49 protein-coding genes and 1 tRNA gene (1 of these 50 running past the window's edge) are annotated in these 57671 nt (G+C 73.1%); 29 read left to right on the plus strand and 21 right to left on the minus strand.

What is annotated here, in order from left to right:
• Positions 1-559 (minus strand): class I SAM-dependent methyltransferase (locus ACFPZN_RS40560; RefSeq protein WP_378287899.1); only part of this gene is annotated, 559 nt, incomplete at its 3' end.
• Positions 560-845: 286 nt separating this feature from the next.
• Here ACFPZN_RS40560 and ACFPZN_RS40565 point away from each other — a divergent pair.
• From ACFPZN_RS40565 to ACFPZN_RS40575, 3 genes are read left to right on the plus strand one after another with little or no spacing between them, the layout of a single operon-like run.
• Positions 846-1289, plus strand: a complete 444-nt coding sequence (locus ACFPZN_RS40565) for an FAD synthase family protein (protein WP_378287900.1) — start codon at positions 846-848, stop codon at positions 1287-1289.
• On the plus strand, positions 1286-2125 hold the full coding sequence (locus ACFPZN_RS40570; protein ID WP_378287901.1) for a CDP-alcohol phosphatidyltransferase family protein: 840 nt from the start codon (positions 1286-1288) through the stop codon (positions 2123-2125). Before ACFPZN_RS40565 ends, ACFPZN_RS40570 begins: the two co-directional genes overlap by 4 nt.
• Positions 2122-2553 carry an FAD synthase family protein gene (locus ACFPZN_RS40575; RefSeq protein WP_378287902.1) on the plus strand — a complete coding sequence of 144 codons (432 nt, stop codon included), beginning with the start codon at positions 2122-2124 and terminating at the stop codon, positions 2551-2553. Before ACFPZN_RS40570 ends, ACFPZN_RS40575 begins: the two co-directional genes overlap by 4 nt.
• A 22-nt stretch (positions 2554-2575) precedes the next feature.
• Here the strand turns inward: ACFPZN_RS40575 and ACFPZN_RS40580 are convergent, their stop codons facing one another.
• Both ACFPZN_RS40580 and ACFPZN_RS40585 read right to left on the minus strand, forming a co-directional pair.
• On the minus strand, positions 2576-4189 hold the full coding sequence (locus ACFPZN_RS40580) for an MFS transporter (RefSeq protein ID WP_378287903.1): 1614 nt from the start codon (positions 4187-4189) through the stop codon (positions 2576-2578).
• A complete protein-coding gene (locus ACFPZN_RS40585) occupies positions 4186-4788 on the minus strand; it encodes a TetR/AcrR family transcriptional regulator (protein WP_378287904.1) in 603 nt (200 codons plus the stop codon). The genes ACFPZN_RS40580 and ACFPZN_RS40585 overlap by 4 nt, the downstream gene beginning before the upstream one ends.
• Positions 4789-5005: 217 nt before the next feature.
• On the opposite strand from ACFPZN_RS40585, the gene mfd reads away from it, so the two are divergent.
• From mfd to ACFPZN_RS40615, 6 genes are all read left to right on the plus strand, one after another.
• Positions 5006-8584, plus strand: coding sequence for a transcription-repair coupling factor (gene mfd, locus ACFPZN_RS40590; protein ID WP_378287905.1), 3579 nt, complete (start codon positions 5006-5008; stop codon positions 8582-8584).
• Positions 8585-8648: 64 nt separating this feature from the next.
• Complete coding sequence (locus ACFPZN_RS40595; RefSeq protein WP_378287906.1) at positions 8649-9314, plus strand: hypothetical protein; 666 nt, start codon at positions 8649-8651, stop codon at positions 9312-9314.
• Positions 9315-9317: 3 nt separating this feature from the next.
• Entirely contained in the window at positions 9318-10301 is a 984-nt protein-coding gene (locus tag ACFPZN_RS40600) for a nucleoside triphosphate pyrophosphohydrolase (RefSeq protein ID WP_378287907.1), read from the plus strand.
• 67 nt (positions 10302-10368) lie between these two features.
• A complete protein-coding gene (locus ACFPZN_RS40605) occupies positions 10369-12810 on the plus strand; it encodes a penicillin-binding protein (RefSeq protein ID WP_378287908.1) in 2442 nt (813 codons plus the stop codon).
• A gap of 94 nt (positions 12811-12904) precedes the next feature.
• Positions 12905-13846, plus strand: a complete 942-nt coding sequence (locus tag ACFPZN_RS40610) for an NADP-dependent oxidoreductase (protein ID WP_378287909.1) — start codon at positions 12905-12907, stop codon at positions 13844-13846.
• 15 nt (positions 13847-13861) lie between these two features.
• On the plus strand, positions 13862-14065 hold the full coding sequence (locus tag ACFPZN_RS40615) for a hypothetical protein (protein WP_378287910.1): 204 nt from the start codon (positions 13862-13864) through the stop codon (positions 14063-14065).
• A gap of 3 nt (positions 14066-14068) precedes the next feature.
• Here ACFPZN_RS40615 and ACFPZN_RS40620 read toward each other — a convergent pair whose 3' ends face one another.
• Together ACFPZN_RS40620 and ACFPZN_RS40625 are read right to left on the minus strand one after the other, a co-directional pair.
• Positions 14069-15487, minus strand: coding sequence for a sensor histidine kinase (locus ACFPZN_RS40620; protein WP_378287911.1), 1419 nt, complete (start codon positions 15485-15487; stop codon positions 14069-14071).
• Between the two features lie 136 nt (positions 15488-15623).
• Entirely contained in the window at positions 15624-16574 is a 951-nt protein-coding gene (locus tag ACFPZN_RS40625; RefSeq protein WP_378287912.1) for a sulfite exporter TauE/SafE family protein, read from the minus strand.
• Between the two features lie 332 nt (positions 16575-16906).
• Between ACFPZN_RS40625 and eno the strand changes: the two genes are divergently transcribed.
• The 4 genes from eno (at position 16907) to ACFPZN_RS40645 (ending at position 20173) form a co-directional block, all read left to right on the plus strand.
• Complete coding sequence (gene eno / locus ACFPZN_RS40630; RefSeq protein WP_378287913.1) at positions 16907-18190, plus strand: phosphopyruvate hydratase; 1284 nt, start codon at positions 16907-16909, stop codon at positions 18188-18190.
• Positions 18191-18196: 6 nt separating this feature from the next.
• Positions 18197-18640, plus strand: a complete 444-nt coding sequence (locus ACFPZN_RS40635) for an FtsB family cell division protein (RefSeq protein ID WP_378287914.1) — start codon at positions 18197-18199, stop codon at positions 18638-18640.
• A 67-nt stretch (positions 18641-18707) separates the two neighbouring features.
• The gene (locus tag ACFPZN_RS40640) at positions 18708-19244 is read left to right on the plus strand and encodes a DUF501 domain-containing protein (RefSeq protein ID WP_378287915.1); all 537 of its coding nucleotides are present in this window, start codon (positions 18708-18710) and stop codon (positions 19242-19244) included.
• A complete protein-coding gene (locus ACFPZN_RS40645; RefSeq protein ID WP_378287916.1) occupies positions 19241-20173 on the plus strand; it encodes a Ppx/GppA phosphatase family protein in 933 nt (310 codons plus the stop codon). The genes ACFPZN_RS40640 and ACFPZN_RS40645 overlap by 4 nt, the downstream gene beginning before the upstream one ends.
• 3 nt (positions 20174-20176) lie before the next feature.
• On the opposite strand, the gene ACFPZN_RS40650 is transcribed toward ACFPZN_RS40645, so the two are convergent.
• Positions 20177-20911: a DUF2510 domain-containing protein gene (locus ACFPZN_RS40650; RefSeq protein ID WP_378287917.1), complete on the minus strand. Its 735-nt coding sequence runs from the start codon at positions 20909-20911 to the stop codon at positions 20177-20179.
• A 137-nt stretch (positions 20912-21048) separates the two neighbouring features.
• Here ACFPZN_RS40650 and ACFPZN_RS40655 point away from each other — a divergent pair, with 137 nt between their 5' ends.
• From ACFPZN_RS40655 to ACFPZN_RS40675, 5 genes are all read left to right on the plus strand, one after another.
• The gene (locus ACFPZN_RS40655) at positions 21049-21894 is read left to right on the plus strand and encodes a uracil-DNA glycosylase (RefSeq protein WP_378287918.1); all 846 of its coding nucleotides are present in this window, start codon (positions 21049-21051) and stop codon (positions 21892-21894) included.
• A gap of 274 nt (positions 21895-22168) precedes the next feature.
• A complete protein-coding gene (locus ACFPZN_RS40660) occupies positions 22169-23563 on the plus strand; it encodes an NAD(P)/FAD-dependent oxidoreductase (protein ID WP_378287919.1) in 1395 nt (464 codons plus the stop codon).
• 38 nt (positions 23564-23601) lie between these two features.
• Positions 23602-24879, plus strand: a complete 1278-nt coding sequence (locus tag ACFPZN_RS40665; protein WP_378287920.1) for a class I SAM-dependent methyltransferase — start codon at positions 23602-23604, stop codon at positions 24877-24879.
• 214 nt (positions 24880-25093) lie between these two features.
• Positions 25094-25169 (plus strand) — tRNA-Leu (locus ACFPZN_RS40670).
• A 172-nt stretch (positions 25170-25341) separates the two neighbouring features.
• Positions 25342-26142: a Bax inhibitor-1/YccA family protein gene (locus ACFPZN_RS40675; protein ID WP_378287921.1), complete on the plus strand. Its 801-nt coding sequence runs from the start codon at positions 25342-25344 to the stop codon at positions 26140-26142.
• A gap of 274 nt (positions 26143-26416) precedes the next feature.
• On the opposite strand, the gene ACFPZN_RS40680 is transcribed toward ACFPZN_RS40675, so the two are convergent.
• From ACFPZN_RS40680 to ACFPZN_RS40695, 4 genes are all read right to left on the minus strand, one after another.
• Positions 26417-26644 carry a DUF4287 domain-containing protein gene (locus ACFPZN_RS40680; RefSeq protein WP_378287922.1) on the minus strand — a complete coding sequence of 76 codons (228 nt, stop codon included), beginning with the start codon at positions 26642-26644 and terminating at the stop codon, positions 26417-26419.
• Positions 26645-26919: 275 nt separating this feature from the next.
• Positions 26920-28140: an acetyl-CoA C-acetyltransferase gene (locus ACFPZN_RS40685; RefSeq protein WP_378287923.1), complete on the minus strand. Its 1221-nt coding sequence runs from the start codon at positions 28138-28140 to the stop codon at positions 26920-26922.
• A 283-nt stretch (positions 28141-28423) separates the two neighbouring features.
• Positions 28424-29785, minus strand: coding sequence for an outer membrane protein assembly factor BamB family protein (locus tag ACFPZN_RS40690; RefSeq protein WP_378287924.1), 1362 nt, complete (start codon positions 29783-29785; stop codon positions 28424-28426).
• A 144-nt stretch (positions 29786-29929) separates the two neighbouring features.
• Positions 29930-30979 (minus strand): SGNH/GDSL hydrolase family protein, encoded by a 1050-nt coding sequence (locus tag ACFPZN_RS40695; protein ID WP_378287925.1) that lies wholly within the window; start codon positions 30977-30979, stop codon positions 29930-29932.
• Between the two features lie 215 nt (positions 30980-31194).
• Between ACFPZN_RS40695 and ACFPZN_RS40700 the strand changes: the two genes are divergently transcribed.
• Positions 31195-32586, plus strand: coding sequence for a cystathionine beta-synthase (locus ACFPZN_RS40700; protein WP_378287926.1), 1392 nt, complete (start codon positions 31195-31197; stop codon positions 32584-32586).
• Positions 32587-32802: 216 nt separating this feature from the next.
• Here ACFPZN_RS40700 and ACFPZN_RS40705 read toward each other — a convergent pair whose 3' ends face one another.
• Positions 32803-34977 carry an MMPL family transporter gene (locus tag ACFPZN_RS40705; protein ID WP_378287927.1) on the minus strand — a complete coding sequence of 725 codons (2175 nt, stop codon included), beginning with the start codon at positions 34975-34977 and terminating at the stop codon, positions 32803-32805.
• 161 nt (positions 34978-35138) lie between these two features.
• Here ACFPZN_RS40705 and ACFPZN_RS40710 point away from each other — a divergent pair, with 161 nt between their 5' ends.
• Both ACFPZN_RS40710 and ACFPZN_RS40715 read left to right on the plus strand, forming a co-directional pair.
• The gene (locus tag ACFPZN_RS40710) at positions 35139-36293 is read left to right on the plus strand and encodes a cystathionine gamma-synthase (protein ID WP_378287928.1); all 1155 of its coding nucleotides are present in this window, start codon (positions 35139-35141) and stop codon (positions 36291-36293) included.
• Positions 36294-36631: 338 nt separating this feature from the next.
• Positions 36632-37738: an alpha/beta hydrolase gene (locus ACFPZN_RS40715; RefSeq protein WP_378287929.1), complete on the plus strand. Its 1107-nt coding sequence runs from the start codon at positions 36632-36634 to the stop codon at positions 37736-37738.
• Positions 37739-37830: 92 nt separating this feature from the next.
• Here ACFPZN_RS40715 and ACFPZN_RS40720 read toward each other — a convergent pair whose 3' ends face one another.
• Genes ACFPZN_RS40720 through ACFPZN_RS40730 form a run of 3 tightly spaced genes read right to left on the minus strand, consistent with a single transcriptional unit; the run spans position 37831 to position 41817 of the window.
• Positions 37831-38325 carry a hypothetical protein gene (locus tag ACFPZN_RS40720; RefSeq protein WP_378287930.1) on the minus strand — a complete coding sequence of 165 codons (495 nt, stop codon included), beginning with the start codon at positions 38323-38325 and terminating at the stop codon, positions 37831-37833.
• A gap of 38 nt (positions 38326-38363) precedes the next feature.
• Positions 38364-40361 (minus strand): vWA domain-containing protein, encoded by a 1998-nt coding sequence (locus tag ACFPZN_RS40725; RefSeq protein ID WP_378287931.1) that lies wholly within the window; start codon positions 40359-40361, stop codon positions 38364-38366.
• Between the two features lie 37 nt (positions 40362-40398).
• Positions 40399-41817, minus strand: a complete 1419-nt coding sequence (locus ACFPZN_RS40730; protein ID WP_378287932.1) for a magnesium chelatase — start codon at positions 41815-41817, stop codon at positions 40399-40401.
• Between the two features lie 154 nt (positions 41818-41971).
• Here ACFPZN_RS40730 and ACFPZN_RS40735 point away from each other — a divergent pair, with 154 nt between their 5' ends.
• The 3 genes from ACFPZN_RS40735 to ilvA are packed head-to-tail and all read left to right on the plus strand — an operon-like array spanning position 41972 to position 45429.
• Positions 41972-43132, plus strand: coding sequence for an FIST signal transduction protein (locus ACFPZN_RS40735; protein WP_378287933.1), 1161 nt, complete (start codon positions 41972-41974; stop codon positions 43130-43132).
• Positions 43129-44208, plus strand: coding sequence for an ROK family protein (locus ACFPZN_RS40740; protein ID WP_378287934.1), 1080 nt, complete (start codon positions 43129-43131; stop codon positions 44206-44208). Before ACFPZN_RS40735 ends, ACFPZN_RS40740 begins: the two co-directional genes overlap by 4 nt.
• A 9-nt stretch (positions 44209-44217) precedes the next feature.
• Positions 44218-45429 (plus strand): threonine ammonia-lyase, encoded by a 1212-nt coding sequence (gene ilvA / locus ACFPZN_RS40745; RefSeq protein WP_378287935.1) that lies wholly within the window; start codon positions 44218-44220, stop codon positions 45427-45429.
• A 30-nt stretch (positions 45430-45459) separates the two neighbouring features.
• Here ilvA and ACFPZN_RS40750 read toward each other — a convergent pair whose 3' ends face one another.
• The 4 genes from ACFPZN_RS40750 to hppD form a co-directional block, all read right to left on the minus strand.
• On the minus strand, positions 45460-46884 hold the full coding sequence (locus ACFPZN_RS40750; RefSeq protein ID WP_378287936.1) for a M1 family metallopeptidase: 1425 nt from the start codon (positions 46882-46884) through the stop codon (positions 45460-45462).
• 78 nt (positions 46885-46962) lie between these two features.
• Positions 46963-48474 (minus strand): M1 family metallopeptidase, encoded by a 1512-nt coding sequence (locus ACFPZN_RS40755; RefSeq protein WP_378287937.1) that lies wholly within the window; start codon positions 48472-48474, stop codon positions 46963-46965.
• Between the two features lie 113 nt (positions 48475-48587).
• Positions 48588-50240 (minus strand): M1 family metallopeptidase, encoded by a 1653-nt coding sequence (locus tag ACFPZN_RS40760; protein ID WP_378287938.1) that lies wholly within the window; start codon positions 50238-50240, stop codon positions 48588-48590.
• A 156-nt stretch (positions 50241-50396) separates the two neighbouring features.
• Positions 50397-51488 (minus strand): 4-hydroxyphenylpyruvate dioxygenase, encoded by a 1092-nt coding sequence (gene hppD / locus ACFPZN_RS40765; RefSeq protein ID WP_378287939.1) that lies wholly within the window; start codon positions 51486-51488, stop codon positions 50397-50399.
• Between the two features lie 137 nt (positions 51489-51625).
• Here hppD and ACFPZN_RS40770 point away from each other — a divergent pair, with 137 nt between their 5' ends.
• Entirely contained in the window at positions 51626-52126 is a 501-nt protein-coding gene (locus ACFPZN_RS40770) for an Lrp/AsnC family transcriptional regulator (RefSeq protein ID WP_378287940.1), read from the plus strand.
• Positions 52127-52395: 269 nt separating this feature from the next.
• Here ACFPZN_RS40770 and greA read toward each other — a convergent pair whose 3' ends face one another.
• Both greA and ACFPZN_RS40780 read right to left on the minus strand, forming a co-directional pair.
• The gene (gene greA, locus ACFPZN_RS40775; RefSeq protein ID WP_378287941.1) at positions 52396-52896 is read right to left on the minus strand and encodes a transcription elongation factor GreA; all 501 of its coding nucleotides are present in this window, start codon (positions 52894-52896) and stop codon (positions 52396-52398) included.
• A 193-nt stretch (positions 52897-53089) separates the two neighbouring features.
• Positions 53090-53596: a DUF4307 domain-containing protein gene (locus ACFPZN_RS40780; protein WP_378287971.1), complete on the minus strand. Its 507-nt coding sequence runs from the start codon at positions 53594-53596 to the stop codon at positions 53090-53092.
• 184 nt (positions 53597-53780) lie between these two features.
• On the opposite strand from ACFPZN_RS40780, the gene mca reads away from it, so the two are divergent.
• From mca to ACFPZN_RS40795, 3 genes are read left to right on the plus strand one after another with little or no spacing between them, the layout of a single operon-like run.
• Positions 53781-54638 carry a mycothiol conjugate amidase Mca gene (gene mca, locus ACFPZN_RS40785; protein WP_378287972.1) on the plus strand — a complete coding sequence of 286 codons (858 nt, stop codon included), beginning with the start codon at positions 53781-53783 and terminating at the stop codon, positions 54636-54638.
• Positions 54638-54916, plus strand: a complete 279-nt coding sequence (locus tag ACFPZN_RS40790) for a hypothetical protein (protein ID WP_378287942.1) — start codon at positions 54638-54640, stop codon at positions 54914-54916. Before mca ends, ACFPZN_RS40790 begins: the two co-directional genes overlap by 1 nt.
• Positions 54917-54963: 47 nt before the next feature.
• Entirely contained in the window at positions 54964-56202 is a 1239-nt protein-coding gene (locus ACFPZN_RS40795) for a hypothetical protein (protein ID WP_378287943.1), read from the plus strand.
• 178 nt (positions 56203-56380) lie between these two features.
• Here ACFPZN_RS40795 and ACFPZN_RS40800 read toward each other — a convergent pair whose 3' ends face one another.
• The gene (locus ACFPZN_RS40800; protein ID WP_378287944.1) at positions 56381-56857 is read right to left on the minus strand and encodes a pyridoxamine 5'-phosphate oxidase family protein; all 477 of its coding nucleotides are present in this window, start codon (positions 56855-56857) and stop codon (positions 56381-56383) included.
• A gap of 82 nt (positions 56858-56939) precedes the next feature.
• Here ACFPZN_RS40800 and ACFPZN_RS40805 point away from each other — a divergent pair, with 82 nt between their 5' ends.
• Positions 56940-57671, plus strand: the 5' portion of a protein-coding gene (locus tag ACFPZN_RS40805) for a ribonuclease Z (protein ID WP_378287945.1). The gene runs 225 nt beyond the window's last position; the window shows 732 of its 957 coding nt (coding positions 1-732); its start codon is at positions 56940-56942; its stop codon lies beyond the right edge, outside the window.

Genomic DNA, 57671 nt, shown 5'->3' on the forward strand with positions numbered 1-57671 from the left:
CGGCGGGGGCGTGGCCCGCGGCCGGATCCGGCCGCGCGGCCTCGCGGCGGGCCAGGCCGCGCCACAGCCGCTCGCGCATCCGGCGCGGCAGCCGGCGCTCCAGGAACCCGAAGGCGCTGTCGCGGTCGCGCAGCCGCACCAGCAGCAGCCCGCCGGGCTTGAGCGCGGCCACGAACCGGTCGAGCACCAGCTCGGCGTGCGGCACCCGCTCGATCAGGAACGGGGCGTGCACGATGTCGTAGGCGCGCGGCGGCATCGGGACGGTGCGCAGGTCGCCCAGGTGCCAGCCGTCCAGGTCGCCGCGGGCGCGGGTGTGGGCGCGCAGCGCGGGGGCGTCGAGGTCGACGCCGGTGGTCTGGTGCTCGCGGCCGCCCAGGTCGAGACCGCGGCCCCAGCCGCAGCCGGCCTCCAGCACGTGGATCCGCTGCAGCGGCCGCTCGCAGGCGTACTGCCGGGCCCGCCCGGAGAACAGGTCGCCCACCTCCAGCGGCGGCGGTCGCAGTTCGCTGGCCTGCGCCGCCACCGCGCGGCGGGGGATTCCCCTGGTCGAGCCGATCATTCGATCCGCTCCCTTCCGGGTGGTACTTGCGGCGTCCTCATCTCGCAGAGTAATCGTCCGACTGCGGACTGTCCGCTATTTGTCCATTCTTGGCTAGCGACGTGTCGCCCCTCGGCCAGGTCTTTCCGGAAACCGCGGCGGAACGGGCGGGGGCCGGGCGGGGTCCGCAAGTGGCCCGTCGGGTGACGGGGGAGCTGCTAACGTACGCCTGATTCAGTAGGTCATCCCTACTTTCTCCGTAGCTGTACGTGGCTCGTCGACCTTCAGTGCTTTCAGGGGGAAACGCATGCAGGGCGTGGTCGGTTACTCGCCGGGCGTCTTCGACCTTTTCCATGTCGGGCACCTGGACCTGCTGCGCCGTGCCGGCGGGGAGTGCGACCGGCTGGTGGCCGGGGTGCTCACCGACGAGCTGGCCGAGGAGCTGCACGGCGCGCGCCCGGTCGTCCCGCTGATCGAGCGGATGGAGATCGTGCGGAACGTGCGGCACGTCGACGAGGTCGTCGTGCTGGCCGAGCCCGGCCTGCGCGCGGCCTGGGAGTCGCTGGGCTTCGACCGGGTGTTCACCGGGTGCCCGGACGGCGTCCCCGCCGAGGTCGCCGAGCGCGGCCTGGCCGGGACCGGCGTGCGGGTCGTGCGCTACGAGGGGCTGGCCGAGACCGGCAGCCCGGTGCTGCGCGGCGCGCTGGGCGGCGCCCGGCAGGGCTCGGGCCCGAGGACGTCGGTCGCGTGAGCGCCCCCGGCCCCGCGCCCGCCCCAGGGCAAACGCCCGCCGCAGCCCCGGCCCCGCCCCGCGGTTTCCGCGAGGCCCTGGCCCGGCTGGCGTCCGCGCAGAAGACCGCCAAGGGCGCCCCCGCCTACTCCCGCTTCGTCAACCGGAAGCTGGGCCGGCTGCTGGCGGCGGTGTCGTACGTCGCCGGGCTGACGCCCAACCTGGTCACCGCGATCAGCGCCGCGTTCACCTTCACCGGCATCGCCCTGATCGCGCTGGTCGACCCCGCGCCCTGGCTGGGCGCCGCGGTCTGCCTGGCGCTGGTCGTCGGGTACGCCTTCGACGCCGCCGACGGCCAGCTGGCCCGGCTGCGCGGCGGCGGCTCCAAGTCCGGCGAGTACCTGGACCACATGGTCGACAGCGCCAAGATCTCCGCGCTGCACCTGGCGGTGCTGATCTCCTGGTACCGGTTCGGCGGCCTGGAGGACCGGGCCGCCTACCTGCTGGTCCCGGTCGGCTTCACCGTGGTGGCCGCGGTGATGTTCTTCGGGATGATCCTCAAGGACCTGCTGGCGCGGGCGCACCGCGCCGCGACCGGCGCCCCCGCGCCGCCCGCCGCCGCCCCGTCCACGGTGCGCTCGCTGCTGGTGATCCCGACCGACTACGGGCTGCTGTGCGTGGCGTTCCTGCTGCTCGGGTTCCCCGAGGTGTTCCGGCCGCTGTACGCGCTGATCTTCCTGGGCAACCTGCTGTTCCTGATGGCCGCCTCGGTGAAGTGGTTCCGCGAGGTCGGGGCGCTGGACGCCGCGCCCGCCGGGTCCCGGGCCGCCTCCGGCCGCTCGCCGGTGCTGCGGTGAGCGCCCCCGCCGACCGCCCCGTCGTCGGGTACGTGCCGGGGGCGTACGACATGTTCCACATCGGCCACCTCAACATCCTGAGGCGGGCCCGGACCGAGTGCGACCACCTGATCGCCGGGGTGGTCACCGACGAGGTGCTGGAGAAGGCCAAGGGACGGCCGCCGATCGTGCCGCTGGCCGAGCGGCTGGAGATCGTCGGCAGCATGGCGTGCGTGGACGAGGTCGTCACCGACGTGTCCAGCGACAAGGTCGTCATGTGGGAGCGGCTGGGCTTCGACGTGCTGTTCAAGGGCGACGACTGGAAGGGCACCGAGAAGGGCGACCGGCTGGAGGCCGATCTCGGTGCCCGCGGCGTGCGGGTGGTCTACTTCCCGTACACGGTGCACACCTCCAGCACCGCCCTGCGCCGCCTCATCACCGGCTCCTGAGCCGCCCCCCGGTCCGGGGGGCTCAGTGGTGGGAGGAGCCGGAGACGTCCAGGTCGCGCGGGGCCAGGACCCACACCAGCACCCCGGCCACCAGCAGCAGCACCCCGCCGGCCAGGCTCGCCCCCTCCAGCGAGGTCGTGAACGCGGCCTGGGCGCGGGCGGCCAGCTCGGCCCCGGCCGTGCCCGCGTGCGCGGCGATCTCCATGGCGTTGCCGATCGACTCCCGGGCCTCCGCCGCGGTGGCGCCGGTCACCCCGCGTTCGGCCAGCCAGGACGCCGGCAGGTCGCCGCGGTAGGCGGCGGCGGCGACGCTGCCCAGGACGGCGACGCCGAGCGCGGCGCCCAGTTCGTAGCTGGTCTCGTCCACGGCGGCGGCGCTGCCCGACTTCTCCGGCGGCGCCCCCACCATGATCACCGCGGAGGCGATCGCGAGCGAGCCCATCCCGGCGCCGACCAGCAGCAGCGCCACCGCGACCGTCGCGTACGACAGCGGCCGCGGCCCGAACGCGATGACCAGGTAGCCGGCGGCGCTGACCACCAGCCCGCCGGACAGCACGGCGCGGGCGCCGATCCGGGCGGCCAGGGCGGGCGCGGCCGGGGACGCGATCACCGCGCCGACCGCCGCGGGGAGCAGCCGGACGCCCGCCTCCAGCGGCCCGTACCCCTCGACCAGCTGCATCCACTGGGCGAGCAGCAGCAGGACGGCCGCCACCGCCAGGCTGGTGCACAGCGCGGCGACCGCGCCGGCGGAGAAGGCCCGCCGCCGGAACAGCCGGATCTCCAGGATCGGGTGCGGGATCCGCAGGCACCACACCACGAAGGCGGGCAGCGCCACGGCGGCGACCAGGGCCGCGACCAGCGCTCCGGGGTCGTCGAACCCCTCCTTGCCGAAGTGCTTGATGGCGTAGACGAGCGCGACCATGCCGGCGATCGACAGGACGGTGCCGACCGCGTCCCAGCGTCCGGGACGGGCGGCGCGCGACTCGGGCAGCAGCCACAGCCCGGCGGCGATCGCGACCACCATGACGGGAACGTTCACCAGGAACGCCGACTGCCAGCTGAAGTGCTCCAGCAGCGCGCCGCCGACGATCGGGCCGATCGCGGAGCCGACGGCCGCGGTCGCCGCCCAGACGCCGAGCGCGGTGGCGCGCTCCCTGGGGTCGGTGAACAGGTGGCGGATCATCGACAGCGTGGACGGCATGATCATCGCGCCGCCGACGCCGAGCAGCGCCCGGACCGCGATGACGTCGCCGGGCCCGTCGGCCAGCAGGACGGCGGCCGAGGCCACCCCGAACACGGCGAATCCGGCGACCAGCATGAGCCGCCGCCCGAAGCGGTCGCCGAGCGCGGCCACCGTGACCAGCAGCCCGGAGACCACCAGCGAGTACACGTCGACGATCCACAGCAGCTGGACGGAGTCCGGCCGCAGGTCGGCCGACAGCGCGGGCAGCGCCACGTTGAGGATCGTGATGTCCATCACGATGAGCAGCAGGCTGGCCGACAGCACGGCCAGCCCGGCCCACCGCCGGGGGTGCCCGGGCGGTGCGCCGGGCGGCGCCGCGGGATCGGCCCGCCCGCCGTCCGCCGAGAGCGCGGCGGGGGCGGGGGCGTGGTCGTGGTCCGAGGGGCGGGTCATGAGGTCGCTTCCGATCCCGGGGCGGCCTGGGGGCCGACGCCGTCGAAGAAGGTCGTGAACAGCAGGCGCTCGATGTCGCGCGGCGCCACGTCCCCGCGGGCCAGGCCGTCGCGCAGCCCGATCAGCAGCCCGAACAGGGCGTCGCTGACCCACCGGGCGGGCAGGTCGGCGCGCAGGACCCCGGCGCGCTGGGCGGCGGCGTAGAGGGCGATCTCGCGTTCCTCCAGCCGCTCGCTCCGCTCCTCCAGCGCGGACACGTCGGCCGCCAGGTACGCGGCCACCAGATGCACGGTCAGCGCGAACCCGTGCTCGTCGATCAAGGGGAGGAAGCCGCGCAGCAGCGCGCGCAGGGACGCGGCCACCCGTGCGGGGTCGCCGGACGCGGCGGCGTCGTCGATCTCCGCCTCGTCCTGCACCCGTTCCCAGCGGTCGAGGGCCCGCTCGGCGATGTGGTGCAGGAGCGTCTCGCGGGTGGCGAAATGGCGGTGGAGGGTCGCCCGGCTGATCCCGATCGCCTTGGCGAGGTCGGCCATGGAGGCCCCCGGGTCCCGGTTCAGGTGCCGGGTCGCGGCGGCGAGGATCGTCTCTTCGTCGGCCATATGCATCAACCATGTTTCTTGTGCGACAAGTTCGTCTCAAACGATACATGACTGTCGCACGGAGGCGCCCGGGACGGCGCCCGGAACCCGCCGTCCGGTGCCCGTCCGGGGCGCGTAGTCTGGTACCGGCACCGGGGTCCGCCGAGATCACCGGTCATTCGGGATGCCGCGCGACGGGCGCGGCGCCCGCCCGGCGGGGAATGGGTTGCGGGCGACGATGACGCTTTCTGGACTTGTTGATCTGGCGTGCTCCGGCCCTGAACTGGAGCGTGCGCTCAAGGAGTGGCGGATCGACCACGACGTGGTCGCGCCGCCGGCGGTGTGGCCGATCATGGCCGCCGCGCTGAGCCGCGCCCTGAAGCGCGGCGGCGAGGGCGGCCGCGACGGCGGCGGCGCGGTGCTGGCGGTGACCGCCACCGGGCGCGAGGCCGAGGACCTGACCTCGGCCCTGACCAGCCTGCTCGACCCCGGCCGGGTCGCGCACTTCCCGGCCTGGGAGACGCTGCCGCACGAGAAGCTGTCGCCGCGCTCCGACACCGTCGGGCAGCGGCTGGCCGTGCTGCGCCGCCTCGTCCACCCCGAGGCGTCCGACGCGTCCGACGCCTCCGGCGGCGACGGCGAGGCGGGGTCGGGCAAGTCGGGGCGGCTGGAGGTCGTGGTCACCCCGATCCGGGCCGTGCTGCAGCCGATCGTGTCCGGCCTGGCCGACCTGGAGCCCGTACGGCTGCGCGGCGGCGAGGACGCCGACCTGGACGACACCGTCCACCGCCTGGTCGAGGCCGGCTACCACCGCGTCGACCTGGTCGAGAAGCGCGGCGAGATCGCGGTGCGCGGCGGCATCCTCGACGTCTTCCCGCCCACCGAGGAGCACCCGCTCCGGGTGGAGTTCTGGGGCGACACGGTCGAGGAGATCCGCTACTTCAAGGCCGCCGACCAGCGGTCGCTGGAGATCGCCCAGGACGGGCTGTGGGCGCCGCCGTGCCGCGAGCTGCCGCTGACCGCCGCGGTGCGCGAGCGCGCCCGCGCGCTGGCCGAGCGGCACCCCTCCCTGGAGGAGATCCTCACCCGCATCGCCGACGGCGACACCGTCGAGGGCATGGAGGCGTTCTCGCCCGTCCTGGCCGAGAGCATGGAACTGCTCACCGACCTGCTCCCGGACGGCTCGGCGCTGCTGGTGTGCGAGCCCGAGCGCATCCGCACCCGCGCGATCGAGCTGGTCCGCACCAGCCAGGAGTTCCTGGAGGCCAGCTGGGTGAACGCCGCCGCGGGCGGCGAGGCCCCGATCGACCTCGGCGCCGCCGCGTTCCGCACGCTGGAGGACGTCCGGCGGCACAGCACCGAGCTGGGCCTGCCCCGCTGGACCGTCACCGCCCTGACGCAGGAGGGGGACGCGCTCAACCTGGGCGTGCAGCCCGCCGAGGCGTACCGGGGCGACACCGCCCGCGTCATGGGCGACCTCAAGCGCTGGATCGGCGAAGGCTGGCGGGTCGCGCTGGTCACGCCCGGCCACGGCCCCGCCGAACGGCTCGTCCAGCTCGTCGGCGAGGGCGGCCTGGGCGCCGCCCTCACCGACCTGGCGCAGCCGCCCCGCCCGGCGCTGGTCAACGTCAGTACCGGGCTGCTGGAGAACGGCTTCACCTGGGAGAGCGTCAAGCTCGCCGTGCTCACCGAGGCCGACCTGTCCGGGCAGAAGTCCTCCACCAAGGACATGCGGCGGATGCCGTCCCGGCGGCGCGGCGGCGTCGACCCGCTGCGGCTGCGCGCGGGCGACTACGTCGTGCACGAGCAGCACGGCGTGGGCCGCTACGTGGAGATGGTCAGCCGCACCGTCCAGGGCGCCACCCGCGAGTACCTGATCCTGGAGTACGCCAAGAGCGACCGGCTGTTCGTGCCCACCGACCAGCTGGAGGAGCTCACCCGCTACGTCGGCGGCGAGGCCCCCAGCCTGCACCGGCTCGGCGGCGCCGACTGGCAGAAGGCCAAGTCCCGGGCGCGCAAGGCGGTCAAGCAGATCGCCGGGGAGCTGATCCGGCTCTACTCGGCCCGGATGGCCAGTCCCGGCCACCCGTTCGCGCCCGACACGCCGTGGCAGCGGGAGCTGGAGGACGCCTTCCCCTACGTGGAGACCCCCGACCAGCTCGCCGCCATCGACGAGGTCAAGGGCGACATGGAGAAGCCCGTCCCGATGGACCGGCTGATCTGCGGCGACGTCGGCTACGGCAAGACCGAGATCGCGGTGCGGGCGGCGTTCAAGGCCGTCCAGGACGGGCGGCAGGTGGCGGTGCTGGTGCCGACCACCCTGCTGGTCCAGCAGCACCTGTCGACCTTCTCCGAGCGGTTCGGCGCCTTCCCCGTCGTGGTGAAGCCGATCTCCCGGTTCCAGACCGACCGGGAGATCGACGAGACGGTGCGCGGGCTGGCCGACGGCGCCGTCGACGTCGTCGTCGGCACGCACCGGATCCTGTCCGCGCAGACCCGCTTCAAGAACCTCGGCCTGGTGGTGATCGACGAGGAGCAGCGCTTCGGCGTCGAGCACAAGGAGGAGCTCAAGCGGCTGCGGACGCAGGTGGACGTGCTGGCGATGTCGGCCACCCCCATCCCGCGGACGCTGGAGATGGGCCTGACCGGCATCCGGGAGATGTCCACGATCCTCACCCCGCCGGAGGAGCGGCACCCGATCCTCACCTTCGTCGGGCCGTACGAGGAGAAGCAGATCGCCGCGGCCATCCGCCGCGAGCTGCTGCGCGAGGGCCAGGTGTTCTTCGTCCACAACCGGGTCCGCTCCATCAACAAGGTCGCCGCCAACCTCAAGCAGCTCGTCCCGGAGGCGCGGATCGCGACCGCGCACGGCCAGATGAACGAGCAGGAGCTCGAGAAGGTCATGGTCGACTTCTGGGAGAAGAACTACGACGTCCTGGTCGCCACCACGATCGTGGAGTCGGGCCTGGACGTGCCCAACGCCAACACGCTGATCGTCGACCGCGCCGACATGTACGGCCTGTCGCAGCTCCACCAGCTGCGCGGCCGGGTCGGCCGGGGCCGCGAGCGCGCCTACGCCTACTTCCTGTACCCGCCCGAGGTGCCGCTGACCGAGACCGCGCACGAGCGGCTCGCGACGCTGGCCCAGCACACCGAGATGGGCGCGGGCATGTACGTGGCGATGAAGGACCTGGAGATCCGCGGCGCCGGGAACATCCTGGGCGCCGAGCAGTCCGGGCACGTCGCCGGGGTCGGGTTCGACCTGTACGTGCGGATGGTCGGCGAGGCGGTGCGGGAGCTCAAGGAGGGCGGCGAGGGCGTCCCCGAGATGCCCGAGACGAAGGTCGAGCTGCCGGTGGACGCGCACCTGCCGCACGAGTACGTCCCCGGGGAGCGCCTCCGCCTGGACGCCTACCGCAGGATCGCCGCGATCACCGCCGAGGACGAGATCGCCGGCGTGCACGAGGAGCTCAAGGACCGCTTCGGCCAGCTCCCGGTGCCCGTGCTCAACCTGCTGGAGGTCGCCCGGTTCCGTGCCAAGGCGCGCCGGGCGGGGCTGACCGAGGTCACCGTCCAGGGCAACTTCATCAAGTTCGCCCCGGTCGACCTGCCCGACTCGCGGCAGGTCCGGCTGCAGCGGCTCTACCCCAAGAGCGTGCTGAAGCAGAACGTGAAGACGCTGTTGGTGCCCGTACCGCGGCGTTCGCAGGGGGGAGGGGCCGCGCCGCTGGGGGGCCGCCCGCTGCGCGACCAGGAGCTGCTGAAATGGGTCACCGACCTGGTCGAGGCCCTGTTCCTCGAACCCAAGCCCGCCTAGGCTGGCGACTCCTTGACGATCAAGGGCTGATGATCGATGACGTGCCGACGAGATGGGATCGACCGTGTCCGGTAGAACGATGAAGGCCGTGGCCGCCGCGGCGGTCGCGGGCGCCGCGCTGACGGGCTGCGGCGGGGGTTCGCTGAAGGTGGGCTCGGCCGCCCTCGTCGACGGCGACCGCATCACCGTCTCCACGCTCAACGAGGCGGTCCGCGACTGGCAGCGCGAGTTCCGCGCCGACACGACCGCCAACCGGATGCGGGCGGATCCGGGCAGCTTCGGCCAGGGCTCGGCCGCCGAGCCACTGTCGGAGACCGACCTGCGCCGGGCCCTCGACTGGATGGTCCGGTTCCGGATCGCCGACGAGGTCTCCCGCCGGCAGAACGTCCCGGTCTCCGAGGGCCGGGTCGACGAGGTCGTGAACAGGCTGAACCAGCTGGGCGGCGCCGCGTCGCGGACCCGTGCCGAGGGGCTGCCCGCCCGCTACACCCGCGACGTGGCCCGGGTGGTGGCCGTCGAGGACGATCTGGCCAGGCGCTTCGGCGCCACCGGCGACCCGCGCAGCCCGCAGACCGCCGCCGCGGTGCAGCAGCTGGAGGGCGTCCTCGTCGAGACCGCCGGGCGGATGAAGATCACGATCAATCCGCGGTTCGGCTCGTTCGACGCCCGCCGGGTCGTGATCAACCCCGCGACCACCGGGCTGTCGGCCCCCGAGTCGGGCATCCGCTGAGCCATGGGCGCCGAGCTGACCCTGCTGGCGACCACCCACCGGGTGGCGCCCGGCCTGCTGACCTGGAAGGCGTGGGAGACGCTGCGCGCGGCGTCCCGGGTGCTGGCCGGGTCCGCCGATCATCCGCTGCTGCCCTACGCGCGGGACGCCGGTGTCACGGTCGAGGTGATCGAACCCGAGGCCCGCGCGCTCGTGGACGCCGCACGCGCCGCCCCGGTCGTGTGGCTCGCCGCGCCCGACGGCGACGAGGCGCTGATGCGGCGGATCGGGGAGATCGCGGTCGCCGAGCCGCTCGGGATCGAGGTGCTGCACGGCTCCTACGACCTGCCCGGGGCCCGGCTGCTCGACCTGGTGTCGGTGATGGACACGCTGCGCCGCGAGTGTCCCTGGGACCGCGAGCAGACCCACGCCTCCCTCGTCCGCTACCTGCTGGAGGAGGCCTACGAGGTCGCCGAGACCGTCGAGGAGGGCGACTACGGCGCGCTGCGCGAGGAGCTCGGCGACGTGCTGATGCAGGTGGCCTTCCACGCGGTGGTGGCCTCCGAGCGGACCGGCGAGACCGCGTTCACCATCGACGACGTGGCGGCCGGGATCGTCGACAAGCTGGTCCGGCGGCATCCGCACGTGTTCGCGGACGTGACCGTCTCCGGCGCCGACGAGGTCAACGCCAACTGGGAGGAGATCAAGGCGGCCGAGCGGGCGGCCAAGGCGGAGGCGGGCGGCGGCGAGGCGGTGCCCTCGGCGCTGGACGGCGTGCCGATGGGGCAGCCCGCGCTGTCGCTGGCCGCCCAGCTCCAGCGGCGGGCCGGCCGCGAGGGCGCTCCGGACGATCTCGCACCCGCCGGGAACGCCGTAGGGGAAAGGCTTTTCGCGCTGGTCAAGGAAGCGCGGGAGCAGGGTCTGGACCCCGAGGCGGAATTGCGAGCGATCTCCCGGGTATTCCGTGATCGTGTTCAATCCTGGGAAAGGGAGCAGAACGCCGGATAAGCCGGGAGGCATCCGAAAGATCGCCGTATGGGTGGTCCGTCGGGTAAGGCCCGTCTACGCTGAGCGCGTGCTGGCTGAGGCTCGCGACCGCGCCGAGGACGGAGACGTCCACGAGAAGGGCCTGTGGCGCCCGGCCGAGTCCGGGCCGCCCGGCCGCGGCGACCGGGCCCGCGCCATCCGCGGCCTGGGCGGCTTCGGCGTCCTGGCCGGCGTGCTGGTCGCCCTGATCGCGCTGCCGACCGCGTGCCTGACCGGCGTCGGCGCCCGGGACGCGGCCAACTGGTTCCAGACCGACCCCGACGACCTCGACACCGCCGGGGTGCCGCAGCGCTCGCGGATCCTGGCCGCCGACGGCACGGTCATCGCCACGTTCTTCTACGAGAACCGGGTGGACGTGCGGCTGGACCAGGTCGCCCCGGTGCTCCGCCGCGCCGTCCTGGCGATCGAGGACAGCCGGTTCTACGAGCACGGCGCCCTCGACTCCCAGGGCACGCTGCGCGCCCTGGTCAGCAACCTCGGCTCCGGCGAGGTCACCCAGGGCGGCTCGGGCCTCACCCAGCAGTACGTCAAGAACCTGCTGTTCACCACGGCCGAGTCCGAGGAGGAGCAGCTGGCGGCCAAGGAGGTCTCGGCCGCCCGCAAGGTGCGCGAGCTGCGGTACGCGGCCGCGATGGAGCGCCGCTTCAGCAAGGACGAGATCTTCGCCCGCTACCTCAACATCGCCTACTTCGGCGGCGGCGCGTACGGCATCGAGTCCGCCTCCCGGCACTTCTTCTCCAAACCCGCCGCCCGGCTGACGCTGCCCGAGGCGGCGCTGCTGGCCGGGGTGATCCGCTACCCCTACGCCTACGACCCGGTGCGCCGCCCCGGCGCGGCCAAGGAGCGCCGCGACGTGGTGATCAACCGGATGGCCGAGCTCGGCTGGATCACCCGCCCCGAGGCCGACGCCGCGCTCCGCCGCCCGCTGGGGCTGCGGATCCACACCACCCGCAGCGGCTGCGTCACCAGCTCGGCGCCGTTCTTCTGCGACTACGTCCAGCGCGAGATCCTCACCAACCCCGCGTTCGGCGCCACCGCCAAGGAGCGCGAGAAGCTGCTGAAACGCGGCGGCCTCACCATCCGCACCACCCTCGACCGGCAGACCCAGAAGGCCGCGCAGCGCGCCGTCGACCGGCACGTGCCGCACAAGAACTCCGCCGGCAAGGCCGCCGCCGAGGCGCTGGTCGAACCCGGCACCGGCGAGATCAAGGGCCTGGTCGTGGACCGCAGGCTCGGCCCGGACGCCGAGCGGGGCAAGACCTGGATCAACTTCGCCGCCGACGCCAGCCACGGCTCCAGCATCGGCATGCAGGCCGGGTCGACGTTCAAGGCGTTCACGCTGGCCGCCGCGCTCGAGGAGGACATGCCGTTCGGCACCCGGCTGATGGCGCCGCGCGCCTTCACCCCGACCGGCTTCCGGGACTGCGCGGGCCGTTCCGTCAACAGCAGCGGCGCGCTGCGCAACTCCGCCGACGGCGAGGGCGGCAAGAGCTTCAGCCTCGTCACCGGCACCCACCACTCGGTGAACACCTTCTTCCTCGCCCTGGAACGCGAGGTCGGCCTCTGCGACACCGTCAAGATGGCCGAACGGCTCGGCATGCGGCAGGCCGACGGCAAGCGGATGGGGCAGTACCCGTCGTTCACGCTCGGGGCCGCGCAGGTGTCGCCGCTGCGGCTGGCCGCCGCGTACGCCGCGTTCGGCGCCCGCGGCCGCTACTGCGAGCCGGTCGCGATCAAGCAGATCACCGACGCCGCCGGGAAGCGCCTCAAGGTACCCGGCGCCCGCTGCCGGCAGGTCATGGACCGGGGCGTGGCCGACGCCGTCAACCACGTGCTGCGCGGCGTCCTCACCAAGGGCACCGCCCGCGGGATGGGCCTGGGCCGTCCCGCCGCCGGCAAGACCGGCACGGTCGACGACTTCTCCGCCGCCTGGTTCGCCGGCTACACGCCCGACCTGGCCGCGGCCGTGTGGGTCGGCGACCCGCGCGGCGGCTACCGGTACCCGATGACCGGCCTGTGCATGGACGGCCGCTGCTACGGCTCGGTGTTCGGCGCCACCATCCCCGCGCCGATCTGGCAGGACAGCATGACGGGCGCGCTGGCCGGACGCCCCGCGTCCTCCTTCAACCGGCCGCCCTCGCACTACTTCAGCAAGGGCAGCGGAGAGGACCGCGTCAAGCTGCCCGACGTCCGCGGCATGAAGGTGGACGAGGCCGTCGCCAAGCTCCGCGCCGCCGGGTTCCGGGCACGGATCGGCGGAAGCGTCGAGTCCGACGAGTACCCGGAGGGGACCGTCGCCGAGATGTCCCCGGAGCCGGGCCAGGTCGAGCCGGGCGGGACCGTCACGCTGCGTCCCAGCAAGGGCGGCGGGGAGCCCGAGGAGCCCGCCGGGCCCGACGACCCCGCGGCCCCGCCCGTCACGCCGCAGCCTGTACCGCCCATAACCCCAGGTCCGCGGCCCGGGGAATGACCGGCGCGATTGTGTGACAAGTCCATCGGCAGGGTAGATCCTCCGGCGGTACGGGCCGTCGGGGGACCCGTCCGGGGGATCGGGGAACAACGTCATGCGTGCCGTCGCCATTTCAGAACTCGGCGCCACACCGGTGCCGACGAACCTGCCGGTGCCGGAACCGGGGCCGGGGGAGGCGCTGGTCAGGGTGATCGCCGCCGGACTCAACCCGATGGACTGGAAGATCGCCGACGGGCTCCTCAAGGACTCGGTGCCCTACCACTTCCCGCTGATCCTGGGCCAGGACGGCGCGGGCGTCGTCGACGCCGTCGGCGAGGACGCCGCGTTCCCGGTGGGCGAGCAGGTCTTCGGCCGCTTCTTCGGCGTCCCGCGCGGCCTGGGCACCTACGCCGAGTACACGATCGCCGCCCCCGACGACGCCGTGCTGCCGATGCCCGAGGGCATGCTCTACACGCAGGCCGCCACCCTCCCGACCCCGGGGATGACCGCCGTGGCGATCGCCGACGCCGCGGAGGTGGAGGCCGGCCGGACGGTCCTGGTCGTCGGCGCCACCGGCGGCGTGGGCCAGCCGGTGGTGCGGCTGGCGTCCCGGCGCGGCGCCACGGTGATCGCCACCGCCCGTCCCGACATGGCCGGGCGGATGCGCGAGCTGGGCGCGGCCGAGACCGTCGACCACGGCGAGGACGAGCTCAACGACCAGATCCGCGAGCACCGCCCCGACGGCGTGGACGTGATCATCGACCTGGTCAGCGACCGGGCGGCCGCCGAGCGCCTGGCCGCCCTGCTGCGTCCCGGCGGCGTGTACGCCAGCACCACGTGGGCGCTGAACCCCGACGCCCTGGAGGCCCAGGACATCCGCGGCGTCAACATCGACTACACCCCCACCCCGGACCTCCTGCGCCGCGTCGTCGAGCTGGCCGCCGAGGGCGATCTGGAGATCGGCGTGGAGGAGGAGATCCCCCTGGAGGAGGCACCCGCCGCGATCGCGCGCAGCCGCGCCGGCGGTGCCCGCGGCAAGACGGTGATCCGTCCCTAGAGCGGAGGCGACCCCATGAGCGACGACGAGAAGCGGAAGCGCGTCCGCGACATCGAGCAGACCCTGAACACGCTCCGAGGCGAACTGGGGGAGCCCTCCGACGACCCCAGGGACTACGGCGACGCGGGCCAGGACCTGGTCCAGCGGGAAGAACACGCCGCCCAGATAGAAGCCCTCGAAACCGAGCGCGACCGCCTCCTCGAAGAACTGAACGACTGACCCCTACACAGCGGGGAGTCTCAGCACGAAGCGGGCGCCGGGTCTGCCGTCGGGGCGGTCGGTGAGGGTGAGGGTGCCGCCGTGGGCGACGGCGATGTCGCGGGCGATGGCGAGGCCGAGGCCGGTGCCGCCGGCGTCGCGGTGGCGGCCCTCGGCGAGGCGGGTGAAGCGTTCGAAGACGCGTTCGCGGTCGGCGGGGGCGACGCCGGGCCCGTCGTCGTAGACCTCGATGACGGCGGTGCGGGCGGAGCCGAGGGCGCCCGCGCCGTCGTGCGGTTCGACGCCGAGGGTGACGGTCACCTCGGAGGCGGCGTGCCGGTCGGCGTTGTCGAGCAGGTTGGTCACCAGCCGGGCGAGTTCGGAGCGGCCGCCCTGGACGATCACCGGGTCGCCGCCGCTGACCGTGAACCGGGAGCGCCGGGGCCGGTTGAGCACCTCCTGGTCGGCCAGCGCCTGCAGGTCGACGCGTTCCTTGGCGATGTTGGGGTCGGCCTCCAGCCGGGCGATGGCCAGCAGGTCGTCCAGGACGGCGTGCAGCCGTTCGGCGTTGACCAGGACGGCCTCCAGGGTCTCGTACGCGTCGGACTCCTCCGGGTCCGACAGCGCCAGTTCGAGTTCCATCCGCAGCCCGGTGAGGGGGCTGCGGAGCTCGTGGGAGACGTCGGAGACGAAGCCGCGCAGCCGGGCGACGGCGCCTTCCAGCCGGTCCAGGGTGGCGTTGACGCTCTCGGCGAGCCGGGCGATCTCGTCGCTGCGGTCGGGGACGGGGACGCGGCGTTCGAGGTCGGTGGCGGTGATCTCGTCGAGTTCGGCGCGGATGTCCTCGACGGGGCGCAGCACGCGTCCCGCGGCGTGCCAGGTGAGGTAGCCGACGACCGAGGCGAGGCCGGGGACGATGACCAGTCCGGCCAGTGCGACGTCGACGCGCGGGACGATGCCGGGTTCGGGGGCCAGGGAGTAGACGAGCCGCTGGGCGGGGCCCTCTCCGACGCGGTAGACGACCACGACGAAGCAGCGTCCTCCGGGGGCGTCGATCTCGCAGCTGCGCCCTTCGCGGTAGTTGAGCATGGGCGGGGGCGGCGCGAAGTTGACCGGGGGGTAGCCCGCGATGCCGTGGGTGGACGCGACGATGGCGCCTCTGCCGTCGACCACCTGGATGAGGCCCTCGGAGACCAGCCGGGGGACGATCCGGTTCGCGCGGCTGAGGGCGGCGATCTGGCGGGCGGATCTGGACAGGTCCGATTTCAGGTCGTTGATGTGGGCCTGGTGGACCAGGGCGAGCGCGGCGATGTAGAGGCCGAGGGCGAGGATGCCGGTGACGAGGGCGGCCCAGGCCGTGACGCGGACCCGGATGGCCGGGTCGAGCAGGACCCCGCGGCGCGTCCACGGGATCCGGGTCGATGCGGGGTCGCGCGCCTTCACCGGAAGGAGGTTCCCCGTAGAAGGTAAAAGTGAGCCCGGCCGATGGCCAACAGGGTGTCTGCGGCGATCGGCCGGGCTCGGTGGCCGGCCCCGGTCAGGGGCGTGGTGCGGGCGGTGCTCCCGTCCGCGCGGGCCCTCAGGCGGAGGGGGCGGCGGCCTTGTCGGTGTCGGGCGGGGTCTGCCCTTCGGTGACGGCGGGCTCGCCGGCCGGCGGCTCCAGGTCCCGCTCGGCCAGGTGCTGGCGGATGGAGTAGGCCAGCGCGGCGGCCCAGACGGCGTAGATGACCACGTAGAAGGCGTACCGGACGCCGTCGGGCGCGTCGATCCAGTCGCTGCGCAGCAGGGTGCGGCTGTTGGTGAGGATGATGAGGCCGCCGACGGCGCTGCCCAGGACGCGCGGGGGCACGTGCCGCACCAGCCAGGCGGCGATGGGGGCGGCGATGACGCCGCCGATGAGGAGGGCGGCGACCCAGGTGAAGTCGATGTCCTCGGAGCCGATGCCGATGATGAACCCGACGCTGGCGGCGACGGCGATGAGGAACTCGCTGGTGTCGATGGAGCCGATGGTCTTGCGGGGCTCCAGGCGGCCGCTGGCCAGGATGGCGGGGGTGCCGACGGGGCCCCAGCCGCCGCCTCCGGTGGAGTCGACGAACCCGGCGACCAGGCCGAGCGGGCCGAGGAACCGCTTGCGCAGCGGCTTGCCGAGCTGGTCGCGGCGCAGGCCCCGGAGGGTGAAGCGGACCAGGACGTAGAGGCCGAGGGTCAGCAGGATGATCGCCATGACCGGTTCGGCGGTCTCGGTGGAGAGCCCGGAGAGGAAGGTGGCGCCGGCGAACGCGCCCACGGCTCCGGGGATGCCGATCTTGGCGACGACCTTCCAGTCGACGTTGCCGAACCGCCAGTGCGAGGCGCCCGAGACCAGCGTGGTCCCGATCTCGGCCAGGTGGACGGTGGCCGAGGCGGCGGCCGGGTTGGTGCCGATGGCCAGCAGCAGCGTGGTCGACGTGACCCCGTAGGCCATGCCGAGGCTGCCGTCGACGAGTTGGGCGCCCAGGCCGACCAGGGCTAGCAGGACGAGTTTGCGCACAGGTTCACCACCAGGGAGGTGCAGGGGGGGAGGGCGGCGTCAGGGGAACGCCGGTCTTGATCTATTTCCTACTATTTTAGTTTGGTTGGTTTTCATAGTAGACAAGCCCTGGATTGCCACGTCAAGTGGGCGGTCGTCCGACTTCGGCCTCCGCATCGGTTCCGGGGGGTCCCCTTATGGGGCGGTTCCGGGGGAACGGGCGTGCCAGTTGGGTGACCGGGGCGCGGCGCGGATAGGCTCGTGTGCCGTACGCCCGCGGCCGGCGCCCATGTCGGCGGCGGCGGCGTGCCGCCGGAAACGCACCAGCCGAACGGACCAACAGGGAGATGCCCGTGTCGTCGATCGAGGCCGTCCTCGCCCGGGAGATCCTGGACTCTCGCGGCAACCCGACCGTCGAGGTCGAGGTGCTGCTCGCCGACGGGACCGAGGCGCACGCCGCCGTCCCCAGCGGCGCCTCCACCGGCCAGTTCGAGGCCGTCGAGCTGCGCGACGGCGACGAGCGCTACGGCGGCAAGGGCGTGCGGAAGGCGGTCAAGGCCGTCAACGACACCATCGACGAGCGCCTGGTCGGCTACCCGGCCGACGAGCAGCGCCTGATCGACCAGCTGCTGCTCGACCTCGACGGCACCCCCGGCAAGTCCGAGCTGGGCGCCAACGCCATCCTCGGCGTCAGCCTGGCGGTGGCCAAGGCCGCGGCCGAGTCGGCCGGGCTGCCGCTGTTCCGGTACGTGGGCGGCCCCAACGCCCACCTGCTGCCGGTCCCGATGATGAACATCCTCAACGGCGGGGCGCACGCCGACAGCAACGTCGACATCCAGGAGTTCATGATCGCCCCGATCGGGGCGCCGACGTTCTCCGAGGCGGTCCGCTGGGGCGCCGAGACCTACCACGCGCTCAAGTCCGTCCTGAAGGGCAAGGGGCTGAGCACCGGCCTGGGCGACGAGGGCGGCTTCGCCCCCGACCTGCCCAGCAACCGGGAGGCGCTCGACCTCATCCTGGAGGCCGTCCGCAAGGCCGGGTTCACCCCGGGCCGCGACATCGTGCTCGCCCTGGACGTGGCGGCCACCGAGTTCCACTCCGGCGGCGCCTACGAGTTCGAGGGCGCCAAGCGCTCCGCCGAGGAGATGGCGACCTACTACGCCGAGCTGCTGGACGGCTACCCGCTGGTGTCCATCGAGGACCCGCTCGACGAGGAGGACTGGGACGGCTGGAAGGCGCTGACCGACGCCGTCGGCTCCCGCGTCCAGCTGGTCGGCGACGACCTGTTCGTCACCAACCCCGAGCGGCTGGCCCGCGGCATCGACTCCGGCACCGCCAACGCGCTGCTGGTCAAGGTCAACCAGATCGGCACCCTCACCGAGACCCTGGACGCGGTCACCCTGGCGCAGACCAGCGGCTACCGCTGCATGATGAGCCACCGGTCCGGCGAGACCGAGGACACCACCATCGCCGACCTGGCCGTCGCCACCAACTGCGGCCAGATCAAGACCGGCGCCCCCGCCCGCAGCGACCGGGTCGCCAAGTACAACCAGCTGCTGCGCATCGAGGAACTGCTCGGCGACGCGGCCCGCTACGCCGGCGCCGGCGCGTTCCCGCGCTTCGACCGGCAGGGCTGATCCGCCTTGGCGCGGGGCGGCGACGAGCGGGACGGCTCCGGGGGGACGACCCCCCGGGGCTCCCGGCAACCGCGGACCAACCCGGCGCTGACCAGCCGCGCCGCGATCCTGGCCGTGGTGGTCTGCGCGATCGCGCTGAGCCTGGCCTACCCGGTGCGCGAGTACGTGGCGCAGCGCCAGCAGATCGCCGAGCTCAAGCACAAGGAGCGCGTGGCGCGCGGGCAGGTGGAGGAACTCGCCCAACACAAGCGGCGGTTGGGGGAGGAGTCGTACATTAAGCGTGAGGCGACACGAAGGCTCCACTACTGCGAGCCGGGAGTGAAGTGCTACATCGTTCTGGACGGCGGCGGTGGCGACGGGCAGCAGCCGCGCAGCGGCGGCCCGCGGGAGAAGCCGCCCTGGTACGAGACGCTCTGGCGGTCGGTGGAGGCCGCGGACCGGCCCCGCTGACCCCGCACCGGGCGGCGGGCGGCCGGCAAGCACACGATCACGCACGGGTGGGGACCAACGGATTCAGATGATCGACGAACGTGACGAGGCCGCGGTCGCGGCGCAGCTGGGCCGTCCGCCGCGCGGGCTGCGGCGGGTGGCGCACCGCTGCCCGTGCGGCGCGCCGGCCGTGATCGAGACGGCGCCGCGGCTGCCCGGCGGCACGCCGTTCCCCACGCTCTTCTACCTCACCTGCCCCAGGGCCAACTCGGCCATCGGCACGCTGGAGGGCTCGGGCGCGATGCGGGAGATGCAGGAGCGGCTGGCCGCCGACCCGAAGCTGCGCGCCGCCTACACCGCCGCGCACGAGGACTACCTGCGCCGCCGCGACGAGGCGGCGCGCGAGGAGGACGTGGAGCCGCTGCCGCCGGGCACGCAGAGCGCGGGCGGCATGCCGGAGCGCGTCAAGTGCCTGCACGCCCTGGTCGCGCACGAGCTCGCGGTCCCGGGCGCCAACCCGTTCGGCCGCGAGGCCCTGGACGCGCTGCCCGAGTGGTGGCGCTCGAGCCCCTGCGCCGGCCCCGACCGGCATCCGACCGACGCCGCCACCGAGGAGGCTCGATGACGCGCGTCGCCGCCGTCGACTGCGGGACCAACTCCGTCCGCCTGCTGATCGCCGATGTCGTCACCTCCGACGACGGCGGGACGCTGACCGACGTGGAACGCCTGATGGAGATCGTCCGGCTGGGCGAGGGCGTCGACGAGACGGGACGGCTGGCGCCCGCGGCGCTGGAGCGCACCTTCGCCGCGATGCGCGGCTACGCCGCCCTGATCGACCGGCACGGCGCCGAGAAGACCCGGGTGGTGGCGACCAGCGCGACCCGGGACGCCGCCAACCGGGCCGACTTCGTGGCCGGCGTGGTGGACATCTTCGGCGTGGTGCCCGAGGTGATCACCGGTGCCGAGGAGGCCGCGCTGTCGTTCGCGGGCGCCACCCGGGAGCTGGCCGCGCTGCGTCCCGCCCGCCCCTACCTGGTCGTCGACATCGGGGGCGGCTCCACCGAGTTCGTGCTGGGCAGCTCCGAGGTGCAGGCCGCGCTGTCGGTGGACATCGGGTGCGTCCGGCTGACCGAGCGGCACCTGCGGGACGGCGACCCGCCGTCCCCGGAGCAGATCACCTCCGCGGTGGCCGACATCGAGAGCGCGCTGGAGCGGGTCCGCGAGGCCGTCCCGGTGGACGAGGCCCGCACCCTGGTGGGCCTGGCCGGCTCGGTGACCACGGTCGCCGGGATCGCCCTCGGCCTGCCCGAGTACGACTCGGAGCGCATCCACCTGTCCCGCATCACCGCCGCCCAGGTGCACGAGGTGACCCGCGACCTGCTGCACGCGACCCGCGCCGAGCGGGCCGCGATCGGCGTCATGCACCCCGGCCGGGTCGACGTGATCGGCACCGGCGCGCTCATCCTGGACCGGATCATGCGCGAGTACGGGTTCGGCGCGGTGGTGGTCAGCGAGCACGACATCCTGGACGGCATCGCCTGGTCCCTGGCCTGAGCCTCAGCGGAGCGGACCGCCGAGGCCGGCCAGCAGCGCGGGGATGAGGACCGCGTTCGGGTTCTGCTGCGGGACGTAGAGGATCGGGGCGGTGCCGTTCGACTGGCGGATCCAGACCCGGCCGTTCTCCAGCACGGCGCCGGAGATCGCCGACCAGCTCAGCGACACCCGTTCGCCGCGCACCCCGCCGGGGTGCACGGTCAGGCCCTGCGCCACGTCGACGGAGCCGCCGCCCCGCACGCTGCGGACCAGTTCGTCCACCAGGCGCCGCTCGGCGCACGCCCGGCACAGCTCGACCAGCTCCCGCCAGACCGCCTCCGCCCGGCCGCCCGCGGCCGCCGGGTCGTTCGCGGTCACGGTCAGGTCGTCGAGGACGACCTCGACGCGGGGCCCGCCGTGGAAGGGGTGCCGCCCGGCCTGGAAGATCCACTGGACGGGGGGCGGCCGCTTGCGCTCGCCGGGCGGGGTCGCCGCCCAGTAGGCCACCCATTCCACGTGTCCCCAGGGGAGCGAGGCTCCGCCGTAGGTCACCGCCCGCTCGTCGGCGTGCAGCAGGACGCCGCGCACGGTGGCGTCGACCGCCCTCGCGTACGGGGGCGCGTGCAGCGGGGCCTCGGCAGGCGGACGCCGGGACGCCGCGGGCGGCTCCGGGTTGAGGTTCTCGGTCCAGTGCTGCCCGTTCCACCAGCGCAGGCTGCCGCTCCCCTTGGGATCGGGGTACCAGCCCGGTTGGGACAAGGCATGCCTCCGCTTCGGCGCTCCGGCGATCCGCATCGTACCGACACGACCTGGGGAAATATGGACGGTTGTCCGACCGGAACCGGCCCGCGTGACGCTCGCCGCACCGCACTCCGGACGCGTGGAAGGATCGCCTCATGACCGAGCGAACGGAGCGAAACGACGGGAGGAGACCGTTCGTGCCGCCCGGGACGGGCTGGCCCGAGGACCCCGCGGCGCCCGGCACGCCCGTCGCGCACGACGCGGCGGAGGTGGCCGGGCTGGCGGCCTCCTCGTCCGGGCCGGCGGAGCTGTGCGCCCGGCAGTCGGTCTGCCGGGCGTGTGACCGGCTGGTGGAGTGGCGGGAGCGGGTCGCGGTGGAGCGGCGCCGCGCGTTCGCCGCGGAGGAGTACTGGGGGCGTCCGGTGCCGGGCTGGGGCGACGACGCGCCCGCGATCCTGATCGTGGGGCTGGCCCCGGCGGCGCACGGCGGCAACCGCACCGGGCGGATCTTCACCGGGGACCGTTCCGGCGACTGGCTGTTCGCCTCGCTGCACCGGGTGGGTCTGGCCGCGCTGCCCACCAGCGTCCGGGCGGGGGACGGGCAGCGGCTGCTCGGGGCGCGGGTGGCGGCGACGGTCCGCTGCGCGCCGCCCGACAACAAGCCGACCCCGGCGGAGCGGGCGGCGTGCCTGCCCTGGCTGGCCCGCGAGGTGGCGCAGATGGCGCCGTCGGTGCGGTGCGTGGTGGCGCTGGGCGGCTACGCCTGGCAGGGGGCCTGGCCGGCGCTCAGGCAGGCGGGGTACGGGCTGCCGCGTCCCCGGCCGGCGTTCGGGCACGGCGTGCAGATCGAGATCACGTCCCCGGCGGGGGAGCCGGTGGCGATGCTGGGCTGCTACCACCCGAGCCAGCAGAACACCTTCACCGGCCGGGTCACCGAGGCGATGCTGGACGAGCTCTTCGCGCGGGCCCGGGACGTCGCGGGCCTGCCGCCGCCCGCCTGAGAGCGGTGGGAGCCGTCACTCCCCCCGGAGGACGGCGAACGGCGGGGCAGGGCCGTGGCCAAGCGGACGAGAGGCGATCGCAACCCCGCGAAGCGATCGCCGTCCCGGCCGCTTGGCGCCCCCGTCGGGCCCTGTCCCGCCGCCGTTCCTCCGATACATCCTGTGAGATGCCGCCGGGAGCCCAGAGGTTCGCGGCGAACAGGGGGATTTCCGGGAATGTCGTCCGTGCCCCGGGTCACGGTGAGCGATGCCCCCGAACGGGTACCGGACGGGCATGGCTGCTGAACCTCCAACGGAATCCGCCAGGCACGTCGTGATCGTCGGCGGCGGCTACGTCGGCATGTACACGGCGCTCCGGCTCCAGCGGAAGCTGCGCCGCGAGCTGCGCCGGGGCGAGGTCGTCGTCACCGTCATCGAGCCCCAGTCGTACATGACCTACCAGCCCTTCCTGCCCGAGGCGGCGGCGGGCAACCTGGAGCCCCGGCACGTGGTGGCGCCGCTGCGCCGGGTGCTGCGCCGCTGCACGATCATCAACGGCCATGTGACCCGGATCGAGACCGCCCGCCGCCGGATCGAGTTCTGCCCCACGGGCGCGGAGGCCGCCGGCGGCGTCCAGGAGATGGGCTACGACCACCTGGTGGTCGCGGCCGGCTCGGTCTCCCGCACCCTCCCGATCCCCGGCCTGGCCGAGTGCGGCATCGGGTTCAAGACCGTGGAGGAGGCCATCTACCTGCGCAACCACGTGATCCGGCAGCTCGACACCGCGGCGTCCCTCACCGCGGTGCGGGACGGCTCACCGGTGTCGGAGGCCGACGAGCGGGCCCGCCGCAGGGCGCTGACGTTCGTCTTCGTCGGCGCCGGGTTCGCCGGGGTGGAGGCGCTGGCCGAGCTGGAGGACATGGCCCGGGACGCGTGCAAGTGGTACCCGAACATCGACGCCGACGACATGCGCTGGATGATGGTCGAGGCCACCGACCGGATCCTGCCCGAGGTCGGCCCCGAGATGGGCCGCTGGACGGCCGAGGCCCTGCGCCGCCGCGGCATCGAGGTCCGGCTCGAGACCCTGCTGAAGTCGGCGGAGAACCGGCACATCGTGCTCAGCGACGGCGAGGAGTTCGACGCCGGGACGCTGGTGTGGACGGCCGGCGTCAAACCCCACCCGGTCGTGGGCGAGGGGGACCTGCCGATCGACGACAAGGGCCGGATCAAGTGCACCGCCGAGCTCACCGTCGAGGGTCTGGACGGCGTCTACGCGGCGGGCGACAACGCCAGGGTGCCCGACCTCACCGACACGGGCGAGTACTGTGCTCCCAACGCGCAGCACGCCGTCCGGCAGTCCAGGCGGCTCGGCGACAACATCGTGGCCGATCTGCGCGGCAAGCCCCGCAAGCCCTACGTGCACGCCTATCTCGGGTCGGTGGCGGGGCTCGGTCTCCACAAGGGGGTGGCCAACGTCTACGGGCTGAAGGTGCGCGGCCTGCTCGCCTGGTTGATGCACAGGACCTACCACCTGTCCCGGATGCCGACGACCAACCGTAAGATGCGGATCACCGCCGACTGGACGCTGGCGCTGTTCTTCCACCGCGAGGTGGTCTCGCTGGGCGAGCTGGAACGGCCTCGCCACGAGTTCGAGCTCGCGGCCGGCCGGCGGGGCACCGTGGCCCGGTGACGCCCGTCGCCGCGGCCGGAAGGGAGGTACGGCCGCCGATGCATGAGGGTGTGGCCTCCCGGCTGGCCCCGCTGCTCACCACGATCATGCTGGGTGACGAGCGGGACGGCGCCGCCGCGGCCGACCTGCCGATTCAGGTCCGCGCCTGGGACGGCAGCGTCGTCGGCCCCGCGGGCGTGCCCGCGTTCGTCATCCGGCACCGCCGGGCGCTGCGCCGGCTGCTGTGGAAGCCCGGCGAGATGGGCCTGGTCCGCGCGTACGTGGCGGGCGAGCTGGACATCGAGGGCGACGTGTTCGCCGCGCTGGGCGCCGTGCAGCGGGTGATGCGCAGCGGCGACGAGCCGATCCGGCTGAGCAGCGACGACAAGCGGGAGATCGTCCGTACCGCGGTGATGCTCGGCGCCGTCGGGCCCGAGCCCAAGCCGCCGCCCGAGGAGTTCCCGCCCGGCCGCCGCGGCGACCGCTCCTCCGGGCCGCTCCAGGAGTCGGCCGCGTTCTTCGCCCGGATGCTCGGGCCCGAGATGGCGCACGCCAGCGGCCTGTGGGACGAGGCCGTCGACCTCGACGACGCCCAGCGGACCGCGGTGGAGTCGGTCACCGAACGCCTCGGCCTGTTCCAGGGCGCGCGGGTGCTCGACCTCAACGCCGGGTGGGGCGCGCTCGCCGTCCACGTCGCCGCCTGCCACGGCGCCCGGGTCGTGGCGCTGACCCGTACCCCCGAGCAGGCCGCCCACCTCGAGGAACGCGCCGCCGAGGCCGGCGTGGCGGAGCGGGTGACGGCGCCCGGCTGGGAACTGGACGCCGCGGGCGGCGGCCCTTACGACGCCATCGTGGGCCTGTCCGGGGTCGAGCCGCTGGAGCGCGACGTCCCGCACCTGTACGAGCTGCTCGCCCCGGGCGGGCGGCTGGTCATCCAGCAGCCGGTGCGGCGCCCGGGTCCGCACCGGGTGCGGCGCACGTTCACCACCAGCTACATGTTCCCCGAGGACGCCGAGCTGGTCCCGCTCGGTGAGCTGGTCGGCGCGCTGGAGGACGCCGGGCTGGAGGTCCGCGGCGTCGGCGCGCTGCGCGAGCACCACGCCCGCACCCTGCGCGCCTGGGCCGCCAACCTGGAGCGGCACTGGGCCGAGTGCGCCGAGCTGGCCGGCACGGGCCGCGCCCGGGTCTGGCTGCTCTACCTCGCCGCCTCGGCGCTGGCCTGCGAGAACGGCCGGATCGGCGTGCACGAGATCCGCGCGATCCGGCGCGACCGCGACGGCCGCGCGGGCACCACCCTGGTCGAGGGACGGGCCGTCCCGGGATACGTGGTGCCGTGATGCGCCGCCCCCGGCGCCGCCCTCCGTTTCTTTTACGGTACGCCCGCGCTGGAACGGGAAAATATCGCGTAGCGCGCCGAACCGTCCGTTGCCGCCGCGGATCGAGCGGGAGCGAGCGGGCGCGCGGCGCCGCACCGCGGAAAAAGCGGTCTCGACCGAATATCGCTTGTCTGAGGCTTCGAACACCTTCAATGTGAACCGGTATGATTACGCCGCCCCTGTAGCCCAATGGCAGAGGCAGGCTCCCTAAAAGAGCTTATGTGTCGGTTCGAATCCGACCGGGGGCACCACCGCCCGGCCGGCGCCTCCCCGAGGTGCCGGCCGGTCTTCGGCCTTCGGGCGCCGCGCGGCCGGCGAGCCGGACGGCGTTTCCGATATCACACCGACACGTTCCGGGGAACATCCGCGCCTGCTCAGACGTCTAGACTGATCAGGAAAGGTCGCCCAGAGTGGAGGCTCCGGATGGAGAGCAGGAACCCCGCGTTCCGGGGTGGTAACGCCTTCGGGCAGCAGGGCGGGCAAGGCGCGCCCTCCGCCCACCAGTTGCAGGACATGTACGACGCGCCCTCCTACGCCCCGCCGGCCACGCGGCCGATGACCATCGACGACGTGGTGGTCCGCGGCTTCCTCACGCTGGTGACGCTGGTGATCACCGCCGCGCTGGCCTGGGCGCTGGTGCCCGCCGAGCTGGCCGTGCCGGTGCTGGTGGTCACGCTGGTCGCCGAGCTGGGCATCTGGGCGTTCATCACCTTCGGCCGCAAGGCCAACGCGCCGCTGGTGCTGGCGTTCGCCGCGGTGTACGGCGTCGCGGTCGGCATCATCAGCAACGCCTACAACGATCTCTACCACGGCGTGGTCTTCCAGGCGATCATCGGCACCGCTCTGGCGTTCGGCGCCATGCTGGCCGTGCACGCGCTGAAGATCATTCGGGTGACGCCGAAATTCGCCCGGTTCGTGATGGCGGCCGGGCTGGCCCTGATCGGCCTGATGCTGGTCAACCTGGTGGTGCAGATCTTCGGCCCGGACACCGGTATCGGCATTCGCGACCCCGGTAACCCGCTCGCCTACGTGTTCAGCGTCGCGGCGATCCTGATCGGGTGCTTCTTCCTGCTGCTCGACTTCGACGCGATCGAGACCGGCGTCAAGCAGGGCGCGCCCGAGAAGTTCGCCTGGTTCTGCGCGTTCGGCCTGGTGCTCAGCCTGGTCTGGATCTACCTGGAGATGCTGCGCTTCATGTCCTACTTCAGCGGCGGCCGCGACTAGCCGACGCCGACGACGGTCTCGCAGCGAAGCGCCCGCGCCCCGCAGCCGAGCGCCCGCGGACAACAGCGATCAGCCCCCTGCCGGTACGAGCGGCAGGGGGCTGATCTGTTGCGGTCCGGCTCGGCGCCTGGGCCGTACCGCGACGCGGCTACGGCGGCGGGGATCATCCCACGGCGGGCCGGACCGCAACACGCAGGTTTCGCGCCGGGGCGTGCGCGGGGGCTGCGTGCACGTTCGAACAAGCTCTGGGAACCGTGCAGTCGTGTCGTGTGCGTCAGTAGTGGCGGGCCCGGCGGGTGCGCTCGTGCTCGCGCACCAGGGCGGAAGCGTAGCCGTGCGAGAGGCCGTGCTCGTCGGCCAGCCAGTTGCTGCGCTCCTCGCATCGGGTGAAGCTCGGGCCGTTCTCGATGGTGGTGAACCACTCGGGGATGTCACGTCCTGTGACATGCGGAATGCGGGCGATGAGCTTGTTGTGCGTCTCCGGCGAGTGGTTCAGTGACAATTGGCACCTCCAGGTCGCGGGGCTCTTCCTGGCACTCTGCAACACCTCCTCCGATGTGACAACCCCCTAACGGGGACCTATCCATGACGTTACGTAGATCATTCGTAACGTGACGATCTTCGGAGAACGCGCAGGTGGCCCGGGCGCACGCGCCCGGGCCACCCCTCACGCGTCCGGCGAACGCACGGTGTACGCCCGTTGAACGGCCCTTACGGGACCGTCCGAAACCTGGCGGTACCCGCCTCGATCGACGTCCGGAACGCCCGCTCCGCGACTCAGCTGAGCCGCTCCAGGACCATCGCCATGCCCTGGCCGCCGCCCACGCACATGGTCTCCAGCCCGAACTGCTTGTCATGGAAGCGCAGGCTGTTGATCAGCGTGGAGGTGATGCGGGCGCCCGTCATGCCGAACGGGTGGCCGACCGCGATGGCGCCGCCGTTGACGTTGAGCTTGTCGAGGTCGATGCCCAGGTCCTCGGCCGAGGGCAGCACCTGCGCGGCGAACGCCTCGTTGATCTCGACCAGGTCGATGTCGTCGATGGTCATGCCCGCCCTGGCCAGCGCCTGGCGGGACGCCTCGACCGGGCCCAGCCCCATGATCTCGGGCGAGAGCCCGGTGACACCGGTGGACACGATCCGGGCCAGCGGGGTGAGGCCCAGCTCGGCGGCCTTGGTGTCGCTCATGATCACGACCGCGGCGGCGCCGTCGTTGAGCGGGCAGCAGTTGCCCGCGGTGACCGTGCCGTCGGGACGGAACGACGGCTGGAGCTGGGACACCTTCTCGTAGGTGGTGCCGGGCCGCGGGCCGTCGTCCTTGCTGACCACGGTGCCGTCGGGCAGCGTCACCGGGGTGATGTCCTTCTCCCAGAACCCGTTGGCGAGCGCCTTCTCGGCCAGGTTCTGCGAGCGCACGCCGAACTCGTCCTGCGCCTGCCGGGAGACGCCGCGCAGCTGCACGATGTTCTCGGCGGTCTGGCCCATCGCGATGTAGATGTCGGGCAGGGCGCCGTCCTCGCGCGGGTCGCGCCAGGCGTCGGAGCCGGCCTCGGCGCGCTTGGCCGAGCGGGCCTCGGCCTCGCCGAACAGCGGGTTCTGGGTGTCGGGCAGCCCGTCGGCGCTGCCCTTGCGGAACCGGCTGACGGTCTCCACCCCGGCCGAGACGATCACGTCGGCCTCGCCCGCCTTGATCGCGTGGAAGGCCATCCGGGTGGTCTGCAGGGAGGAGGAGCAGTAGCGGGTGACGGTCGCGCCGGGCACGCCGTCCCACCCGAGCAGCACCGCCACCACCCGGGCCATGTTGTAGCCCTGCTCGCCGCCGGGCAGGCCGCAGCCCAGCAGCAGGTCGTCGATCTGGGACGGGTCCAGCTGCGGCACCTGGTCCGTCGCGGCCTTGATCATCTGGACGGCGATGTCGTCGGGGCGGATCTCCTTGAGCGACCCCTTGAAAGCGCGGCCGATCGGCGAGCGGGCGGTGGCGACGATGACTGCCTCGGGCATAGCGGATCTCCCTGTCTCAGCGGCCTGTCTCGGCGGGTGCGGGCGGCGGCCGGTGCCGTCCCGGCCCTGGCTGGGTTACTCGCCGGTCAATCGCAATGTAGCCGCCGCTCCGGGAGGCGTACATCGCGGGGCCTGGGCATCGCCGGCGGGGCCGCGGGATAAGCGCGGCCTTACGCTGGCCGCGGCGTATCCGCTGGTGATCCGGTAATGTCACCGGCGCGAACTCTGTGGCCGCGCACACTCCGTACCCGCCGAAACCGTACCCGCCGAATCCGTACCCGGGTCAGGCCCCGTACATGCCCGGTGCGCTGCCCCTGCCGTCGCGCACGCCGTGCACCGCGCCGCGCTCGTCCCGCCACACCCGCCAGCCGTCGGACGACCCGGTGAACCAGGCGGGCGGCGCCCCCGGCGAGGCCGCCTTCCGCCCGGTGGCCACGTCGTAGGCGCACAGCGCCGCCACCGGGTAGAACCCGCGCATGCCCGTGATCTTCAGCTCGGGCGGGTTCATCGTGCAGAACGACCAGGTGCGCAGCGCCCGGTCGGTGACCCGGGCGCCGTCGCGCAACTGGTAGGCGGCGCCGGGCCGCCCCTGCGTCACGAACCCGAGCTTGCTCAGGTCGGCCGGGAACGACAGCCACCACAGCGAGCGCGGCGCCCGGTCCGCGGCGAGCGTCGCGGTCGTGCGGCCGGTGCGCGGATCGAGCCGCTCGAACCCGCCGAACCCGCCGCGCGGGCCGACCTGCCGGGCGAACAGCGCCACCGCCGGGTTGGCGCTGGGGTACAGGCGCAGCAGCCGCTTGCGCGTCCACACCGGCCGGCCGTCGGCCAGCCGCAGGCCGAAGAACCCGTACGGCGACAGCGACCCGCCCTTGCGCGCCTGGTAGGGGGCCATGTAGCCGACGAGCATCTCGCCCGCCGGGCCGCCGCCGGAGGGCGCGGTCACGCCGAACGCCCAGCCGCCGGAGAGGTTCACGCCGGAGCCGAGGGCGCGCTCGACCGGGAACGTCCACAGCGTCCGCCCGGTCCTCAGGTCGCGCGCCTCCAGCGACGGCTGCCGCGCCATCCGGAACAGCACGGCCCTGGACGCGTCCTGATGCTCGACCTCGGCGATGCCCGGCGTCCGCCACAGCGGCCGGCCGGTGGCCGGGTCGAGCGCGACGAACCGGGCGTTCTCGCGGGCGGTGAACTCCGACAGGCAGACGTTGGGGCCGCAGCGGACCGGGCCGAACGTGGAGTCGACCGGCCGCGCCCACCGCTCGTCGCCGGTACGGGCGTCGCGCGCCACCAGCGCGGCGTTCCACCGGCCGGTCTTGCGCGGCTCCACCGCGGTGACCAGGCCCTTGCCCGGCGACCCGGTCACGGCCGGGGACTGGACGCCCATGCCCGACAGCCGCCCGACCATCGTCGCGGGACGCGTCCACAGCCGCCTGCCCCCGGCCAGGTCGAACACCGCGGTCTCCAGCGAGCCGTCGGGACGCAGCCCGGTCACCGCGGTCACACCCGCCCCGGCGACCGGGCGGCTCACCGAGTTGACCCCGGAGCCGGTCCAGCCCTGCCCGGCCAGCGCCGACGGGTCGGGGCCGCCGGAGCAGCCCGCGGCGGCGGCCGATCCGAGGAAGAACGCCCCGAGCGTCGCGACGTGCACGGTTTTGACGCTGTGCGTCCGATTGACGACGGAGGGTAGTTGCCTGTGGGTAGGCTGAGCCATTGGTATCCCCCTGGGAGCGCCGTGGCAGGCGCCGTGATCCGTGAGTGGACGTGCCGGGACGAGGGTGTCGCGGGGCCGCGGTCAGGCGGCTCCCGGTGCCACCGCCGCGGGGCCGCCACCGGGTTCGCCGGGCCCGCCGGGCCCGTCCGGACCGGCCGGTTCGCCGACCCTCCGGCGCCGCAGCAGCCTGGCCCAGCGCCCCCGGGGGCCGCGCTCGCGCCCGGCCAGCCGGGCGCCGACGACCTCCGTGCCGGGCTCCTCGGCGGCCTCGGCGGCCGCGAGGTAGACGGGCAGGACGCCCGTGCCGAGCCCGGGATCGGGGAGCGCGTCGAGCTCCGGCTCCAGCTCCAGGGCGGCCGCCATCGACGGTAGCACCGCCGCGGCCGCCGCGGCGTAACCGCGCGCGGACGGATGGTAACGATCCGCGCTGAACATCTCCCGGGGATCGGCGGCGAACTCCCGGCCCAGCAGGTCGCCCAGCGACACCGACCGGGCGCCGCGCTCGACCGCGGCGATGGTCTGGGCCGCGGCGAGCTGGCGGCTGGCGCGCTGCGCGAACCACCGCAGCGGCTGCATCAGCGGCTCCACCGAGCCCAGGTCGGGGCAGGTGCCGACCACCACCTCGCAGCCGGCCGCGCGCAGCCGCTCGACCGCCGAGCCCAGGTGCCGGACCGACTCGGCGGCCGGCACCCGGTTGGTCACGTCATTGGCGCCGATCATGATGACGGCGACGTCCGGGCCGGCCTCCAGCGCCCGGGTGACCTGCCCGGCCAGCGCACCGGACTGCGAGCCCGACCGCGCCACGTTGGTCAGCAGCACCGGCCGCCCGGCGATCGACGACAGCCCGGCGGCCAGCAGCGCCGCCGGGGTCTCCCCGGCGGTGTGCACGCCCAGCCCGGCGGCGGTGGAGTCGCCCAGCACGACGAACGAGAGCGGCATGCCGGGCAGCGCGGCGCCGTACGGGCCGTCCGCGACGGGGGGATCGCCGTTGGGGGTACCGAGGATGATCTTGCGGGCCAGGAAGGCCTCCAGCTTGATCAGCCCGTAGGTGAGGCCGCCCACCGCGGTGAGGCCGCCGCCCCCGTACGCCGCGGCCGTCGCGATCCGCCGCGCGGTCAACGCTCTCAGCATCCCCGCCGACCCTCCGTCACCACCTGGGAACCGTCCCGCTCATGGGTTGGATGCCCGCGGCCGCCGATCTCGGCTACCGTCGGGAACGGGAATCCATCCGAACCCGCATCCTCCGTTCTCGCAGGACACCTGCCACCGCGTCCCACGCCGGTCACACGCGCTGGACGGGGATGCACCACGGTGAACCGACACACCGGAACCGACAAGGACGTTGCGTGCGCGTACACGATTCGCTGGTCGAGCTGATGGGCGACACCCCTCTCGTCCGACTGCGCAAGGTGACCGAGGGCCTGGCCCCGGCCGTACTGGCCAAGGTGGAGTACTTCAACCCCGGGGGGTCGGTGAAGGACCGCATCGCGGTCCGCATGATCGACGCCGCGGAGGCCGCGGGCGAGCTGCGCCCGGGCGGCACGATCGTCGAGCCGACCTCCGGCAACACCGGGGTGGGGCTGGCCATCGTGGCCCAGGAACGCGGCTACAAGTGCGTGTTCGTCTGCCCCGACAAGGTCGCCAAGGACAAGATCGACGTGCTGCGGGCCTACGGCGCCGAGGTGGTCGTCTGCCCGACCGCGGTCTCGCCCGACCACCCCGACTCCTACTACTCGGTCTCCGACCGGCTGGCGGCCGAGATCCCGGGGGCGTGGAAGCCCGACCAGTACCGCAACGAGAACAACCCGCGCTCGCACTACGAGACCACCGGCCCGGAGATCTGGGCGCAGACCGAGGGCCGGATCACCCACTTCGTCGCGGGCATCGGCACCGGGGGCACGATCAGCGGCGCCGGCCGCTACCTCAAGGAGGTCTCCGGCGGCCGGGTCAAGGTGGTCGGCGCCGACCCGGAGGGCTCGGTGTACTCCGGCGGCAGCGGCCGCCCGTACCTCACCGAGGGCGTCGGCGAGGACATCTGGCCCGAGACCTACGACCGGACGATCTGCGACGAGGTGATCGCGGTCTCCGACAAGGACTCGTTCCTGATGACGCGGCGGCTGGCCCGGGAGGAGGCGCTGCTGGTCGGCGGCTCCTGCGGGATGGCGGTGGTCGCGGCGCTGCGGCTGGCCGCCCGGCTCCCGGCCGCGGACGCGCCGGACGCGGTGGTCGTGGTGCTGCTGCCCGACGGCGGCCGCGGCTACCTCTCCAAGATCTTCAACGATGACTGGATGGCCGACTACGGCTTCCTCACCCCCTCCACCGAGGAGGCCCGGGTGGGCGAGGTGCTGACCAGGAAGGGGGGCACGCTGCCGGAGTTCGTGCACGTCCACCCGAACGAGAGCGTGGAGACCGCGATCTCGATCATGCGCGAGTACGAGGTCTCGCAGCTGCCGGTCATGAAGGAGGAGCCGCCGGTCATGGCGGCCGAGGTGGTCGGGTCCATCGTCGAGAGCGACCTGCTGGACATGCTCCTGAAGGACCGGGGACGGCTGTCCGAGCCGATCGAGGCGCACATGTCCGCGCCGCTGCCGATGATCGGGTCGGGCGAGCCGGTGAGCAAGGCGGTGGCCGTGCTCGAGCGGTCCGGGGCCGCGGTCGTGCTGGTGGACGGCAAGCCCAAGGGCCTCATCACCCGGCAGGACCTCATCGCCTTCCTCGCCAACGCCGCGCAATTCTGACACCTCCCCTCCTTAAGACACTGCTGTAACACCGGGCATTCCATCCGGCCCGGGCGAAAGGCGAAGCGCCGGAGGCCGTCGGGCCTCCGGCGCTTCGTCTATCGGGAGTCGGGTTGCGGTTTCCCGGTCGTGTGGGCGGCTTTTCCGACCGCGGCCCCGCAACCCGACGTCTTCGGTCGCCCCGGGCCCGCCCGCGCGGGCGGGCCCGGAAGGCGATCAGGAACGGATCTCCGACGGCTCCCTGCGGCCCCGGTCGTCGGCCGAGCCGCCGGCCGGGAGCGGCTTCGCCTCGTCGCCGTGCCCCGGCCACCAGGCCCGGCGGCCCAGCAGGGCGGTCACGCCCGGCACCAGGAACAGCGACATCACGAAGGCCGACAGGCTGATCCCGGCGGCGACCGCGAAGCCCATCTGCTTGAGGAACGCCACCGGCGCCAGCAGCATCACCGCGAACGTCCCGGCCAGGATCAGACCGGCCGCGGCGACCGTCGGCCCGCCGTGCTCCACCGCCAGCGCGGCGGCCTTGCGCGGCTCGTTGCCCTCCTTGGCCTCCTCGCGCAGCCGGGCGGTCATCAGGATGTTGTAGTCGGTCCCGATGGCCAGCACGAACAGGTAGAGGATGATCGGCAGCTGGAACGTCACCCCGGCCTCGCCCATCGCGCCCTGGAAGACGTACACCGAGGAGCCGAGCGTGGCGGCGAAGCCCAGCAGCACCGCCACGACCAGGTAGATCGGCGCGACCACCGACCGCAGCAGCAGCGCCAGGATCAGCGCGATCAGCACCGCCGCCACCGGCAGGATCACCGACAGGTCGCGGTTGTTGATGGTGTTGATGTCGGCGAAGATCGCCGTCTGGCCGCCGACGTAGGCGCGCACCCCGTCCGGCGCGGCCTTGTGCACCGCCGGCGCGAGCTCGTCCTTCACGAGGCTGATCGCCTCGTTGGACATCGGGTTCTCCTTGAGGAGCAGGTCGACGCGCGCGATCGCCTTGTCGGCGCCCGGCACCGCCGGCTGCACCTGGCCCACGCCCGGCGCGCCCTTGACCGCCTCGCCGAACTGGGCCAGCTGCTGCGGGTTCAGCGGCTGCCCGTTCTCGCTCTTGAGGAACACCTGGACGGGCGTGGTCAGGCCGGGCGGGAAGCCCCGCTGCATGTCCTTGGTGGCCTCGGCGGACTCGGTGTCCTGCGGGAAGCCGGCCGCGAAGTCGTAGTCGGCCTTGAACCCGAGCGCGCCCGCCGCCAGCAGGACCAGCAGGCCGCCGGAGACCAGCGCGGCCAGCGCGGGACGCTTGCCCACCATCCGGCCCAGGCCGGCGGACACGGTGGCCTTGGGCTGCTTCTTCCACGCCTTGGACGGCCAGAACACCGCCGTGCCCAGCAGCGTCACGATCGCGGGGAACAGGGTCAGCGACGTGATGCCCATGACCACGACCGCGATGGCCAGCGACGGGCCCCAGGCGCTGAACACCCCGAAGGTGGCCAGCAGCAGCACCAGGAACGTGATCGCGATGGCGGCGGCCGCGGAGGAGATGACCTCGCCCACCCGCTCCACCGCGGTGATCATCGCGGTCTTCTTGTCGTCGCCCGCCCGCAGCCGTTCGCGGAACCGGAACATCAGGAACAGGTAGTAGTCGGCGCCGATGCCGAACAGCACGATCAGGATGATGGTCTGCAGGCTGTCGTCGGCGGTGAAGCCGAAGAGGTCCGCCGCGAAGGCGATCAACCCCATCGACACCTGCATCGTCACCGTGATCACGATGATCGGGAGCAGCGCGGCGATCGGCGCCCGGAAGATCAGCAGGATCAGTCCGATGATCAGCACGAACGTGGCGATGCCGACGATCTCGAACGACTGGGTGAACGATTCCTCGTTGTCGACGAAGGTGGCGACGTCACCGCCGACCTTCGCCTCCAGGCCCGCGTTCCCGGGGGCCGACAGCTGGCCGGCGAGCTGCTTGCGGATCTCCTTGACCGCCTCGCCCTGCTTCTCGCTGTCGGCCATGCTGGTGCCCTTCATCGGCACCATCACGACCTGGACCAGCTTGTTCGGCGACACCGTCTGCGGGCCGGCCATGAAGTCCTGGACCGTCGGCGGCTTCTTGGCGTTCAGGCTCTGGGCGATCTGCCCGACCTTGGCGGTGTCCTGGGCCGACAGCGCGGCCCCGTCGGTCCGCTTGAACACGATCAGGGAGGAGGTGTCCTCCTGTTGCGGGAAAGCGTCCTGGGCGATCTCCATCGCCTGGACGGACTCGTACGACGAGGGCAGGAAGTCGCCCTGGTCGGACTCGGTGGTGAGCTTGGGTGCGGCGGCGATGATGAGGATCGCGGCGGCCAGCCAGGCCACGATCGTCCACCACGGATGCCCCACGACGATGCGCGCCAACCGTGCGAACATGCGACGTCCTTCAGCAAGGGTTCAGGGGTACTCGGATACCTGTAAAACGGTAGAGATCGGTTCCCCGGTTGTGGTCAACCCGCGAGCCGAAATGACGGCTGATACCTCCGGGGGATTCCCTCCTCCTCCAGGAGGGCGGGGCGGTGGATAGCCTCATGCGTATGTACAAGGACGCTCACCAGGGGTTCGACACCCTGGCCATCCACGCGGGGCAGGAGCCGGACCCGGCCACGGGCGCGGTCGTCCCCCCGATATACCAGGTCTCCACGTACAAACAGGACGGCATCGGCGGCCTCCGCGGGGGCTACGAGTACTCCCGTTCGGCCAATCCGACGCGTACTTCACTGGAGGTATGCCTGGCCGAACTCGAGGGCGGGGTGCGCGGGCTCGCGTTCGCCTCCGGGCTCGCGGCCGAGGACGCCGTGCTGCGCGCCCTGTGCCGTCCCGGCGACCACGTGATCATCCCGGGCGACGCGTACGGCGGCACCTACCGGCTGTTCGCCAAGGTCGCCGAGCCCTGGGGGCTGGCCTACGACCCGGTGCCGCTGGGCGAGATCGACGCGGTCCGCGCCGCCGTCCGCCCGAACACGAAGATCATCTGGGTGGAGACGCCCACCAACCCGCTGCTCGGCATCGCCGACATCGCCGTCCTCGCCACGATCGCGCACGAGGCGGGCGCGCTGCTGGTCGTCGACAACACCTTCGCCTCCCCCTACCTGCAGCGCCCCCTGGCGCTGGGCGCCGACATCGTGGTGCACTCCACCACCAAGTACATCGGCGGGCACTCCGACGTCGTTGGGGGCGCGCTGCGCGCCGCCGACGCCGAGGTGGGGGAGCGGCTGGCCTTCCACCAGAACGCCATGGGGGCCGTCGCCGGGCCGTTCGACGCCTGGCTCACCCTCCGCGGCGTCAAGACCCTCGGCGTCCGGATGGACCGGCACTGCTCCAACGCCGCCGCCGTCGTCGACATGCTCACCCGGCACCAGGCCGTCCGGCAGGTGCTCTACCCGGGCCTGCCCGAGCACCCCGGCCACGGCGTCGCCGCCAAGCAGATGCGCGGCTTCGGCGGCATGGTGTCGTTCCGGACGGGCTCCGAGGACGCCGCGGTCCGCGTCTGCGAGGCCACCAAGCTGTTCATCCTCGGGGAGTCCCTGGGCGGCGTGGAGTCGCTGATCGAGCACCCGGGCCGGATGACGCACGCCTCGGCCGCCGGATCGCCGCTGGAGGTCCCCGCCGACCTGGTCCGGCTGTCGGTCGGCATCGAGGACGCCGACGACCTCCTCCGCGACCTCGAACGGGCCCTGGCCGCCGCCTGACCCTGCGGCAACCTCAAGCGCTGCGATCGCGTCCGAAGGCAGGTTCGAGCGGAGCGAGAACCTGATCGCGGAGCGAGCCGTCAAGGCGAGTTCGGAGCGATGCAGCGATCGCCGCGTGCGCGACAAGCGACGAGCCGCCAGGCGAGGAGCGCAGCTCGCGCACGCGATGAGAGAGCACGGCGTCCACCGAGGTGGACCGGCCGTGCGGACGCCGTGGCGGCCCCTGCGCGAAAACAGCGCGATCCGGGCCCCATGGGGGATTTCCGCGGCGTTGGGGCCCTGGAGGTGATCAAGGCTTTATGATGTGCGCGCCAGGTTCCGCCAAGAAAGGGCCCGGAGTGCGCAAAGTACTCGTGTGCGGGGCGGCGTTCGCCGCGACGTGTATCGCCGCCGTAGCCGTGTCCAGTGGTGCCCAGGCCACGCCTGGTCCCACCCCGACGCCCGCCCCCTCGTCGCCCGCGCTGCCGGGCCTCCCCGGCACGCCCGGCGCCACCGGCTCCCCGGGTTCGCAGACCCCCTCCGCGCCGGGCTCGGCGAGCCCGTCCGCCCCGCGGACCCCGCGGCAGCCGTCCGCCGCCGACACCGTCGTGTCCGCCCGCGCCGTCATGGTGACGCCCAAGCCGCCCAACGCGCGCACCTACGCCTACGGCGTCCACCCGCGCCAGCGCCTCGACGCCTACTGGCGCCCCGCGCAGCAGCCGGCCCGCCAGGGAGAGACCGCGCAGGCCCAGCCCGCGCGCACCCCCGGGCCCGCCGTCCTCGTCTTCCACGGCGGCTCCTGGATCTCCGGCGACAAGTCCTCCTGGAAGTACTTCGCCCGCCGCCTCACCGCCCAGGGCTACACCGTCTTCGCCGCCAACTACCGGCTCGCCACCCAGGCCGCCTGGCCCGCCCAGCGCGACGACGCCGTCGCCGCCCTCGACTTCGTCAAGAAGAACGCCGCCCGCTGGAACATCGACCCGGGCCGCGTCGCGGTGTTCGGGTCCTCCGCCGGCGGCCTCCTCGCCAGCCAGCTCGGCACCTACGGCGAAGGCGCCCAGCGGGTCCGCGGCGTCCTCGCCCTCTCACCCGTCAACACCCCCTACCTCGCCTACCAGGACGGCCTCAAGGCCACCGCCACGGCCAGCCAGCGAGGACTGCGCCGCGCCGTCACCCAGCTCGTCGGGTGCGTCCCCAACGAGAGCGACCCCCTCTGCTGGCAGCGCGTCGAGGACTCCGACTCCACCACCCACGTCTCCGCCGGGGACGCCCCCATGCTGGCCATGCACGCCGCCGAGGAACTCGTTCCGGCCGCCCACAGCAACGGCCTCGCCGCCGCCCTCCGCGGCGCGGGCGTCGCGGCCACCGTCAAGGTCGTCCCGGGAAGCGGCCACGCCTCCGAACTCCTCAACGACCCCACCGTCTACCCCGCCATCCTGAACTGGCTCAAGGCCCGCACGCGGTAATACCCGGGGGGCCACCCCCCGGAGCCCCCTGCACCCCCGGCAGGGAGGGCTCCGCCCCCCTGCACCCCCCGCCATCACCGCAAGGGGGCTTGTCAGGCCTTCCAGACCATCAGGAAGAGGATCACCAGCCAGAGGATGGCGACCACGCCCGAGACGGCGGCGATGCGGCCTCGTTCGACCTGGGCGATCGCGCCGTCCCGGGCGGGCTTGGGAGGCGCCTTCTTCCTCTTCGCCTCTTCGCCGTTCTCGGAGGAATCGGCGGTGGGCTCGGCGTCGGCCAGCCGCAGCAGGTGGACGGCCTTGCGCTGGTCGCGTTCGACCAGGAACAGCAGGGCGAGCGCGACCACGAACAGCGTCATCGACACCACCAGCCAGATCTCGGCGAGGCGGTCCCGGCCCAGGAGCAGGCCGAACAGGAAGATCCCCAGCGTCGCGAAGCCGTAGATCCGGGTGGTCCGGTTGAGGTGGCCGACCACGACCGTGTTCCCGGCCCGGATGTAGCGCGGGCTGGCCATGGTCGCGGCGGTCAGCGGGCCCAGCGTGAAGATCGCGAAGCCGATGTGCAGGAACAGCAGCAGGCGGTCCATGCCTTCGACCCTAGCGCTCCGTGGCCGGAACCGTACGCTCAGCGGCGGCCGCGGCGAACCCGCAGGTAGTCGCTGACCACGTACTGGCCCAGCCGCTCGGCGTCGGGCGCGAAGACGCGGCCGCCGTTGCGGCGCGCCACCTCCTCCACGAACGACACCAGCCGCCGGTCCTCGGCCAGCATGAAGAAGTTCATGCACGCCCCGCGCCGGGTCATCTTGTCGACCTCGGCCAGGGTCAGCACCAGCGTGTCGGGGGACGGCGGGTAGTCGAACAGCGAACGGCCGTCGGGCCGCAGGTGGGCCGTGGGCTCGCCGTCGGTGACCACCAGCACGATCGGCTCGAAGTCGGGGTGGCGGTCCAGATGGCGGCCCGCGATCATCAGCGCGTGGTGCAGGTTGGTGCCCTGGACCATGTCCCAGTCGAGCCCGGCCATCTCGGTGGGATGCAGGGTGCGGGCGTAGTTGGAGAAGCCGATGATCTGGATGGCGTCCTGCGGGAACTTGCTGGTGACCAGCGCGTGCAGCGCCAGGGTGGTCTGCTTGGCGGCCGCCCAGGTGCCGCGCAGCACCATCGAGTAGGACAGGTCGACCAGCAGGCACACCGCGGCCGCGCTGCGCCGCTCGGTCTCCTGGACCTCGAAGTCGTCCACGCTGAGCCGCACGCCGCCGGACGTTCCGTTGGACGGGGCCGTCGTGAGACCGGCGGCGGGCGCGTCCATGGAGTTGCGGCGGATCGCGTTGCTCACCGTGCGGACCACGTCCAGGGGCTGCTCGTCGCCGAACCGCCACTCGCGGCTGGACCCGGTCAGCTCGCCCGCCTGGCCCGCGTCGCGCTGGTCGTGGTCGCCCTGCCGGCCCGCGGTGAGCTGGGAGAACACCCGGCGGAGCGCGGTGTCGCCCAGGCGTCGGACGGCCTTGGGCGTCAGTTCGAGCTTGCCCTTCTTGCGCTGCAGGTAGCCCTGCCGCTCGAGCTCGGCCTCGATCCGGCGGAGGGCGTCCAGGTCGTCGACCGCGCGGCGGCCCAGGGCGCGCCGCACGGCCTCCTCGTCGATGTCGTCGAGCCGGGCGCCGGGGTAGTCCTGCCCGAGGGCGGCCTCCAGCTCGGCGAGGTCGGCCAGCTCGGCCAGCGCCGAGGTGGCGTCGGCCATGCCCAGCGGCTGGTCGCCCGACATCCGCTCCGGGGTGCCCCAGCCCAGGTCGGGACGGCGGGCGCGGAGGGCGTCGTTCAGCCGGGCCATCTCCATCGCCAGGCCCGCGTCCTGCATGACCTGGTCCATCAGCCCGGCCAGCTCGGCCCGCTGCTCGGGGCTGAGCGAGGCCAGCAGCCGGTCCATCGCGGCGGCCCGGCGGGCCAGCGAGTCGACCAGCTCCTCCAGGTTGCCCGGCCGGTCGGGGAACATGTCCCCGTACTCCTCCATGAACCGGTCGAAGTCCTCCTGCGTGTGCTCGCCGCGGGCGTCCTTCTCCAGCATCTGGTTGAGCGCGGACATCATGTCCTTGACCCGCTCCATGGCCCGCGGGTCCTGGCCTTCCAGGGCCTGCTTGATGCCCTGGAACTGGGAGTCCAGGACGTCCCGCCGCAGCAGGTCCTTCAGCTGCTCGAACGTCGCCCGCGCCGCGTCGGACTTCCAGTCGTAGTCCGACAGCCGCCGGATCGCCTGCGAGGTGTCCTGCGGCAGCGTGTCGAGCTCGGCCTCGCGCAGCCGGGCGTCATCACCCGGATCGGGGAACAGCTCCGCCCGCTCCTGCCCGATCGCGGTGTCGAGCAGCGCCCTGGCCTGTTCCAGCGTCCCGTCCAGGCGGCCCCGATCGCGCAGCGCCCGGCGCCGCTCCCGCACCTGCCGCAGCAGGTCGTCCAGGCCGCGCCGCCCCTCCGCGTTCGGCAGGCCGCGGCGCAGCAGGTCGCGCAGCGCCTCGTCGGGACGGGTGCCCTCCAGGACGGAGTCGCCCATCGCGTCCAGCGCGTCGCGGACGTCGTACGGCGGGGCGAGCGGGTCGGGGCCGTCCTCGTACGCCCCGTACCGGTAGCGGCTCATCGCACTCCCAACTCGCGCATGCTCACATGGCTGCTGCTCACGTGTGGTACGTGGCGGTGCCGTCGCCCCCGCCCGCGACGTCCTTCGACAGCCGGCGGGTGAGGTAGAGGCCCTCCAGGGCGAACTCCAGCGCCGCGGCGGCCTGCTCGGGGGACTCCCCGCTCATGCCCAGCCGCTCCATGATCTTGGCGAGCCCGGGGACCTGGCCGATCCGGCGCAGCAGCTCGGCCGCCGGCACCAGCTCGCCCGACTCCACGATGTCGCCCGAGTCGAACTTGTCGAGCAGCCCGGTCAGATCGGCCGGGCCCAGCGTCCGCCGGTAGGTCTCGGCGACGGCGCGGCGCAGCAGGTGCTCCAGCACCTCCTGCTCGCGGCCCTCCTCGCTGACCTCGAACTCCACCTTGCCCATCAGGGACGGCACCACCGGCGCCAGGTCGCAGACCCGCGCCACCGCCCGCTCCTCGCCGGCCAGCGCGGCGCGCCGCACCGCCCCGGCCGCGACCGTCTCCGCGCCCGCCAGCGCGAACCGCGCCGACACGCCGGACCGGCCGTCCACCGCCGTCGACTCCCGCACCAGCCGGGTGAACCGGGCGATCACCTCGACCAGGTGGTCGGGCACCTCGGCCTGGACGCCGCCGACGTCGGCGAAGTCGGCCTCCTGGCGGATCAGCTCCAGCTCGGTGTCCAGCTCCAGCGGGTAGTGGGTGCGGATCTCGGCGCCGAAGCGGTCCTTCAGCGGGGTGATGATCCGGCCCCGGTTGGTGTAGTCCTCCGGGTTGGCGCTGGCCACCAGCAGCAGGTCCAGCGGCAGCCGCAGCGCGTAGCCGCGGACCTGGACGTCCCGCTCCTCCAGCACGTTCAGCAGCGCCACCTGGATCCGCTCGGCCAGGTCGGGCAGCTCGTTGATGGAGAAGATCCCGCGGTTGGTCCGCGGCACCAGCCCGAAGTGGACGGTCTCCGGGTCGCCCAGCGTGCGGCCCTCCGCCACCTTGATCGGGTCGACGTCGCCGATCAGGTCGCCGACGCTGGTGTCGGGCGTGGCGAGCTTCTCGCCGTAGCGGTCGTCGCGGTGCAGCCACGCCACCGGCAGGTCGTCGCCCGCCTCGGCGGCCAGCCGCCTGCAGCGCACGCACACCGGCGCGTACGGGTGGTCGTTGATCTCGCAGCCCGCCACCACCGGGGTCCACTCGTCCAGCAGGCCGCCCAGGGTGCGGATCAGCCGCGTCTTGCCCTGCCCGCGCTCGCCGAGCAGCACCAGATCGTGCCCGGCCAGCAGGGCCCGCTCCAGATGCGGCAGCACCGTGTCGTCGAACCCGACGATGCCGGGGAAGCGGGACTCGCCGGATCTCAGCCGGCCGAGGAGGTTGTGACGGATCTCGGCCTTCACCGAGCGCTGGATGTGGCCACTGGTGCGCAGCCCGCCCAGTGTGTTCTCACGAGGTTCGGTTGGACGCACGCGATCGACATTACGTCGCCGATCCTCGGAATCGCACCCTCGCGGGGGGATTCCTCGCCGCGGTCCGCCCCCGGAACGTTTGGGTGCCGGAGACGAGAAGGGGGAGACTGGGGGTGTGAAGGATCGCGCGAACCGCACGAGGGAGGCGCCACCGATGACCCGATTCGGTGACGGCCTGGCCCTCGGCCCCGATCTGTCAGCCGCCGCCCGCACCGCGGTGGAGAAGGCCCTGGCCCCGCTGAGCGCGCCGCCCGACCTGGTGTGCGTGTTCGTCTCGGCGGAGGATCCGGACGCGGTGGAGGCCGCCGGGCAGGTGGCGATGGAGGCCGCCGGCGGCGCGGCGGTCGTCGGCTGCAGCGCCAACGGCGTCATCGGCGGCGGCCACGGCATCGAGGAGGCCAGTGCGGTCAGCGCCTGGGCGGCGGTGCTGCCCGGGGCCAGGCTGGAGCCGTTCCGCCTGGAGACCCTCAAGACCGAGGACCGGCTGATCGTCGTCGGCATGCCCGAGGGCCACGTCGACGACGTGGTGGGCGTGCTGCTGGCCGATCCCTACACCTTCCCCGTGGACGCCTTCGTGGAGCGCTCCTCCGAGGCCCTGCCCGGCCTGCCGCTCGTCGGCGGGATGGCCGACGGCAAGGGCCGCGGCGACACCCGGCTGTTCGTCAACGGCGAGGTGTTCGACTCCGGCGCCGTCGGCGTGGTCCTGGGCGGCCCGATCATCGCCGCCACCCTGGTCAGCCAGGGCGCCCGCCCCGTCGGCCCCGACATGATCGTCACCAGGGCGGACGAGAACGTCCTGTACGAGCTGGCCGGCACCCCCGCCCTCGACAAGCTGGAGCAGATCGTGCTCGGCCTGCCCGAGGAGGAGCAGGAGCTCGCCGGGCGCGGCCTGCTGATCGGCGTGGCCATGGACGAGTACGCCGAGGAGCACGAGTACGGCGACTTCCTGGTGCGCGGCGTCGTCGGCGCCGACACCGACAGCGGCGCCATCGCGATCGGCGACGTCGTCGAGGTCGGCCGCACCGTCCGGTTCCAGGTCCGCGACGCCGGGCAGGCGGAGGAGGACCTGGCCGCCCTGCTGGAACGCTTCGACCTGGAGCCGGTCGAGGGGGCGCTGCTGTTCTCGTGCAACGGCCGCGGCCGGGCCATGTTCCCCGACTCCGACCACGACGCCCGCGTCCTGCACCGCGTGTTCGGCGCCGCCGGCGTCGGCGGCTTCTTCGCCGCGGGGGAGATCGGCCCCGTCGCCGGACGCAACCACGTGCACGGCTTCACCGCGTCCATCCTCGCGTTCGGCCCGAGCGGAGACCGATGACCGAACTCCCCGCGCTGGCCGTCGACATCGGCGGCACCAAACTCGCCGCGGCCGTCGTCCACCCCGACGGCCGCCTCGCCTCCCGCGACCGGACCGCGACGCCGAACTCACCGTCCGAGCGCCCGGAGGGCGGTGAGTTGTCCTTGCCGGGAGGTGCGGGGGGTCGTCCCCCCACGGTGAATCGGTCGGTGCAGGACGACGGCCGGGAGGCCATCTGGTCGGCCCTGGAGGCCCTCCTGGACAAGGTGGTCGCGGACGCGGGCGCCCCCGAACTCGCGGGTGTCGGCGTCGGCTGCGGCGGCCCCATGACCTGGCCCGCCGGGGAGGTCTCCCCGCTCAACATCCCCGCCTGGCGCGATTTCCCGCTGCGCGAGCGGCTCCGCGCCCGCTACCCGGGGCTGCCGGTGCGCGTCCACAACGACGCGATCTGCGTCGCCATCGGCGAGCACTGGCAGGGCGCGGGCAGAGGCCACGCCAACGTCCTGGGCATGGTCGTCTCCACCGGCGTCGGCGGCGGCCTCATCCTCGGCGGACGCCTCATCGACGGCGGCACCGGCAACGCCGGCCACATCGGCCACGTGATCGTCGACCCCGACGGCCCGCCCTGCGGCTGCGGCGGCCACGGCTGCCTCGAAGCCGTGGCCCGCGGCCCCGGCCTCGCCGCCTGGGCCCGCGCGCAGGGCTGGCGGCAGGACCAGGCCGGCGACCCCACGGGCGCCGACCTCGCCGAGGACGCCCGCGCGGGCCACCCCATCGCCACCGCCGCCATGCGCCGGGCCGGCCGCGCCCTGGGCCTGGCCATCGCCTCCGCCACGCACCTGTGCGACCTGGACGTCGTGGCCGTGGGCGGCGGCGTCTCCCAGGCGGGCGACCTGCTCTTCGACCCCTTGATGGAGACGTTCGACACCCACGCCCGCATGGCCTTCGCCCGCCGGCTGCGCATCGTCCCCACCGCACTCGGCCAGACCAGCGGCCTGGTGGGCGCCGCGGCGCTCATCTTCCGCGCCCCGCAATACTGGGGGGACCCCCTCGAACCCCCCGCGGGACAGGCGGGCCGATCGCCCGCTCCCCTATAGATTCTGGCTATGTCGCTCGTCAGTGTTGACGATATTCGTGCCGCTCGTGTGATGCTGCGCGACGTCGTCGTGCCCACGCCGTTGATGCATTCGCGTGCGCTGTCCGAGGCCATCGGCGGTCCGGTGTTCCTGAAGTGCGAGAACCTGCAGCGGACGGGGTCGTTCAAGATCCGCGGGGCGTACGTGCGGATCGCGCGGCTCAGCGATGAGGAGCGGGCCCGCGGGGTGGTCGCGGCCAGCGCCGGGAACCACGCCCAGGGGGTCGCGCTCGCGGCGTCCATGCTGGGCTGCAAGGCCACGGTGTTCATGCCGGAGGGCGCTCCGCTGCCGAAGGTGGCGGCGACGCGGGCGTACGGGGCGGAGGTGGTGTTCCCCGGTCCGACCGTGGACACCTGCCTGCAGGCCGCCCAGGAGCACGCGGAGCGGAACGGGGCCGTGCTGATCCACCCGTTCGACCATCCGGACGTGGTGGCCGGGCAGGGAACGATCGGGCTGGAGATCCTGGAGGAGTGCCCGGACGTGCGCACGGTCGTCGGCGCGGTCGGCGGGGGCGGGCTGATGTCGGGGGTGGCGACGGCGCTGAAGCAGGGCGCCGACCACGATGTGAAGGTCGTGGGCGCGCAGGCGAAGCGGGCGGCGGCGTTCCCGCCGTCGCTGGCGGCGGGCCGGCCGGTCCGGGTGGACGTGCAGCCGACGATGGCGGACGGGATCTCGGTGGGGCGGCCCGGTGATCTGACCTATGCCCTGGTGACGGAGCTGGTCGACGCCGTGGTGACGGTGACCGAGGAGTCGATCTCGCAGGCGCTGCTGCTGTGCCTCGAACGGGCCAAGCAGGTGGTGGAGCCGGCGGGCGCGGCCGGGGTGGCGGCGCTGCTGGAGCACTCGTACGCGGTGCGGACGCCGGTGGTGGCGCTGCTGTCGGGCGGGAACATCGATCCGGTGCTGCTGGCGAAGGTGCTGCGGCACGGGCTGGCGGGCGCCGGGCGGTACCTGGTGGTGCGGGTCCGGCTGAACGACCGGCCGGGGGCGCTGGTGACGCTGCTGAGCGAGCTGGCCGAGCTGGGCGTGAACGTGCTGGACGTGATGCACGAGCGGGTGGCCGCGCGCCTCCACGTCGAGGAGGCGGAGGTGCTGATGCACCTGGAGACGCGCGGCGGCGACCACAGCGAGGAGGTGCTCGGCCGGCTGAGGGACAAGGGCTACACCCTGACCCTCAGCTGACCGGCATCCTCAATCGACCGGCCGGGGCGTTCAGAGGGCGGGCTTGCCGGAGGTGTAGACCCACTTCTCGAACAGGTCGTCGAGCTGCTTGCCGGAGATCTTCTCCGCGAAGCGGATGAAGTCCACGGTGGTGACGTTGCCGTCGCGGTTGGCGGCGGGCCATTCCTTGACCAGCCTGGCCCAGTCCTTCTCGCCGATGGCCTTGCGCAGGACGTGCAGGGTCATCGCGCCGCGCTCGTACACGGTCGAGTGGAAGATGTTGTCGCGGCCGGGGTCGGCGGTGAGCGGCTTCCACAGGTCGTTGTCGGCGGGCGTGGCGTAGGTCTCGTCGAAGCTCTGCTGGACGGGCTTGCCGTCGTACTTCTCGAAGTACATCCACTCCGAGTAGGTCGCGAAGCCCTCGTTCAGCCAGATGTCCGCCCAGCGCTCGGGGGTGACGCTGTCGCCGAACCACTGGTGGGCGATCTCGTGCGCGATCAGGTCGGGCCGCGGGATGGTGCCGGGGCGGCGGCCCAGGTCGTACACGGGACGGCCCTGGGTCTCCAGGGCGTAGCCGACGCCCGCCTTCACGGCGATGCCGCCGGTGGAGGTGAACGGGTACTTCCCGAAGTGGCCGGCGAGGAAGTCCTGGATGTCGCCGGTCTGGAACTGGAACGACCTGTGCAGTTCCGGCGTGATGTTCAGCGCCTTGTCGGTGGCGGTGATGTTGGGGTACCCGCTCTTGGTCTTGCCGCTGAGCACGTCGTACTTGCCGATGGCGAGCATGCTGAGCTCGCTGGCCATGGGCTGCCGCATCCGCCAGTGGGAGACCGTCCAGCCGCCCTTGGTGGCCTTGCCGGCGAAGTCGCCGTTGGCGAGGGTGGTGAGGTCCTGGGGCGCGGCCAGGGTGAAGCTGTAGGTGGCCTTGTCGGTGGGGATGTCGTTCACCGGGTAGACGGTGGCGGCGCCGATGGGCTGGTTGAGCATCACCGCGCCGTCGCCGGTGGCGATCCAGCCGGAGGTGCCCAGCGCGGGGTCGTTGATGGTCTGCGGGACGCCGGAGTAGGCGACCGTGACGGTGAACCTCCCGTTCGCCCGCAGGCCCTTCGACGGGGTGATCTCCAGTTCCTGGGCGCCGGTGCGCTTGTAGGCGGCCTTGGCGCCGTTGACCTTCAGCGAGGAGATCTTCAGCGGGCCGAGGAAGTCCAGGTTGAACCGGGACAGGTTCTGGGTGGCGCGGGCCTGGATTCCGGTGACCGCCTGGATCGCCTTGGTGGACGGGTCGTACTTCAGCCCGATGTCGTAGTGGGCGACGTCGTAGCCGCCGTTGCCCATGTCGGGGAAGTACGGGTCGCCGGCGCCCGGCGCCCCCGGGGTGAACCGGGGGGCGGTGGCCCCCGCGGGCACCGCCGACACCAGGAGGCCCGCGGTGGCGGTCAGTGCCACGGCGGCCAGTGCTCGTGGGGTTCTGCTCATCGGCCTCGTCCTTGGGATGACGTCACGTTCGCCCCAAAAATTTCAGCAGCCCGGCCGCCGTTCAAGCGCGAATCGATCTCAATTCGGACCGGTTCGGGCCATACCTTTCGGCTGGGCCGGCCTGGCGGGCTTGCCTCGCTTGTAGAGCCAGTCGTGGACGACGGGCCACAGCGGGCGCCCGGAGATCCGCTCCGCGTGCCGCACGAAGTCCGCGGTGGAGGCGTGGCCGTGCGTGCGCGAAGGCGCCCAGGTACGCAGGATATCGAAGAAGGCGCGGTCGCCCGCGGCGACCCGCACGGCGTGCAGCGTCATGGCGCCGCGGGTGTAGGTCGGGAAGTACTTGAACATCCCCTTGCGGCCGGGCCTGCCCGTCGCCTGCCGCCATTCGGCGTCGTTCCCGGGCCGCGCGTACGCCTTGGCGAACTCCTGGGCGGCGGTCGGGCCGCCGTGCTGCTCGGCCCAGAGCCACTCGGCGTAGGTGGCGAAGCCCTCGTTCAGCCAGATGTCCTGCCAGCGCCGCACGCTGACGGCGTCGCCGAACCACTGGTGGGCGATCTCGTGGACGATCAGCCGGGTGTCGGTCAGCCGCAGGCCGGCGCGCCCCGGGTACACCGGCCGGTTCTGGGTCTCCAGCGCGTACAGCACGGGGACGTCGTCGATGACGCCGCCGGAGGAGTCGAACGGGTAGCGGCCGAACGTCCGGACGCCCCAGTCGGTCACCCGCCCGGTCTCCCGCTGGAACCAGGCGATGTTGCGCTCGACCGACGGGTCGACCGCGGTGAACGTGCGGATGCCGCCGGGGGAGTGGCCGTCCCGGGTCTTGAACCGCCCGATCGCGATCATGGCGAGGTACCCGGCCATGGGCCGCTGGGAGCGCCACCGGAACGTGGTGGTGCCCGGCGCCCGCGCGCCCTCCCGCCCGCTCGGGCCCCGCCTGACCTGCTGCCGGGCGCGGACCGGCTCGCCGTTGGCGACGACGGTCAGCCCCCGCGGCACGGTGATCGTGTACGCGTGGGTGGCCTTGTCGCTGGGATGGTCGTTCAGCGGGAACCAGGTCGCCGACCCCTGCGGCTGCGACAGCGTGACGGCGCCGTCGCGGGTGCGGATCCAGCCGCTGCGGCGGCCGTTGGGCGAACCGTCGTAGGTCACCGCGACCCTGAACCGCGAGCCCTTCCGGAGCCCGCCCTTCGGGATGATCGTCAACTCCTGGCCGGCGCGCCGCCACGAGGCGGGCAGGTCGTTCACGGTGACGTTCCGCACCTGGTTGCCGACGAAGTCGAGGTTGAAGCTGGACAGGTGCTGGGTCGCCGTCGCCCACATCGTGGTGGTCGCGGCGATCCGGCGGCCGTTCGGCCGGTAGTTCAACCGGACGTGGTAGTGGCCGGCGTCGTAGCCGCCGTTCCCGGCCGCGGGGAAGTAGGCGTCGCCCGCACTGGCCGCGCCCGGCACGAACCGCACGTCCGGCGACGGCGAGCCCGGCGGCCGGGCCGTCGCGGACGACGCCGAGGCGGCGACCACGGCCGAGGAGGCGAGGGCCGGGACCATGAGCAGGGAGGCGGCGGACTTCCGCGCCGCAGGCGTGTTCACCACGCGGCCCACCCTGGCGGCCCCTCCGGGACGGCGCGGGCCGCCCGGCCGCGTCTTTCCCGATCCCTTGCCGTTTCCTGGGTGTCGCTTGGAGCGCCCGGACCGGGGCCGGGCCGTCAGAGCTTGGGACGTCCCCGCTCGTACAGCCAGGCGTTGAAGAAGTCGTCGAGCTGCCGGCCCGACACCCGCTCGGACACCTCGATGAACTGCTGCGTCGTCGCGTTGGAGTGGCGGCGCTCCCTGGCCCAGGTCTTCAGGATGTCGAAGAACTTGCCGTCGCCGACCCTGGTGCGCAGCGCGTGCAGCGTCATCCCGCCCCGGTCGTAGACGGTGCGGCCGAACATCTGCGCGCGGCCCGGGTTCCCGGTCGGGACGTCCCACAGCTCGCGGTTGCCGGCGTCGGCGTAGAGGGAGTCGAACTTCTGCTTCACCGTCTGGCCGCCGGACTTCTCGTCCCACATCCACTCGCCGTAGGTGGCGAAGCCCTCGTTCAGCCAGATGTCCTGCCAGCGGGTGACGCTGACGCTGTCGCCGAACCACATGTGCGCCAGCTCGTGCGCCACGATCGACTCGTCGGCGCCGAACGCCCCGTACACCGGCCGGGTCTGGGTCTCCAGCGCGAACCCGACCGTGGCGTTGTCGACCAGGCCGCCGGTGGAGCTGAACGGGTAGGGCCCGAACAGCTTCACGAACTCGTCGGTGATCTGGGCGTTCTTGGCGTGGAACTGGTCGAGCTGGAGCCCGCCGACCGTCGGGTCGACCGCGGTGATGTTGGTGATGCCGCCGGGCGTCTTGCCGGTCCGCACCCCGAACCGGCCGACGTTGACGGTGGCCAGGTAGGTGGCCATCGGCTCCTTGACCCGCCAGGACGTCGTGGTGCGCCCGGCCGCCCCGGCGACCTTCGCGGGCGCGGGCGCCGCGGCGGGGACGATCGGGGGCCCGGTCGGCGGGCCGTCCGTCGGCGTCCCCGTCCCCGGCGGGACCTGGCCCGGCGGGACCTCCTCCTGCGGCGGCGCGCCGTCCGTGCCCCTCACCGGCGTGGTCGGCTCGCCGTTGGCGATCGCGACCAGCCCGTCGGGGACGGTGATCTGGAAGTCGAAGGTGGCCTTGTCGCTCGGATGGTCGTTGCTGGGGAACCAGGTGTGCGCCCCGCTGGGCTGGCAGGCCACGAAGACGCCGTCGGGCGTGCGGATCCACCCGTACCGGCCGAGGATCGGGTCGGCCACCGGCTTCGGCGTGCCCGAGTACCGCACCGTGACGGTGAAGTCGGCGCCCTTCTCCAGCGGCTTGGCCGGGGTGACGACCAGCTCGTCGGCGTCGTGCAGCTGCTGCGCGGCGGCCCCGTCGACCTGGACGCCGGACACCTGGAGCCCGGTGAGGTCGAGGTTGAACCGGCTCAGCCGCTCGGTGGCCTTCGCCCTGATCTCGGCGGTGCCGTCCAGCTCCCGGGGCCCGCCCGGCGTGATCGCCAGCCGCAGGCCGTAGTGCTGGACGTCGTAGCCGCCGTTGCCGTTGCCCGGCGTGTACGGGTCGCCGGCGCTGTCGGGCCCGGACGGGCCGGTCGGCTGCCCGGGCCCGGCGTTCGGCGGCGGGCCGCCGCCGCGGTCGCCGCGCAGGTCGATCTGGCAGGCCGTCAGCGCGCCCGCGACGGCGAGGGCGGCCAGGCCGGCCGTCCCGCGCCGGGCGATGCCGGGCGCCCCGCGGCGGTCGCTGAGGATGCCGCGGCGGGGGCCGCGCGAGGGGGGAGGCGTACTTCCGGCCGTATCCACGGTGCCCAGACTGCCCGGAGTGGGCACTCTGGGCAACTCAGATGCATCCCGTGCCCGGGTTCGGGGGCGCGCGAGGCCGGGGTCATGACCTGGAACCGTTCCCCCGGCCCCGCGAGGCCCGGCCCCAGGTTCACCGGGCCCGGCGGTCACGGACGGTCACAGGTTGCCGCGGAGCGCCTGCTCCCGCTCGATCGCCTCGAACAGCGCCTTGAAGTTGCCCTTGCCGAAGCCGAGCGACCCGTGCCGCTCGATCAGCTCGAAGAACACCGTCGGGCGGTCCTGGACGGGCTTGGTGAAGATCTGCAGCAGGTAGCCGTCCTCGTCGCGGTCCACCAGCACGCCGCGCCGCTGGAGCTCCTCCACCGGCACCCGCACTTCGCCGATCCGGGCGCGCAGCTCGGCGTCCTGGTAGTAGGAGTCGGGGGTGGCCAGGAACTCCACGCCCGCGGCCCGCATCGCGTCCACCGAGGCCAGGATGTCGTTCGTGGCGAGCGCGATGTGCTGCACGCCGGGGCCGCCGTAGAACTCCAGGTACTCCTCGATCTGCGACTTCTTGCGGCTCTCGGCCGGCTCGTTCAGCGGGAACTTGACCTTGCGGGTGCCGTCCGCGACGACCTTGGACATCAGCGCCGAGTACTCGGTGGCGATGTCGTCCCCGACGAACTCGGCCATGTCGGTGAAGCCCATGACCCGGTGGTAGAACCCGGCCCACTCCTCCATCCGCTCGACGTTGCCGACGCAGTGGTCGACCGCCTGGAAGTTCCTTCTCTCCGGCGGCGCCACGATCGGGTCCGCGGCGGTGAAGCCCGGCAGGTAGGCGCCGGAGTAGTTGGAGCGGTCGACCAGCGAGTGCCGCGTCTCCCCGTAGGTGGCGATCGAGGCGACCACGACCTTGCCGTGCTCGTCCTCCAGGACGTGCGGCTCCTCGATCCCCGTGGCCCCGTTGGAGACCGCGTGCCGGTAGGCGGCCTCGGCGTCGGGGACCGCGATGGCCAGGTCCACCACGCCGTCGCCGTGCTCGGCGACGTGCCGTCCCAGGTCGGTGCCCGCCCGCACCGGCCCGCGGAACACGAACCGGGCGCCGCCCGACTCCAGTACGTGCACGGCCTCGTCGGGGCTGCCGTTCTCCGGCCCGCGGTAGGCGACCCGGCGCATCCCGAAGGCGGTCGAGTAGAAGTGCGCAGTCTGCTTGGCGTTGCCGACGGCGAAGACGACGGCGTCCATGCCCTTGACCGGAAATTCGTCCATGCGCCCAATCTCGACAGGCGGCTACAGACTGCGCAAGAGTGACTTGATTCAGTGGACAATCTGTAGAGTCGATCACCGTAAGAAGGGGACGATCTGTACAGGATGCCCAGGGCGGCGCACAGGTGGGGGCGGTACCGGTGATCGACGAACTGGACGGGCGGGTGATCGCGCTGTTCGCCGCGGAACCCCGGATCGGGGTGCTGGAGGCGTCCCGGCGGCTCGGGGTCGCCCGCGGCACCGTGCAGGCGCGGCTCGACCGGCTGGTCCGGGACGGCGTGATCCGCGGCTTCGGCCCGGAGATCGACCCGGCCGCCCTCGGCTACGGCGTGACCGCGTTCGTCACGCTGCAGATCAGGCAGCCCGGCGGGCACGATCCGGTCGCCGAACGGCTCGCCGGGGTGCCCGAGGTGATCGAGGCGCACACCATCACCGGCGGCGGCGACATGCTCTGCCGGGTGGTGGCCCGCAGCAACCAGGACCTGCAGCGCGTCATCGACATGATCGTCGGGGTGCGCGGGGTGGAGCGGGCGTCCTCGGTGATCTCGCTGGCCACCCAGGTGCCGCAGCGCACGCTCCCGCTGGTGGCCGCCGCCGCCCGCGCCAAGCGCCCGACCGCGCGAGGCCATGAGAGGCTATGAGGGGGCCGTCAGAGGGCGGCCCACGAGCTTGAGGCGTGTCTCGAAGCGGCTTCCGGTACCGCGCGAGCGCGCTACCTGGCCGGTGGGGCGATGCCGGAGGCGAGCCTCACCGGCCAGATCGCGAAGCGATGTCGCGCTCGCCCAGGCTCGGTCAGGGTGCGAGCCTCCAGGCGAGGGCCCTGGGCCGGGGCTGCGAGAACACAGCCGGCGGGCCTGGCACGGCCGGGATGGGGCCCGGGGCGCGGGATGCTCGCGGCCCCGGGAAAAGCCTAGGAACCCGCGTAGGGGGTGGCGTCCAGGATCTCGACCGTCATGCTGCGGCCGTTCGGCAGCGAGTAGGTGGCCTTGTCGCCGACCTTCTTGCCGTTGATCGCCGCGCCGAGCGGGGACTTGGGGGAGTACACGTCGATCGGGGCGCCGCTCTCCTCCCGCGAGGCGAGCAGGAAGGTGACCTCCTCGTCGTCGCCCTCGAAGGCGACCGTGACGGTCATGCCGGGACCGACGACCCCCTCGGTGCGGGGGGCCTCGCCGACGCGCGCGTTCTCCAGGATGCCCTGCAACTGGAGGATGCGCCCCTCGATCTTGCCCTGCTCCTCCTTGGCCGCGTGGTAGCCGCCGTTCTCGCGCAGGTCGCCCTCCTCCCGCGCCGCCTCGATCTTCTGAGCGATCTCGATGCGGCCCGGGCCCGACAGGTGGTCCAGCTCAGCCTTGAGCCGGTCGTACGCCTCCTGGGTCAGCCAGGTGACGTTGTCAGCGCGGGTCTCGGTCACGGGTACTCCTCATCCACATGTTGCGATCCTCGCTCGTCCCGGGCGGGAGGAGCGACACATCGACATGAAGTGCGGCCGGGTGAAACCTCTAGCCTATCCGGTGTGTGCGGGTAAAGGTTCCCTGAACACCGCGCACGCAACCCGCCAAACCAGGCCGGGCTTTCACCAGGTCGCCGGTGTTCTCCGGCCGCCGTCAGACCTTGCGGCAGTCCTTGACGCGGGCGCCGGTGGCGCGCTTGGAGGTCCGCAGCGTGTCGGTCCGCTGAATCTTCTCGGTGCCCGCCGGGACGGTGATCTCGGACGAGGCGACGATGGCGAAGTCGGTGTCGAAGGCGTCCACCGTGCAGCGCACCACGTCCTCCCGGGACTTGGCCACGGCGTAGGTGACCTGCACCGACGAGTCGTTCTGTATGACGAACGTGATGGTCTGGGCGGCTATTCCCGGGGTGTTGTTCGCATGCCCGACCACGACCGCCCAGCCGGCCGCCATGACGACCGCGAGCAGGCCGATGAGCGCGTAGCCGAGCGGGCTCCCGCGCCGCCGCCCGCCCTCGGGGCCGCCGCCGTCGCCGGAGGGGCCGTCCCCGGCCGGGGCGCCGGGGCCGCCGCCGGAGAGGCCGGGCCTGCGGCGGCTCCTGGTGTGACGCTCGTGGACATGCCGGGAATCTCCATGCGGGACGCGGACGTTGTCAGGGACAATTCTCTTCCGTAGAGACGCGTGCCTTGCACCGGGGGCCGCTCATCACGGTGTGTACTGGCAACCCGTGCCATTGATTGCCGAGAGTAACTGAGAGGGAGTACCTCAGGTGTCCGAGCCCATCGATGCGCCCATCGATCATGCGACGCTCGACCCGTGCGGAGGTCCCGGCGAGCGGCTGCGGCTGATGGCCGTGCACGCCCACCCTGACGACGAGTCGAGCAAGGGCGCGGCCACCATGGCCCGCTACGTGGCCGACGGGGTAGAGGTCCTGGTCGTCACGTGCACCGGCGGCGAGCGCGGCGACATCCTCAACCCCGCGATGGACCGTCCCGAGGTCAAGGAGAACATCGGGAAGGTCCGCGAGCAGGAGATGGCGCGGGCCCGGGAGATCCTGGGGGTGCGCCAGTCCTGGCTGGGCTTCGTCGACTCCGGTTTCCCCGAGGGCGACCCGCCCCCGCCGCTGCCCGAGGACTGCTTCGCCGTGCAGCCGCTGGAGGTGGCCTCGGAGCCGCTGGTACGGGCCGTCCGGGAGTTCCGCCCGCACGTGATCCTGACCTACGACGAGAACGGCGGCTACCCCCACCCCGACCACGTGAAGTGCCACGAGGTGTCGGTGGAGGCGTTCGAGGCGGCCGGCGACCCCGACCGCTACCCGGGCACCGGCGAGCCGTGGCAGCCGCTGAAGCTCTACTACCACATGACCTTCCATGAGGAGCGGATCCTGGCGCTGCACGCGGCGATGGAGCGGGTCGGGCTGGAGTCCCCGTACGCCGAGTGGATCAAGCGGTTCGAGGACGCGCCGGCGCCGCGCTGGACGGTCACCACCCGCGTGCCCTGCGCCGAGTTCTTCGAGATCCGCGACAAGGCGCTGCTCGCCCACGCCACCCAGATCGACCCCGAGGGCTTCTGGTTCGCCTGCCCGATGGACGTCCAGCGCGAGGCGTGGCCGACCGAGGACTACCATTTGGCCAGGTCCTTGGTCGACACCGAGCTGCCGGAGGACGACCTGTTCGCCGGCGTCCGGGAGAAGGTGTGTTTGTAGTGCCCGTACTCGCCATTCCGCTCAACGACGACACGGTGACGCCGGGCTTCCTCGGTTTCGGGGTGTTCCTGGCGCTGCTGATCGCGACGATCTTCCTGATCCGTTCGATGAACAAGCAGATCGGCAAGATCCAGGCCCCGCGCGAGGCCGACCTCAAGCAGCAGGCGTGGGAACGCGCCCAGGCCGCGCAGGACGAGGCCGCCGACCGCGAGCCCGAGGCGACGCCGGAGGTGACGTCGGCCTCCCCGTCGGGGAAGGACGACAAGCCCTCGGGCTGAGGTCGGGGCGCTGATTGGGGCGCGTGCGGGCCGGGGACGATCCCGGCGTGCGCGCGAACTCCGATGATCTCCGCCGTGACCCGCCGCCCGGTGCGGCCGGGCTGCCCGGCCTGCTCGCCGTGCATCCGGGCGGCTCGTTCGGCACGGGTGCCGCGGCCGCGCTGGCCGGCCGTTCCGAGGACGAGACGGGGGAGTTGCTGGACGCCCTCGTCCGGCGCGGCCTCCTCGCCGTGGACGAGGAGGGGCGCCACCGCCGTTTCCGCAAGCCTTCGGACGAGCCGACCGGGCGCGCCCCCTCGCCGGACGAACGGGACGCGGCGCTCGGCCGCGTTCTCGACTGGTACCTGTCCGGTGTGGCCGCGGCAGATCTGACGCTCGGGCCGGGCCGGTGGCGGCTCGGCCCCGCGTACGAACGCGTCCACCCGCTGGACGCCAAGGACGACGCGTGGGAGTGGCTGGAAAGCGAGCGCGCCAACCTGCGCGCCGCCGTCGAGGCCGCGCACGCCCACGCCCGGGACGAGCACGCCTGGTGGCTCTGCGAGGCCCTCTGGCACCTCTACCACCTGCGCGGCCTGTACCGCGACTGGATCGACACCCATGAGCTTGGCGTCGCCTCGGCCGTGCGCTGCGGAGACCCGCGCGCCGAGGCTCGGATGCGGACCCAGCTCGGGTACGCCCTGCTCGGCCAGGCTCGGGCCGGGGACGCCGTACGCGAGTTCACCGCGGCACGGGACGCCGCCCGCTCCGCCGCGGACGGTCGCGGCGAGGAGGAGGCGGCGGAGGCGCTCGGCCGGGCGCTGCTGGAGCAGGAGCGGCGGGACGAGGCGTTCGAGGTCTTGGAGACCGCCGTCCGGCTGGCGGAGGGGACCGGCGACCGGCGCGCTCTCCTGTCGGCCCGCCGCCACCTGGGCGGGGCGGCCGGCGACGCCGGCGACCAGGCCCGCGCGATGGAGCTGCTGGGGCCGCTGCCGGACGACTTCCTCGCGCTCGACCCGCCCGACCGCTACGGCCGGGCCCGCGCGCTGACCGGCCTGGGCCGGGCGTACGTGCGCGCGCGGCGGCCCGACACGGCGATCAACTTCTTCGGCCAGGCGCTGGTGATCATGCAGGCCGAGCGGGCGGTCGAGCGGCAGGCGGGCCTGTGGTGCCGTTTCGCCGACGCGGCCCGCGTCCGCCGCGATCCCGACGCCGAGCGGGCCGCGCTGGCCGAGGCGCTCCCGCTGTACGAGGCCGTGGAGAGCCCCCGGGCCGCCGCCGTGTCCGCCCGCCTGGAAGACCTGTCCTAGCGCCTGTCTCGAAGTGGCCTCAGGTGCCGCGCGAGCGCGTTACCTGGGCGGTGGTGCGATGCCGGAGGCGAGCGTCACCGGCCAGATCGCGAAGCGATGCCGCGCTCGCCAAGGCCCGGTCAGGGGCGAGCCGCGTGGGCCGGGACTTTGAGACACAGCCTAGCGTCTGAGATCGGGGTCACGCCTTGCGGTGGTCCCAGCTGACGACGCGGTCCGGCTCCATCACGATGATGACCCGCTTGGCCATGGCCTGCTCGATGCCCTCGGCCAGAGCCGGGTCGATCGGCTCGCCCATCTCCGGCACCGGCAGCCCGGCCATCCGGGAGCCGACCACGGCCCCCACCTTCGAGCGGACCGCCGGGTCCTCGATCACCGCGCCCTTGCCGTACAGCGCGACGCCGCGCAGTTCGTTGTACTCCCCGCCGTCCTCGACCAGGCAGGTCATGGTCGGGTCGCGGCGCAGGTTCAGGACCTTCTGCGAGGTGCGGTACGTGGAGAAGGCGATCTTCCCGTCCAGCAGCGCGTAGAACATGGTGACCAGATGCGGTTCGCCGTCCTTGCCGATCGTGGCGACCTGGACCTTGTGGCTCGCGTGCAGGAAGTCGGCGACCTCCTGCTCCGTCATCTTGATCTTCTCGCGCTTGTTGCTGCCCACGGGGCCTCCTTCGGTGCGGCGGCGGCGACGCGGCCAGAATAACCAGGCGCTTACGCGGGGGGCCGACCGGCACCATGGGGGCATGTCGGTCCGCGAACTGATCGTGCTCGGCTCCGCCAGCGCGGTGCCCACCAAGACCCGCAACCACAACGGCTACCTGCTGCGCTGGGACGGGCATGGCCTGCTGTTCGACCCCGGGGAGGGGACGCAGCGGCAGATGACGCACGCCGGCGTCACCGCCTCCGACCTCACCTGGCTCTGCGTGACGCACTTCCACGGCGACCACTGCCTCGGCGTCCCGGGCATCGTGCAGCGCATCGCCCGGGACGGCGTGGCGCACCGGGTCGACGCCGCGTATCCGGAGAGCGGGACTGTGTACTGGCGGCGGCTCCGGCACGCGGCGGCGTTCCACGACACCGAGGTGATCCGCGAGCAGCCGGTGTCCGGTGAGGCGACGCGGCTGGACACCGGCGACGCCCCGTTCACCCTCACCGCGCGGCGCCTGGACCACTACGTCGAGGCGTACGGCTACCGGCTGGAGGAGCCGGACGGGGTGACGATGCTGCCCGCCGAGCTGGCGGCGCGCGGCGTCCGCGGACCGCTCGTCCGGCGGCTCCAGGAGGACGGGGCGGTCACCGCCCCGGACGGGCGCACGGTCACGCTGGAGGAGTGCAGCGTGCGGCGGCCCGGGCAGAAGGTGGCGTTCGTCATGGACACCGGGCTGTGCCCGGCGGTGTACGAGCTGGCCGACGGCGCCGACCTGCTGATCATCGAGTCCACGTTCCTGGACGAGGACGAGCCGCTGGCCCTCGAG

The sequence above is a fragment of the Actinomadura rugatobispora genome (assembly GCF_042656285.1).
Taxonomy (GTDB): Bacteria; Actinomycetota; Actinomycetes; order Streptosporangiales; family Streptosporangiaceae; genus Spirillospora; species Spirillospora rugatobispora.

Coding starts and splice junctions, on each gene's coding strand:
- ACFPZN_RS40565 (WP_378287900.1), top strand. CDS start 846: ATGCAGGGCGTGGTCGGTTACTCGCCGGGCGTCTTCGACCTTTTCCAT.
- ACFPZN_RS40580 (WP_378287903.1), bottom strand. CDS start 4,189: ATGACCCGCCCCTCGGACCACGACCACGCCCCCGCCCCCGCCGCGCTC.
- ACFPZN_RS40585 (WP_378287904.1), bottom strand. CDS start 4,788: ATGGCCGACGAAGAGACGATCCTCGCCGCCGCGACCCGGCACCTGAAC.
- mfd (WP_378287905.1), top strand. CDS start 5,006: ATGACGCTTTCTGGACTTGTTGATCTGGCGTGCTCCGGCCCTGAACTG.
- ACFPZN_RS40600 (WP_378287907.1), top strand. CDS start 9,318: ATGGGCGCCGAGCTGACCCTGCTGGCGACCACCCACCGGGTGGCGCCC.
- ACFPZN_RS40610 (WP_378287909.1), top strand. CDS start 12,905: ATGCGTGCCGTCGCCATTTCAGAACTCGGCGCCACACCGGTGCCGACG.
- ACFPZN_RS40615 (WP_378287910.1), top strand. CDS start 13,862: ATGAGCGACGACGAGAAGCGGAAGCGCGTCCGCGACATCGAGCAGACC.
- ACFPZN_RS40640 (WP_378287915.1), top strand. CDS start 18,708: ATGATCGACGAACGTGACGAGGCCGCGGTCGCGGCGCAGCTGGGCCGT.
- ACFPZN_RS40645 (WP_378287916.1), top strand. CDS start 19,241: ATGACGCGCGTCGCCGCCGTCGACTGCGGGACCAACTCCGTCCGCCTG.
- ACFPZN_RS40655 (WP_378287918.1), top strand. CDS start 21,049: ATGACCGAGCGAACGGAGCGAAACGACGGGAGGAGACCGTTCGTGCCG.
- ACFPZN_RS40660 (WP_378287919.1), top strand. CDS start 22,169: ATGGCTGCTGAACCTCCAACGGAATCCGCCAGGCACGTCGTGATCGTC.
- ACFPZN_RS40665 (WP_378287920.1), top strand. CDS start 23,602: ATGCATGAGGGTGTGGCCTCCCGGCTGGCCCCGCTGCTCACCACGATC.
- ACFPZN_RS40675 (WP_378287921.1), top strand. CDS start 25,342: ATGGAGAGCAGGAACCCCGCGTTCCGGGGTGGTAACGCCTTCGGGCAG.
- ACFPZN_RS40685 (WP_378287923.1), bottom strand. CDS start 28,140: ATGCCCGAGGCAGTCATCGTCGCCACCGCCCGCTCGCCGATCGGCCGC.
- ACFPZN_RS40695 (WP_378287925.1), bottom strand. CDS start 30,979: ATGCTGAGAGCGTTGACCGCGCGGCGGATCGCGACGGCCGCGGCGTAC.
- ACFPZN_RS40705 (WP_378287927.1), bottom strand. CDS start 34,977: ATGTTCGCACGGTTGGCGCGCATCGTCGTGGGGCATCCGTGGTGGACG.
- ACFPZN_RS40710 (WP_378287928.1), top strand. CDS start 35,139: ATGTACAAGGACGCTCACCAGGGGTTCGACACCCTGGCCATCCACGCG.
- ACFPZN_RS40720 (WP_378287930.1), bottom strand. CDS start 38,325: ATGGACCGCCTGCTGCTGTTCCTGCACATCGGCTTCGCGATCTTCACG.
- ACFPZN_RS40725 (WP_378287931.1), bottom strand. CDS start 40,361: ATGAGCCGCTACCGGTACGGGGCGTACGAGGACGGCCCCGACCCGCTC.
- ACFPZN_RS40735 (WP_378287933.1), top strand. CDS start 41,972: ATGACCCGATTCGGTGACGGCCTGGCCCTCGGCCCCGATCTGTCAGCC.
- ACFPZN_RS40740 (WP_378287934.1), top strand. CDS start 43,129: ATGACCGAACTCCCCGCGCTGGCCGTCGACATCGGCGGCACCAAACTC.
- ilvA (WP_378287935.1), top strand. CDS start 44,218: ATGTCGCTCGTCAGTGTTGACGATATTCGTGCCGCTCGTGTGATGCTG.
- ACFPZN_RS40750 (WP_378287936.1), bottom strand. CDS start 46,884: ATGAGCAGAACCCCACGAGCACTGGCCGCCGTGGCACTGACCGCCACC.
- hppD (WP_378287939.1), bottom strand. CDS start 51,488: ATGGACGAATTTCCGGTCAAGGGCATGGACGCCGTCGTCTTCGCCGTC.
- mca (WP_378287972.1), top strand. CDS start 53,781: ATGGCCGTGCACGCCCACCCTGACGACGAGTCGAGCAAGGGCGCGGCC.